This is a genomic window from Pseudoalteromonas sp. N1230-9 (assembly GCF_032716425.1).
Taxonomy (GTDB): Bacteria; Pseudomonadota; Gammaproteobacteria; order Enterobacterales; family Alteromonadaceae; genus Pseudoalteromonas.
In genome coordinates, this window is the sequence record NZ_CP090419.1 from 587,501 (window position 1) to 645,171 (window position 57,671).

The following is a 57,671-nucleotide window of genomic DNA, read 5'->3' on the forward strand; positions in this document are numbered from 1 at the left end:
ATAACGGTCCTAAGGTAGCGAAATTCCTTGTCGGGTAAGTTCCGACCTGCACGAATGGTGTAACCATGGCCACGCTGTCTCCACCCGAGACTCAGTGAAATTGAAATCGCAGTGAAGATGCTGTGTACCCGCGGCTAGACGGAAAGACCCCGTGAACCTTTACTACAGCTTGGCACTGAACATTGACCCTACATGTGTAGGATAGGTGGGAGGCTTTGAAGCAGAGACGCTAGTCTTTGTGGAGCCGTCCTTGAAATACCACCCTTGTAGTGTTGATGTTCTAACGTTGGTCCCTGATCGGGATTACGGACAGTGCCTGGTGGGTAGTTTGACTGGGGCGGTCTCCTCCCAAAGAGTAACGGAGGAGCACGAAGGTTGGCTAAGTACGGTCGGACATCGTACGGTTAGTGTAATGGTAGAAGCCAGCTTAACTGCGAGACAGACACGTCGAGCAGGTACGAAAGTAGGTCATAGTGATCCGGTGGTTCTGAATGGAAGGGCCATCGCTCAACGGATAAAAGGTACTCCGGGGATAACAGGCTGATACCGCCCAAGAGTTCATATCGACGGCGGTGTTTGGCACCTCGATGTCGGCTCATCACATCCTGGGGCTGAAGTCGGTCCCAAGGGTATGGCTGTTCGCCATTTAAAGTGGTACGCGAGCTGGGTTTAGAACGTCGTGAGACAGTTCGGTCCCTATCTGCCGTGGGCGTTTGAGAATTGAGAGGGGTTGCTCCTAGTACGAGAGGACCGGAGTGAACGAACCGCTGGTGTTCGGGTTGTCATGCCAATGGCACTGCCCGGTAGCTACGTTCGGAACTGATAAGCGCTGAAAGCATCTAAGCGCGAAGCAGGCCTCGAGATGAGTTCTCACTAGACTTTTAAAGTCTCTGAAGGGCCGTTGAAGACTACAACGTTGATAGGCAGGATGTGGAAGTGGTGTGAGCCATTAAGCTAACCTGTACTAATTACCCGTGAGGCTTAACCATACAACGCCAAACGCGTTTTGTGACAGCGTAACAGACAGAAGTTAAAAAACTAAAGTAGACATTTACTTAAAATCAGCATTCCGAATTTTAGTAGGGTGAACCGCAACGCTTAATGCGAAATCAGTTCACCTTGCGCAAAGGACTCGTAAGCGCTACGCGCTTTATCGAGAATCCTTTCCACGTATTTTGCTTGGTGACAATAGCGTTTTGGACCCACCTGACCCCATGCCGAACTCAGTAGTGAAACGAAACAGCGCCGATGATAGTGTGGCATTTGCCATGTGAAAGTAGGACATCGCCAGGCTCCTAATTAAAGAAACCCGTTGCAGCAATGCAACGGGTTTTTTGTGTTTGTCGTCGCGCTTTTATATCGCGCTCTATGAGCGAACAGACAACCCATAACGCGGGATAAACCCGCTGCTACGCGATAAGGTCACCCCAACACGTTTGTAGTCGCGATTTTACATCGTGGCTAACGTAGCAGTATTAAATTCGCTCACTACAGCAGGAGCAGGCCACTATTCACTTTGTTTCTGCTCTGCTTTGGCAAGCTGAATATATTTGGTTTCAACTAGTTGAGATAAGGGAACAAGTTGATAACCTTGTTTTTCTAGCTCAGGTAAGGCTTCTTGTAAGAAAGCAACGGTTTCTGGGTAAGGGTGGGCTATCGCTATCGCATAGTTAAAGTGTTCGGCTTTAACTTTTAGTTCTTCAAGCTGCTGTGTCAATTGCTGTGTAGTCACTACATTATCAAGAAATACATGCCTTGAGACATTCGCTACACCGTAAAAGTTAGCTGCATTTTGTGCTTCGCTTTGACTTGTTGTTCGGCTATCTAAAAAGTACAAACCACGTTTTTTTAAAACTTCCATGGTCCATTTCATGGGCTCTGTTAACTGTGTTAGCTCTGATCCCATGTGATTATTTACACCTTTCACCTGTGGAAGCGATGCAAGCGCGTGCCCAAGTGTGGCTTGTAATTCTGACTTGCTCATCGATTCTGTAAGAGCGCCTGGTCCAAGTGCTTTGCTGTTATCGAGAGCCTGCATAGGAATGTGTAGTAAAAGTTCTTTATTTATTTTACTGGCGCGTTCAGCAAACGTTTGAGCATAGGGGGTATGGGGCAAGATTGAGAAAGTGACCTGCCCCGGTAAGTTTAAAATATCAAGATCGCGTTGGTGGTAGCCTATATCATCAATGACGATAGCAATTTGTTTTGCTGAGCAAAACATTGGCAAACATACTGCGAGTAGTAACCCTTTTAATAACTTCACTTGTTGTAATTATTTTTTCCATGTAGGCACTCACTTACTGCACGATTAAGAGTTGCTGGGCAGTGAGTTGTTTTTTATCTTGTCTATCAAGTAGTGAGCTGAATAAAGCTAACTCTTGGATGTTTTTTATTATAGCGTCTTGGTTAATTTCTGAAAGTATTGTTTGATTTATACTCACATCAGGTGTGACTCCCTTTCCTTCTATTGATTGACCCGTCGGGGTGTAATAGCGAGCTGTCGTCAATTTTAGTGCTGTGTTGCCATTACCTAGAGGGATGAGTGATTGTACAGAGCCTTTACCGTAAGTTGTCTCGCCGATTAGTGTTGCTCGTTCATTATCTCTAAGGGCCGCTGCTAATATTTCCGCTGCAGAGGCTGAGTTTTCGTTTATCAATACCGCAATGGGGGCGCCATTTAGGATATCGCCATCATGAGCTTGATAATGTTGATTTGCTTCATTAAATCGACCTTTGGTTGAGACGATAACTCCGGTATCCAAGAATAGGTCGGATACTTCAATTGCACCTTGCAATGTGCCACCAGGATTATCACGCAAGTCGATAATTAGCCCTGATAGTGGAAATCCATTATTTATCTGCATTTTTGCTATTTCACGCGCAACATCGTGCAAGGTATGGTTGTTGAATGTATTGATACTTAACAGGGCTACACCTGTGTCTGCAAGGTAGCCATGCACGCTTTCTAAGTTGATTTGTTGGCGTTTGATAGAAAAATTGAGCGGGGTATCTTGTTCACGTAAAACTGAAACATCTACCGCTGATTGACCACTTTGTTGAATAAGCTTTGCTATTTCACTCATACTTTTATTAGCGATAGGCTGTTGATTTATAGCAATCACTTTATCGTTTTCTTTTAATCCTGCTAGTGCAGCGGGGGAGTTGCTAATAGTATTAACAACAACGACATGCCCTTGTTCTATTTTTACTTCTATGCCAATACCTGTGTAGCGGCCGCTCGTACTGCTGAAAATGGCGTCTAGTTCTGTTTCATCTAAGTATTTTGAGTAGGGGTCTAAGCGCTCAAATAAGGCTTCTATTTGTTGGTTATCGGGTTGAGTAATAAAGGTATTCTGTAACTTGAGGTCATCCACATAATAGGTATGTATATTAAATAGAATTTCATTTAACTGCTGTGTATGAAGCGCTTTAAGTGATGGTTTAGCATTGACCAAAGACGGTTGCAGTAATATATATACGAAGGCTATAAGCAATAGAAACGACAGCCAAGTGTATAGCTTGGCTGAAGGAGAGTATAATTTAAATGGGTAAGTAGTGTTTAGCATCAGCTGCTCCTCATAGGGTGCAGCTATTTAATCAATTAAATACGTCTGCACCATTTTACAGGATTTACTGCGCGTCCTTTATGGCGTATTTCAAAGTATAGACCAGGATCTGATTGTCCGCCGCTTTGGCCAACTAAGGCTATAATTTCGCCTTCTCTGACAAGATCGCCCACATCACGAAGTAAAGTTTGGGCGTGGCCGTATAAGCTCATAAAACCATCGCCATGATCAATAGCAATCACCCAGCCAAAGCCATTTAACCAGTCTGCATACACAACTTGACCATTTTGCACGCTTTTGACATCACTACCTTCTCTAGCGCCAATGAGAACGCCTTTCCAGTCAATATTACCGTGCTTACGCTGTCCAAAGCTGTAACGAATTTTTCCCTTTGTTGGCCAGTCAAGTTTACCTTTACTGCTTTGCAAGCCAAGTAGCTCAACCTTTTTTGAGCGTTCTCTTTCTAACTCTTCTATGGCGGTGATAAGCGTTTGTTCATTTTCTTTTAGGTAATCGATTGAGCTTTTTGTTTCTTTTAGGGCTGATTGTAATTTGTTGAGGTTGCTCTTACGGTCTTGTTGCGCGCTGACAAGTGCTTGTTGTCGCGCCTTTTGCTCGTTATGCAATTCAACAAGACGTAACTTGGTTTGCTCAAGTTCTGCTTGGTTATCCGCAATTTTGATTTGTAACGCCTTAAGCTCTTCAAGCTGCGCTATTCGTGCTTTATTTAAGTAGTTATAGTAACTGAGTGTGCGCTCAATTTTTGCGGTGTCTTGCTGGCTTAAGAGCATTTTTGAATAATCATGGCCACCAGACATATAAGCACTTTTTAGTTGGGCTGCTAGCACAGCTTGACGTTCAGCTTGCTCTTGCTTTAATTGTTTGGCTTTATCTTGAAGTTTAGCTTGTTGTTGCTCGTTCTCTTTAACTGACTGTGCAGCGAGATTCAGCGCTTTTGCATTTTTAGCTATTTCTAACTCGTGGCTACGAAGTGCACTACGCATGTCAGAAATAGACTTCCTTTGTCCTTTAAGGTCAGCTTGCGATTTTTGCAAAGCTGATTGAATTTCGGATAGGTCTTTTTTGGTTTGATCTTCATTAGCAGCAATTCCTGTTGCTGCTAACGAAGCCAGTATTAAACCAGTTTTTAGGAAGTGGTTAATACGCTTTTTCATTGTTTATTTCAGCGTCATAATTGGTTTGCCAGTCATTTCGCTTGGCTGCTCAAGACCCATTAAGTGAAGCATTGTTGGAGCAACGTCACTCAGTGTTTTACCATCGTGAGGTGTCGCGTCACGGCCTACGTAAATAAAGGGCACAGGTTCACTGGTATGGGCTGTATGTGCTTGACCCGTTGCAGGATTGGCCATTTGCTCAGCATTACCGTGGTCAGCTGTGATTAACGCTTCACCACCGTGCTCTTCAAGTGCAGAAATTACACGGCCTATACAGTGATCAACAGCTTCACATGCTTTGACAGCCGCTTCGAATACGCCTGAGTGTCCAACCATATCGCCGTTAGGGTAGTTGCAGATAATGGCATCGTATTTACCGCTGGCAATTGCTTCAACAAGTTTGTCGGTTAGCATTTCTGAGTTCATTTCAGGTTGCAGATCGTAAGTAGCCACTTGTGGTGATGGAATTAGTTCACGAGTCTCGCCAACAAATTCATCTTCACGGCCGCCACTAAAGAAAAAGGTGACGTGTGCATATTTTTCTGTTTCAGAGATGCGCAGTTGCGTTTTACCTTGTTTCTCGAACCATTCACCTAATACGTTTGTTAAAGGCTCAGGTGCAAATGCAACAGGGGCTTTAATATCGGCAGCGTACTCTGTCATCATTACAAAACCACTAAGAACAGGGGCTTTCTTTTTTTCAAAACCATTGAAGTCAGCGTCAACAAACGCGCGGGTCATTTCACGAGCGCGATCAGCTCTGAAGTTGGCAAAAATAATTGTGTCACCATCGTTAATTTCTACTGCTGATTGGCCTTCAGGCACAATCGTTGTAGCCGCGACAAATTCATCATTTTCATCACGCTCGTAGGCAGCTTCGAGTGCGCTAACACCGTCGCTAAAACTGTGACCAGCAATACCACTCACCATAACATCATAAGCTGCTTCGACACGATTCCAGCGGTTGTCTCTATCCATTGCATAGTAACGACCCACTAATGTTGCTAAGCGACCACAGTTAAGCTTTGCAAATAGTGCTTCAATTCGCTCAATAGAGGCTTTAGCACTGCGTGGTGGCGTATCACGACCATCCAGGAAAGCATGGAAGTATACTTCTTTGGCACCGCGCTCAGCTGCAAGCTCGATAGTAGCAACGATATGATCTTCATGGCTATGAACGCCACCTGGGCTTAAAAGTCCCATGATATGAACAGCTTTACCTGCATTGACTGCTTTATCGATGTTTTCAACAAGAGCAGGGTTGTGAGCGAACTCACCATCTTCAATCGCTTTAGTGATACGCGTAAAATCTTGGTAGACAATGCGGCCAGCACCCAAGTTAACATGACCTACTTCTGAGTTACCCATTTGCCCTTGTGGTAAACCAACATCAAGGCCAGACCCTGAAATGAGTGTATGAGGGCGCGTTGCCCAAAGTTCATCGAGTACAGGGGTATTAGCAGCAAGTATTGCATTACTTTCAGTGTCTTCACGGTATCCCCAACCGTCTAAGATCATTAATACCAATGGTTTTTTATGCTCTGTCATTATCGCTCCTGAAGATTGGCACTTATATACCATTAGCATACCGTGTTTTATGGTTTTGATCAGCTATCAATATGTCATATTAAAATATTTCACGCTCTAGTATTTTCGATTCAAGCACGTATACTTGCGTGGCATATTTTAATAACCCCATGGTAAGTCGCCGTGGTCGTAGATATCTTAGTGGAAAACGCATGGATCAATACATTGAATTTGTCGGTAATCATCCGATATTGAGCATTATCTGGCTTGCATTGGTGGCAATGCTTATCAGTAGCTGGTTTAAAAGTAAATTTTCAGCAATTCGTCAAATTAATCCACAACAAGTGACTTTGTTGATTAACCGTGAAGATGGCCAAGTTGTTGATATTAGAGCTCAAAAAGAATTTAACTCGGGTCATATCGCCGGTGCAACACACCTTAGCTCAGAAAAGGCAAAACAATCTGATTTTTCAAGCCTTGAAAAGTTCAAGAGTAAACCCATTATACTAGTATGTACCACGGGCATGACCGCCTCAGGTATCGCAACTGCAATGCATAAAGCAGGATTTGAACGTGTATATGTATTATCGGGTGGTATGGGTGCTTGGCAATCGGCCAGTTTACCAACGACAACCGGTCGCTAATAGCATCACGTAGCAGCCCAATAGAGGATTTATTATGAGTAATGTTGTTCTTTACACCAAGGCGTACTGCCCTTTTTGCCAACGCGCATTAGCTTTACTAGACAGTAAAGGTGTAAGTTATACGAACATTGATATTGGTGAGCATCCTGAACGTCGTGACGAAATGATCGACAAAGCCAATGGTGGCTATACAGTGCCGCAAATTTTTATTAATGATGAACATATTGGCGGTTGCGATGACATGATGGCGATAGAAGCACAAGGTCTATTAGACGCTAAGCTGAACGCTTAAAATTTATTATAAAAACGAATACAAGTTAGGAATTACAATGAACGAAGAAAACCAGAACGCAGCAGCAGAACAACAAGCAGGTGCTCAATTCACAATTCAACGTATCTATACAAAAGATGTTTCTTTTGAGACACCAAACTCACCAGCTATTTTTCAAAAAGAATGGACGCCTGAAGTTAAGTTAGATCTTGATACTCGTTCAAATAAGTTAGAAGAAGGTGTTTTTGAGGTTGTTCTTGCTCTGACTGTTACTGCATCAATCGGTGAAGAAACAGCTTTCTTATGTGAGATCCAACAAGCGGGTATTTTCACTATTGGTGAAGTTGAAGAAGTTCAATTAGCACATATGCTAGGCGCATTTTGCCCTAACGTATTGTTCCCGTATGCACGTGAAGCAGTTTCAAACTTAGTTAACCGTGGTACTTTCCCACAACTTAACTTAGCGCCTGTTAATTTTGATGCATTGTTTGCTCAGTACATGCAACAACGTGCAGCTCAAGAGCAACAGGCTCAAGCAGACGCATAAGCAATGACTACAGCACAATCAGCTGTTACAGTTTTAGGGGCGGGGTCGTATGGCACCGCCCTTGCTATTTGCTTTGCCAGAAATGGTCACCCAGTGACTTTGTGGGGGCGAAATAGCGATGACGTTGCCACGCTTGCAGCTGAGCGAAAGAATCAACGTTATCTTCCTGATGTGGATTTTCCACAAACCCTTTCACTTGAATCTGATCTCGAAACGGCGGTTAAGGCCAGCAAGATTATTCTTGTGGTTGTGCCAAGCCATGCGTTTGCTACAACACTACAGCAGATAAAGCCATGGTTGCAAGAAGGTGCCCAAGTAGCTTGGGCTACTAAAGGACTGGAGCCAAATACAGGACGCTTATTGCAAGAAGTTGCGATGCAGGAATTAGGCGATGATATGCCGCTTGCTGTGTTGTCTGGGCCTACTTTTGCTAAAGAGATGGCGATGGGGTTACCTACTGCAATTTCTGTGTCATCGACATCCAGTGACTTTGCAAAGCAACTTGCCGAATTATTGCATTGTGGGCGCTCTTTTAGGGTGTATAACAATGACGATTTTATTGGTATTCAGCTCGGTGGTGCGGTTAAAAATGTCATTGCGATTGGTGCCGGTATGTCGGATGGCTTTGGTTTTGGTGCCAATGCTAGAACAGCCCTGATCACTCGTGGCCTTGCGGAGTTATGTCGATTAGGCTGTGCTTTGGGGGCTCGCTCAGATACCTTTATGGGGATGGCAGGGCTAGGAGACTTAATTCTAACCTGTACAGATAATCAGTCGCGAAATCGACGCTTTGGCTTAGCACTTGGCAAAGGCGAAGGGGTAGAAGCTGCTATAGAATCAATTGGTCAAGTGGTTGAAGGTTATCGAAATACTAAAGAAGTGTATTTGTTAGCTGAGCGTACTGGTATTGAAATGCCAATCACTGAGCAAATTTACAAAGTGTTGTACGAAAACAAAAATGTAAAAGAAGCAGCAATGGCGCTACTTGGACGTGAACAAAAATCTGAGTAGACCATAAATAGCAACTATAGACATTAAAAAGCGCGATTTTATATCGCGCTTTTGTTTTTAAGTTAATTGCTTAGCCAATTTATTTTTGATGAACTCATTGACCTGCTCGACCTTGAGTGGCTTACTGTAGTAGTAACCTTGCTGACAGTGACACCCCATTATGTGCAGCATATACGCCTGCTCTTGTGTTTCAATTCCTTCTGCAACAACGTTAATGTTCAAATACTTTGCAAGGCGGACAATCGTCGCTGTGATATTTCTGTCTTGTTCATTATTAGCAATATCTCTGACAAATGACTTATCAATTTTCAACGTATCGATAGGAAAACGCTTTAAATAGCTTAACGATGAATGTCCCGTGCCAAAATCATCTAGCGCTATTTGTACACCCAGCGATTTAATACGCTTCATTTGCTGCTCTGCAAATTGTGGGTTTTCCATCATGGCACTTTCGGTTATTTCTAGCTCTAAGCATGATGCTGGTACATCAAACTTCGCTAAGTTATCAACTAATGTATCGATTAGATTACTTTGCTGAAAGTGTAAGGCAGAAATATTAATCGCGACCTTTCCAAAAGCAAGGTTTTGATGTCGCCAAGCTGCGAGTTGTTTTAGTAACTGCGCGAGTAGTAGTTGGGTAAGGGGGATAATCGCGCCATTTTGTTCCGCTAAAGGAATAAATTCATCAGGGTTAATTAAACTTCCATCTTCTTGGGGCCAACGAACTAAGGCTTCAAAACCATACAAACGGTTGTGATGAGCATCATACTTAGGCTGGAAATAAAGTTCGAACTCATTGTTAGTAATAGCCTTGAATAACGCACTTTCTTTTGTGAGCTCTGTTGGGTCGAGGGTATGGCGTTCTTTATCAAAAAACTGATATGTATTTCGGCCTATTTTTTTTGCATGATTTAAGGCGCTGTTAGCGCTGCGCATTAGGTTTTCGCAGTTATACGCATTCTCAGGGTAGATTGCGATTCCACAACAAGCGGAGAGAGATGTTTCGAAACCATCGAGCATAAAAGGTGTTTTAAATTGTCGAAGTACTAAATCAGCGGTTTTTTTGGCAAAGAAAATGGTTTTATCGGAGTATAGGTAGGGAGGGACTAAAATTGCAAACTCATCAGCGCCTAATCTAGCAATAGTAAAACCTGAGTTAAGTGTATTCGTTAGTCTACAAGCGACTTCTTTTAAAAGCATGTCACCTACTGTATGACCAAGAGAATCGTTAATTTTTTTAAAGTTGTCCAGATCTATAAATAAAATGAGGAGGCTTGGGTATTTGTCATTGCAGGCGTTGATTGCTTTATCTAACGATTCTATAAAAATAGTGCGGTTTGATAACCCTGTAACCGTGTCTTTTGTGGTAAGCCTAAGCATTGTTCGCTCATGGTTTTTACGTGCAGTAACATCTGAAAATAAACCTACATAGCGAACAAACTGCCTTGGAAATTTAGGTGTTGCTACTTTGGTAATACACAAATCAAGTGCATATGGTTGACCATCTTTGCGTAAGTTCCAAATTTCACCTGACCAATAACCATCCTGCACTAACTCTTGTTGGATCATTTGTTCGAGTTGCCGATCGCGGCCATCTTTAGTGAGGGCTTTAAACTCCTTGCCCATGACATCTTCTTTACGATAACCCGAAATTTCACAAAATGTATTATTGACCTCAATTATTTTGAAGTGCTCATCACTGACCCAAATCGCATCTTTCGACTGTGATAAAAGCGCATCAATTAACATCATTTTTTGACTTTTTTGATTATAAATAACGGCTATAAAAAGCCCAATGATGGCCAATAGGATAAGGAAGAGTAAAATGGGGATACTGTTAGGTACGTTTGATGCGATTGATGATGCAACGCTAACAGAATGTTGCATCATTAAAGTTATGCTGAATAAAACAGTAAAAAAGCGCATCTAGACTCGTCTTTAGGAACAGGCTTAACTTATTTAGATTAGTTCATAAAAAAGGGTCGTGCTAAAAAATTAATGAAATTTTATTAGATACGCTTTTCAATAACTTATTGACCATTCACAAACCCCAGCTGACGCCAAGACTCATAGACAAATACAGCCACAGAATTAGATAAATTCATGCTTCGACTGTCTTTTTGCATTGGAATACGTACTCGTTGTTCTTTAGGCAAAGATTGAATTAGTTCATCAGGTAAGCCCCGAGTTTCAGGACCGAATACTAAACAATCACCAGGTTGGTATTGAGCTTGGTGATGAAACTGACTGCCTTTTGTTGTGCAAGCATAAACTTTGTTAGGCTGGCACTTCTCAAGATAAGCTTCGAAAGAAGCATGACGTTGCACATGACTAAATTCATGATAATCAAGCCCTGCGCGTTTTACACGTTTATCATCCCATTCAAACCCAAGAGGTTCAATAAGGTGTAAAGCGTAGCCTGTATTTGCACATAAGCGAATGATATTACCTGTATTAGGTGGGATCTCAGGTTGGTACAACACAATATCAAGCATTTGAATCTCATTTTTAAACAATATGATCTGCAGCTGAGTATACACGAACTAGAATAAAAAGATGATATACTCAAGATTGATAATATCTAAAGGTAAGTTGTTGTGAAACATCGTAGTTATGAGTTTTGGGTAAGAACCGCCAGTCTTGTTACGATTATGATGGTGAGTTTGATGATTGCTGCAAAGAGCTGGGCGTGGCTAGCCTCTGGCTCTGCGTCTATGTTGGGCTCGTTAACCGATTCATTGATGGATATCACAGCATCCCTAATGAGCTTTTTGGTACTTGGTTATGCGCTGCGTCCTGCTGATGATGATCATCGTTTTGGTCATGGCAAGGCAGAGGCTCTTGCGGGGCTGGCACAAGCTGCTTTTATTGCCGGCTCAGGCTGCTTCTTAGCATTTCATGGTATAGAGAGGCTGATCAACCCTGTTACGCTAAAGCACTCAAGTTTAGGTATTTGGGTGAGCCTATTTGCGATAGTGTGTACCCTGATTGTGGTATTTGTGCAAACCAAGGTGATTAATCACACTGAGTCAATCGCTATTAAGGCAGATTCAATTCACTACAAGGGCGATTTAATTCTTAATCTCGCGGTATTAATCGCGATAGTGTTAGCTAAGTATGGCATGACCTATGCCGATCCCCTTTTTGCCATTGGTGTGGCTGTTTACTTACTTTATAACAGCTGGGATATTGCCCGTGACAGTGCCGACCACTTAATGGATAAAGAACTACCTGATGAAGAAAAAGCGGAAATTCTGAGTATTGTAAATAGCCATAAAGAGGTGTTTGGCGCGCATGATATTCGTACACGCCAAGGGGGGAAAATTAAATTTATTCAGATGCACTTAGAGCTTGAAGACAATTTACCCCTTATTCGCGCACACCAAGTCGCAGATGAAGTGGAGGCGATGATAAAGGCTTATTTCGACTGTGAAATGGACATATTAATGCACTTAGATCCGCTTTCTGTTGTTAAAAAGCCACCTTACAGTGAATCACAAAACTGATAAAAGTCAGTGAGCACAGCGTGTCTTATCTCATCTCGCTCGAATAACAACTCATGGCGTGCATGTGGGTAGCTTTTTAAGTGTGCTTTTTTTTGCCTATGTGTGAGCGCAAATTGTGCGGCGTTATCAACAACGGTATCTTGCTCTGCACTGGCAATGAAAAGAGGGATCGACACTTTTCTGTCTACTAATGTGGTAATGAAATCAAAAGAAGCGTTTAGCCAGCCATAGGTCACACCACCTAATTGTAAATCAGGCTCTGCTAAATAAAGCTCTCTGAACTGCTTATACCTCACTTCACTGCTTGTGAGCTCATTTACGGTAAAGTCGACGGGTAAATAATTGTTTTGTCCAAACGCATAACTGCGGCCAAGGCCAATTAAAGAGGCTATTTTCGCGGCAAGTTTAGCAAGAGGTTTTGGGGTGCCTTTGGTATAAATATCAAACATAGGCGCTGATAAAAATGCCCCTGAAAATGTATGTTGATAACGGGACAAAAAGTCATAAGCAATCGCACAGCCCATAGAATGGCCAAGTAAAACCTGTTTGCCTTGCCAGTGTGTTTGTACCACTTTGTCGTTAAATGTAGCAAAGTCGTCAGCGTAATCACTAAAACGGTTTACATAGCCTTTATGTGTGTTTTTTAAAAGGCGGTAAGAGCGTCCTTGGCCTTGATGGTCAACGATAAAGACGGCATAACCATTTTGGTATAACTCCCACAAAAGCTCTTTATATTTAAACAATGACTCGATACGACCACTGCTAATTATAATTGCTGTCGTTGCTTGCTGTGGAATTGCAAATCCATAGTATAAAGTACCATGACGGGTCGTTAAAAAGTCTTGTTGTAACTGCTCTGAAAAAAACGTGTTTATTTTGGTTGTGTTATTAGCAAGGTTGGCTTCATCACTATAAAACATACTTAGCTCTTTATTGGCAGGCGAATTTTAACGCAAAGCCCGCCTTGTTCTTGGTTTTCGAGTATTAGCGTACCATCATGGGCTGAAATTGCATTTTTGGCAATCGCAAGCCCTAAACCTGTACCTCCTGTATTTCTATCCCTAGCATGCTCTTGACGAAAAAAAGGTTCGCATAATCTTTCAAGGTTGGCTTCATCAACCCCTTTACCGTCGTCACAAATAGTAATGTAAATCGCATCAGATTCAGACAGTATTAGATGAATGTGTTGAGTGGCATATTTAATTGCATTACGGAGCACATTCTCAAGCGCACTGGCGATGAGTGTTTCATCACAAGGCACTTCTTTTTCAATTTTTCCCTCAACGCTGAGGTGCTTATTGCACTGGTTTGCCTCAAAGCGAACATCATTTAAAACATGATCAATAATAACCTGTATCGACTGTGTACTTAGCGATAAAGTCTGACTTTTTGCTTCAAGGCGAGATACCTGTAAAACATCTGCAATCATTTTATCAAGCTGATTCGCCTCTTTTTCAATACGCTCTAAATAGGCTTGTTGTGCATCTTCTGCTTGCATCTGTGCAAGGCCTGTTGCCATTTTAAGACGCGTTAGCGGAGAACGTAACTCATGAGAAATATCTGCAAGTAAACGTTTTTGCGCACTAATTAATTGCTCAAGCTGTGTTGCCATTGTATTAAAGTCGCGCCCTAATACGCCCAACTCATCTTGTCGTGAATTAGAGATATCAGCACGTGCCGTTAAGTCGCCATGCGCAAGCTTATTGGCAGTTTCTTTAAGGCTGTTGATAGGGGCTATCAGATTGCGGCTAAAGAAAAAACTCAACATAAGTGAGGCGATTACCGCAATAATAATTTTTAACCATGTTGGCATAAGCCAAAGACCAACAAAGAAGGGCTTTTTACGTTTTTCATCTATTTCATAAAGGAAAAATGTTCCCTCTGGCACATCGATTTTTACAGGCCCATAAGCTTGGTATTCATCGGTAAAGATAATTTGTGGTGACATACGCTTGGTAAAGTTTAATAAACTTAAGTCTATGTCCTTAGAAATAGGCTCACTGAGCATCTCTACACCATGCACTTCACCATTTAAATACAATAACTTGTGTTTCGATAGGCGGGGATGTGAAATGACATCTTGTGTTGATTTGCCATGTTTAGCCACAATACGCTCAATACTTTTTGCCGTATATTGCAAGTTTTTAAGCATGGGGCCGCGAAGCTCATCATTACCCACGTTGCTGGTTAATTTACTTAAAAATACCAAGGTGGTAATTGTGGCGATAACCGTTACCCAAAACCAAGCAAAAATCTTTAAAAATAAATAATGACGTGGTTTTTTAAACCAATCAGGTGTCTTCATATTACTCGCCTTGAATCAGCACATAGCCGCTACCACGCATTGTTTTAATACGCTCATTATTTACATGCTCAGCAATTTTTTTGCGAATATTGCTGACGTGCATGTCGATTGAGCGATCAAAGGGAGCAAGGCGTCTGCCGAGCACTTGTTCGCTTATTTGCTCTTTACTTATGACTTCTCCTGCATGCTGAACTAACATGGCCAAAATCTCGTACTCAGTGCCTGTCAGGCTCAATGTGTTTTCATTCACAGAGGCTTCGCGAGTCGCAAGGTTAATATGAATGCTATTTACACTCAGGGAGCTTGTTTGCTGCTGCGATAAGCTATTAATATGTTCAATACGACGAGTTATCGCTTTTACGCGAGCTAGTAATTCTCTGTGATTAAAGGGTTTAGGGATGTAGTCATCAGCACCTAGCTCTAAGCCAAAAATACGGTCGAAGTCTTCGCCTTTAGCGGTCAGCATTATAACAGGCGTGAGCTTTTTCTGACGAAGTTGTTTTAACACTTCAAAGCCGTCCATAGATGGGAGCATGACATCAAGTAAAATAAGTTCGTAATTGTGATTAAGAGCGTGCGCTAAGCCTTCAGCACCATCATGAAAACAATCTACTGCAAACCCTTGTGCGGTTAAGTACTCGCTGAGTAGTTCGCACAACCCTGTATCGTCGTCGATCATTAATAGTTTCATTCTGACACCTGTTTATTCGTTTCTATAAGGTTATTCTACTTAGTAAATTGTGTAAAAGTGAATCTTTACATAACCTTTACACTGGTTTGCGTTCCTTTGCATTGAACTTTGTATAGTTAACTCATCAGCTCAAAACAAGCATTGAGCACAACCCAACAAAAGGTAATGATTATGACTATTTCAAATAAGCTTTCTAAATTCGTATTTGTTTGTGGTTTAGCAGCAGCCAGTGTTGCTGCAACTCCTGTTATGGCAAAAGGGGATATGCATCGTGGCATGAACCCACACGCGCGTTTTTTATTATCTGAGCGTGGTATCGATAAATTACAACTGACTGAAGACCAGCAAACGCAGCTAAAAGCTATTTTTGCTGAGCAAAAAACGCAATTTAAAGCACTACATGGTGATAAAGAAACCATGAAAGCTAATCGTGCAGCTTACAAAGAAAAGATGGATGTGCTTCTTGCAACCCAAGCGTTTGATGAAAATGCAGCAATGGAATTGATTAAAGCGCGTGAAGAAAAAACACAACAAGCTGCTTTGATTAAACTAAAATCAGAGCATGCTATTTGGCAAGTTCTTAATGCTGAGCAGCGTGAAAGCTATAAAGAAATTAAAAAGCATATGCGTAAAAAAGGCTACAAGAAAGGTCAACATCGTCCACGTGGTGAGCGCAAAGATAAACGTTCAGACAGTAAATAATTAAAAAATGCGGCTTAAATGCCGCATTTTTTACATTTTGAGCTTAAAAACTCTATTCTTTAAAAAACGAGTCGTCATTTTTAGCAAGCATGGCTTCGATATCTTCAATCATATCTTGGTTTAGCTCGTTGGCATTGCTAATAGGGCTCGAGATTTTATTATTCTCAAACGACCATTCACCTAGGTCGATGAGCTGGCAGCGTTTTGAACAAAAAGGGCGGTGCGGACTTTGTTCTGACCATACGACTTTTGCTTTACATGTTGGGCAGTTTACAACTGTTGGCATGGTTTTCTTCTCAATTAAGCTTATGCATTTTAGGTGATCTTACTAAAGCTCAGCGTGAGAATCGAGTCACGAGTTAAAAACTCGTCACACGATTTACTTCAGCCAGTGAGGTAACACCATCTGCTGCTTTTTTTAATCCCGACAGTCTTAAGTTATTAAAGCCAGATTTAAGTGCCACCTCTGCAATTTCAAGCGAGTTGCCACCACGCATAATAATTTGTGCTATTTCAGGTGTGATCTGCATAACTTCATAGATACCAACACGGCCTTTATAGCCTTCGGTACAACTGTCGCACCCTTTAGGTGCAAATAATTGAATTTCACTTAATGTTTCTTTATCAAAGCCTTGGCGAATAAGCTCTTCATCGGGGAGCTTTTCTGGGGTTTTACATTTAGGGCATAAGCGACGCGCTAGACGCTGTGCAATGATAAGACTAATTGAGCTTGCTACGTTATACGCAGGTACACCCATATTTAATAAACGGGTTAAGGTTTCTGGTGCCGAGTTAGTATGCAGAGTAGATAAAACCAAGTGGCCTGTTTGCGCTGCTTTGATTGAGATTTCAGCAGTTTCAAGGTCACGGATCTCACCGACCATAACTACATCGGGATCTTGTCGTAAGAAGGCTTTCAAGGCATTGGCAAAGGTCATATCTGCTTTTGGATTGATTTGCACTTGGTTAATGCCTTCAAGATTGATCTCAACGGGATCTTCGGCGGTACTGATATTGCGCTCAGGCTGGTTCAGAATATTTAAACCAGTATAAAGCGATACGGTTTTACCAGACCCCGTTGGGCCGGTGACCAATATCATACCTTGAGGTTGCTCAAGGGCGTCCATGTAGAGTTTTTTCTGCTCTGGTTCATAACCGAGTACATCAATACCGAGCATGGCACTTGATGAGTCGAGAATACGCATAACGATTTTCTCGCCCCAAAGAGTTGGTAAGGTACTGACACGAAAATCAATACTCTTTCGCTCTGTTATTTTTAGTTTAATGCGACCATCTTGAGGTTTACGCTTTTCTGCAATATCTAAGCGAGACATTACTTTGATACGTGCTGATAAACGGCTCGCTAAGCTATTCGGCGGACTGGCCATTTCATGTAAGATGCCATCAATACGAAAGCGCACTCGATAGCGGTGTTCATAAGGTTCAAAGTGTAAATCGGATGCACCTTTCTTAATGGCATCCATCAATATTTTATTGATGTAGACGATGATAGGGGCATCGTCTTTGTCTTCATCACTGCCTGAAATATCTTTAGGCTTTTCAGTTTCAAGATCGCCCAGTTCTTTAAATTCGTCTTCGCTTAAGTGCAAACTACCCGTTGCATCCAGCAGTTGTTCTATTTTATTTTCTAACTGGTTGTAATCAACCACCACCACTTCACATGATAACCCTGTGCTAAATTCAAAGTTTTCAAATGCACCGTAGTCAGTAGGGTCAGAGGCTGCAATATAAAGTTTACGGCCCTTTTTAATGAGCGGTAGAATGTGATGCTCGCGAATTAGCTTTTCTTTTATCAGCTCTTCACTGATAAGCGAGACATCAAAGTCTTTAATATCGAAATAAGGAACACGAAAAAGATCGGTGCACTGCTCCGCAAGCTCATGGCCATCAATCTGGCAGCTTTTAGAAATAAGCTCAGCCGTAGAGTTATATTCACGCTGCTTGAGTTTTACTGTTTCTGCGTCAATACGGCCAAGAGTAATAAATTTTCTAAGTAACGGTGAGTTAATATTCATTGCGCACCTTGGTTGATCCTTTCTTTGTCACAATTTATCAGAAAAAAGAAGGGTGTAACATAAGTCTTGTCTATTTCGGCAAAATAGCCAAATAAATTCACTATAAAGTCAGTTGTTTATAAGTTGTGCTAGTTATTTATTCTTAACTTTGATTGAGGTTAAAACCACGCCATGTTAACTCATTGCACTTAACTGCAAATAGCCTTGGTGCAGTGCTTTAACATCATTGGCAACCTCGGTTAATGGGCGATTATTATCTAAAATGTCGTTTGCTTTTTGTTGCTTATTTTCGCGCGACATTTGCGATGCGATAATTTGCTTAGCTTGTTCGATTGATACTTTATCGCGGGCCGTTGTTCTGGCTATTTGCACATCAACTGGCACATCTATTAATAAAGTATGTGAGCAATACTGTTCAAGACCATTTTCAAATAACAAAGGAGCAACGAGTATCACATAATCGCTGGTGGCCTGCGCTAATTGCGTAAGCATCGACTCCCTTATTAGTGGGTGCATTAAAGCATTTAACCACTGTTTCTCGGCTTCATTTTCGAAAATAATCGCACGAAGTTTTGCTCTATCTAGTGTACCTTCTGAGGTTAAAATGTCTTCACTAAAATGGGCTGTTATCTGCTTTAACCCTTGTGAACCTGGTAGCACGACTTCTCTGGCAACAATATCTGCATCAACCACCGTGATTGATAGATCTTCGAACATCGCACTAATTGCACTTTTACCTGAGCCGATACCGCCAGTTAACCCTAATACCCAATTTGCCATAGTTAGTGACCCAAATAGCTAAAGTAGTAAGCTTGTATTTGTTCACCCCACAGTAAAGTAACCCAGCCAGCAATCGCAAGGTAAGGGCCAAATGGAATCGGGGTCGTTTTATCTTTACCTTGCAGAATAATTTGAGCAATACCAATGATTGCGCCCACCACACTTGAAAGCAGCACAATGGTTAAGATTGATTGCCAACCTAGTAAACCACCAAATACGGCTAAAAGCTTAAAGTCACCATATCCCATACCTTCTTTACCGGTTGCTAACTTAAATAACCAATAAACACTCCATAAACTTAAGTAACCAACGGCTGCGCCAATAATGGCGTCAGAAGGGGCAATAGTGATATCCATTACTGCTGCAATGAGAGTAAGCCATACCAGTGGAAGAGTGAGTTGGTCGGGTAGCAACATATGATCGATATCGATAAATGTTAAAGCAATAAGCACCCAAGTAATGAAAATATAAAGTAAGGCAAGTTCTGTTGCACCAAAGAGTGATGCCACCACCAGGCTTAACCCTGCAGTGAGCATTTCTATAATTGGGTAGCGAACAGAAATTGCTGTTTTACAACTGCCACAGCGACCTTTAAGTAACAACCAACTAATAACAGGAATATTTTGCCATACCTTAATAGGTGCTTTGCATTTTGGGCATGTCGAATTTGGTTTAATTAAATTAAACGGTGTCTGCTCTGTGGTATTTTGAGATGGTAATTCATCAGCTAATAAAACACGGCATTCCGATTGCCATTCTCGTTTCATCATTAGTGGCAACCTATAAATTACCACATTTAAAAAACTGCCAATACACAGGCTAACCAGCCCAACAGTTAAAAAATAAAACCACGGTTGGCTTTGCATTACAGTGGCAATATCAAGAAAGAAATTTTGCATTAAACTACCTAAAACTTTTTGTGCATCACAAGCGCAATAAATTGTCGCGGGGCAAACCCGCTGCCACAAGGGCGTAGTCGCGATTTTATATCGCGCTTATATTACCAGTACCAATGTGCTTTATAAATTGTCGCGGGATAAACCCGTTGCTACAAGGGCGTAGTCGCGATTTTATATCGCGTTTAAATTGCTGCGGCCAGTGTGCTTTATAAATTGTCGCGGGATAAACCCGCTGCTACATGGGCGTAGTCGCGATTTTATATCGCGTTTAATTAACCACACCCGAATTGTAACTAGATAACAGAACCTAATTGGAAAATTGGTAAATACATAGCCACAATTAAACCGCCAACAAGTACACCTAATACAGCCATTATTAAAGGCTCAAGTAAACTTGAAAGGCCATCGACCGCATCGTCAACTTCTTGCTCGTAAATAGTCGCGACTTTGGCAAGCATCCCATCTAATGAGCCTGACTCTTCGCCAATGGCGACCATTTGTACGACCATGTCAGGGAATATTTTAGAGTTACGCATGGCCCAGTTCATTTGATTACCTGAGCTCACCTCGGCTTTAATCTCTAAAATAGCGTAGCGATATACAGCATTGCCCGAGGCGCCTGCCGCTGAGTCTAAGGCATCAACCAATGGCACACCAGCTGCAAAGGTGGTTGAGAGTGTCCGTGCGTAGCGCGCAACCGCTGCCTTATTTAAAATCATACCAATAACAGGGAGCTTTAATACCGCTCTGTCGTTGGCGTCTCTTAGTTTTTTACTTTTTAAAAGTGCTTCTTTATAGGCATATCCAAAAGCAACTAGCGCAATAAGCATCATCCACCAATATTCTTGCATAAACTCTGAAATACCGATTACCATCAAGGTGAAAGCAGGAAGCTCTGCGCCAAAGCCGTTAAAAATGTCTTGGAATTGCGGCACTACAAAAATAAGTAAAATAGAGGTCACAATTAAAGCCACCACCAACACCGCAATAGGGTAAAACATGGCTTTTTTAATTTTTGATTTTAGCGCTTCCGCTTTTTCTTTATAAAGCGCAACACGGTCAAATATTTTATCAAGGGCACCGGATTGCTCACCCGATGCAACTAAATCGCAATATAAATCATCAAAATAGCGGGGGTGTTTGCGAAGGGCTTTAGACAGGGGGATGCCGGCTTTAACTTCGTCACCTATACCTTCCATAAGCTTGGCAACACTTTTGTTTTTAGCACCAGAACCAATCATTTCGATAGATTGTATTAAGGGGACGCCAGCCATTAACATGGTGGCTATTTGTCTGGTAATAAGAGCAATGTCTTTGGCGGTAATTTTTTGGACACGAGAGCTGAATAAAGATTTTTGTTTACGTTTTACTTTAGAGGGGGTTATGCCTTGCTTTCTAAGTTGTGCTTTGACTAAAGCAACACTTTGTCCCGATAATTCTCCTTGTAATTTTTTACCTCTTGAATTTACTCCTTCCCATTCAAATGTGTCTAGGTTTTTATCTTCAGTTTTTCTTTTCATGATTCACTTTAATTAGGGAGGAGTAATAGGCTGATTTAACAGCCTATTACTATCAAGAAAATTAACAGTATAAACCGTTAGCACAAGTCTCTGTCCAACTAGTGATTTGATCACCAGCATTTGTAGCACCAACAGGTGTTAGAGTGTAAGTATCAGTAGCAAGGATACCATTAGTCGCATTAGGCGTTACTAAGATAACTCCATCAGTTACCGATACTGAAGCTACAACGTTAGTAGATGTAGTGGCAGGAATACCATTAACACCTGTATCACAATCCGCTATTGGGTTTGTTAGGATGCAAGTTTGTACCCCTGCTTTGTAAGGGGCTGTTGCGAGAATAACTTCAGAGAAGTAAGCCTTCTTTGTATAATTTTGATAAGCAGGCAGTGCTACTGCAGCCAAAATACCGATGATTGCTACTACAATCATTAATTCAATTAGGGTGAAACCCTGTTGCTTTTGTTGTGTCATTTGTTCCTCTCCTAAAGGATATGATGTGTTGTAAGTTTAGCTGTTGGTTCAGCATTGTAAAATTAATGCTTAATCTACAGAATAAATCTTACAGTTTTACTTAAAATTTCAATCAAACAGTCTGTTTGTAAACAAACTATCCTAAATTTTTGCTTATTCAGCGTATGTAAATTTACTTTAGCATTTATAAATGTTTTTGGAAGCTGTTTTCCCGCTAGCTAGCTGGTTTTTCAGAACTTTCCTACTTTAGTTTGAGACGGATCACGTTTTAAGCGAATCCCTGTAATAACGTGTAAATAAAATTGTTTCGATATAACTTGTTGAGTTAATTGCAATCTTTACTTTAGTACAGAGTGAGTTGGCTTATACAGTCTCAAAGTTCTAATTAAATATATATTTTTTGTTACCAGCTCAGGCTTTTTGCGTATTTAATGCTTTTTTTATTACCGTGTCAACGAATTAGGTAAAGATTAAATACGCAAATAAAGAAGAATTAGGCGTTAAAACGCATTGATAAGTCGATTGATTGTAAATTTTTTGTAAGTGCGCCGCTTGATATAAAATCAACCCCTGCTTGTGAGTAGGTTTTCAGTGTTTCAAGGGTCATATTGCCAGACACTTCTAACTTGGCACGCTTGTCAGTTATTACCACTGCTTGTTGAATTTGCTCAACGCTAAAGTTATCAAGCATAATGATATCAGCGCCAGCATCAATGGCTTGCTCAAGCTCATTTAAAGATTCAACTTCAACCTCAACAGGTTTGCTTGGGTGATTCAATTTAGCTTGAGCAACCGCTTTATCAATGCCGCCGCAAGCCGCAATATGGTTTTCTTTAATAAGGAATGCGTCGAACAATCCAATTCGATGATTGGCGCCGCCACCGCATTTTACTGCATATTTTTGTAGTGCGCGTAAGCTTGGAATGGTTTTGCGGGTATCCAATAGTTGAGTTGTGGTGCCTGCAAGTTCTTTTACATAATGTGCTGTGGTTGTGGCTGTGCCTGAGAGTGTTTGCACAAAATTAAGTGCTGTGCGCTCAGCTGTTAAAATCGCACGGGCAGAACCACTGGCTGTAAATAAGGTGCTGTTGGCTGCAACGGTGTCGCCATCGTTGACTAACACATCCACCTTTACAGATTCATCGACCTGTTTAAACACTTCTAAAATGATGTCTTTACCACAAAACACGCAGTCTTCGCGAGTAATCACTTTGGCATTGGCTTGTTCATTTTCTGGAATAAGCTGTGCGGTGATATCACCGTCATTTGCTGATTGGTAATTAAGGTCTTCATCTAGCGCAAGTTTAACTAACTGGCTAATTAAAGAGTGGGGAACAGACATGTCAAAGCTCATTGTGTAGTAAGAAGTTAGCAAAATTTTACTATGTTTAACTCTTGATTAGAAGATATAGGCTCGCTTGTTTTTGGCAACTAGACCCAAGGTTGTTAAGCCATTACACTGTTTAACTTTCTTGTCATGGTTAGTTTTTAATATGTATATAGATGACCTAGGTCGATTAAACACGGTATTACAGCGCCCATCTAGTCATTGTGATGAACGCCCACACGGTGAAGTCTCGTTGCTTGTTATACATAATATTTCATTGCCAGCAGGGCAGTTTTTAACCCCTTATGTTGACGATTTATTTATGGGCTGTATTGATTGCAATGCCCATGAAACGTTTAGTGATTTACAGGGGCTTAGGGTCTCGGCCCATTGTTTTATTCGTCGTACAGGTGAGGTTATTCAATATGTGCCTTTTGAAAAGCGAGCTTGGCATGCAGGTCTTTCAATGTTTGAAGGACGAGAGCAGTGTAACGATTTTAGCGTGGGGATTGAGCTTGAAGGAACAGATAAAACCCCCTATACCCAAGCACAATATAATGCATTACAATCACTAACAAAGGCGTTAATTTATAAGTATCCAGTTATTACACGCTCACGCATTGTTGGGCATTGCGATATTGCTCCTGGTCGCAAGACGGATCCTGGCGAGAGCTTCGATTGGCAATATTATTTTGATTTAGTGTTTTAAAGGAAATAGGTAACAAGATGATCTTAATTTCAATCATTATTGCGCTAGTCATAGAGCGTTTGGGCGCGCGTGCTGATTATTGGCAAATTAGTCATTATGCAAATAGTTACCTAACGCTTTCAAATAAGCAGCTGTCGAAGAAGGGGTTATTTTACTCTCCAATTGGCTTTTTAATTTGGCTGATGTTACCAGTACTTGCAATTGCCATTGTTTTTCAGTTATCTGATTCAATTATTTGGCAATTAGCGATTAATGTTGTGGTGTTGTTGGTGTGTTTTGGCTGTGCTAAACAGCGGGCACTTTATAAGTCGTACTTAAATGCATTAACACGCAATGACCTTGAAGCGGCAAGTTTATATGCACTACAAATCGGGCAAAAGAAGCTTGAAGATGAGCCGCAAGGCGAAACCTTCGGCCAAACATTAGCATGGCTTAACTTTCGGTTTTATTGCGCAGTGATATTTTGGTTTGTCATTTTAGGTGTGCCTGGTGCTGTGTTGTACGCATTAGTGCGTACTTATGCTGATAAAGTGCGGGATGACCATCGTGTAATTTATGCAAAGCGTTTCAAACTTATTCACACATTACTATTTTGGCTTGATTGGTTACCTGCACGTGTTGCGAGCTTTGGTTACTTAGTAATTGGTAACTTTAATAAAGGAACCAGTTGTTGGCTTAAGTATGTTTTAGATTTTTCAGTAAGCAACCGCAAAGTAGTGACGCAAACAGCCCTTGCAGCCGAACAAATTGAGCAACAACATTTTGGTTGTACTTACGAAGCAACTTGTATGATGAAATTAGTAAAACGAAACGTCTTGTTCTTTTTAGTGATCATCGCCGCATTGACCTTGTTTGGTGGCTTAGCGTAGTCGCGATTTTATATCGCGTATGATTTTATAATTTGTTTCGAGGTGTCGCGGGGTAAACTCGCTGCTACAAGCTGGTTTATTTCGTATTTTTGCAATTCACCATCTGGTCTGACCATTTCTTTTTTATTTATTTTTCCTTCCGAAATAGTCACTTTATTCCATACTGTTTAATCTTTAGGCTAATTAAGTTAGGGTGTAACTAGTCGCTAAGGGTGTGAAATTGACAGAAATACGGCTTTTTGATACCGTATGCACCAAATTTGGTATGACCAATTTACCTTTTGGTCAAGGCGCAAGGCTAAACACCCTGTATTTAGTGGGCTTAGCATTAAACAATGCGGACGTTGATAAATGTCTTTAAAAATTAAAGCTGCAAAATTATCTGATGTAATTTTACAACAACTTGAGAATATGATTCTTGAGGGGTCGTTAGCACCAGGCGAAAAGTTGCCTCCTGAGCGTGAGTTAGCGAAACAGTTTGAAGTGTCGCGTCCCTCTTTGCGTGAAGCGATTCAAAAGCTAGAAGCGAAAGGTTTGGTAACGCGCCGTCAGGGTGGCGGGACATTTGTAAAAAATCAGCTTGAAGAAGGGCTTACTGATCCACTCTTTGATTTGATTAGTAAACATCCCGAGTCACAATTTGATTTACTTGAATTTCGTCATGCACTAGAGGGGATTGCTGCTTATTATGCTGCGATGCGCGGCACGACGAATGATTTCAAAAAAGTAAAACAGAGTTTTGACAATATTGCGCTTGTGAATGATGACATTGTACAAAAAGCGAAAGCAATTAATGCTTTTCATTTTAGTGTCGCTGAAGCATCACACAATGTTGTATTACTGCATTTAGTACGTGGTATGCAGGCATTGCTTGAACAAAATGTATTACAGAATTTAACTGTATTGTTAAAAAAACCACATATTAGTCAAAAGCTTGCTGAGCACAGACAGTTTTTGATGGATGCGGTTATAGAAGGAAACCCAGAGCAAGCACGTCTTGCTAGTAATGCTCACTTAGCCTTTATCGAAGAAGCCTTACTTGAGGCTGGCAAAGAGCATTCGCGGATTGAACGTAGTTTAAGACGCACCAAACAACATTAAGCAAGTGATTAGCTAAGTTTAGTTAACTACTTAATTTAAGATTTATTAAAATAATTAGTATTTTAAACATAAGGAAACCTCCATATGTCTGAAGTCAATAAAATTGACGTAGACGCGCTAGAAACACAAGAGTGGTTACAAGCCCTTGAATCTGTTGTGCGTGAAGAAGGTGTAGAACGTGCTCAATTTTTACTTGAGCAAGTGTTAGAGCAAGCCCGTTTAGACGGTGTTGATATGCCTACTGGCACAACTACTAACTACGTTAATACCATTCCAGTAGATCAAGAACCGGCGTATCCGGGCGATGTAAATGTTGAACGCCGTATTCGTTCAATCATCCGTTGGAATGCGATCATGATCGTATTACGTGCGTCGAAAAAAGATCTAGACTTAGGCGGCCATATGGCTTCTTACCAGTCTTCTGCTGCATTCTATGAAGTATGTTTTAACCACTTCTTCAAAGCACCAAACGATGTAGATGGCGGTGACTTAGTTTATTATCAAGGTCACATTTCTCCTGGTATTTATGCCCGTGCATTTGTTGAAGGTCGTTTAACGGCTGAGCAGCTTGATAACTTCCGTCAAGAAGTTGATGGTAAAGGTCTTCCTTCATACCCACACCCTAAATTAATGCCTGAATTCTGGCAGTTCCCTACGGTATCAATGGGTCTTGGTCCAATTGCATCTATCTACCAAGCGCGTTTCTTAAAATACCTCGATGGTCGTGGCTTAAAAGACACTAAAAACCAACGTGTGTACGCTTTCTTAGGCGACGGTGAGATGGATGAGCCAGAATCACGTGGTGCAATCTCATTCGCTGCGCGTGAGAAGCTAGATAACCTATGTTACCTAATCAACTGTAACTTACAGCGTTTAGATGGCCCAGTAATGGGTAATGGTAAGATCATTCAAGAGCTTGAAGGCCTATTCAAAGGTGCAGGCTGGAATGTAATTAAAGTTGTATGGGGTAGTGGTTGGGATATCCTACTTGCTAAAGATACAACAGGTAAATTACTACAGTTAATGAACGAAACCATTGACGGTGATTACCAAACATATAAAGCGAAAGACGGTGCATACGTTCGTGAACACTTCTTTGGTCGTTACCCAGAAACAGCAGCACTTGTTGCAGATATGACTGATGAAGAAATCTTCGCACTTAAGCGTGGTGGTCATGAGCCATCAAAACTTTACGCTGCATTCAAAAAAGCGGAAGAAACCAAAGACCGTCCAACGGTTATCCTTGCTAAAACTGTAAAAGGTTACGGCATGGGTGAAGCGGCTGAAGGTAAAAACATCGCGCACCAAGTTAAGAAAATGGATATGACCCATGTTGAGCACCTACGTTCACGTTTAGGTCTACAAGACTTAGTTTCTGATGAAGAAATTAAAGACTTACCATATCTAACACTTGAAGAAGGCTCTGAAGAGTACAAGTATCTTCACGCTCGTCGTGATGCGCTACAAGGTTACACACCTAAGCGTATTCCTAAGTTTTCTGAAAGCTTAACATTGCCAGAAGTTGATGCGTTCAAGCCACTACTTGAAGAGCAAAAACGTGACATCTCTACAACAATGGGCTTTGTACGTGCACTTAACGTGTTACTAAAAGACAAAGGCATTGGTAAAAACATCGTGCCTATCATTGCTGATGAAGCGCGTACATTTGGTATGGAAGGTTTATTCCGTCAAATCGGTATTTATAACCCGCATGGCCAAAACTATACGCCGCAAGACCGTGACATCGTTTCTTACTACAAAGAAGCAACATCAGGTCAGGTACTACAAGAAGGTATCAACGAATTAGGTGCAATGTCATCATGGGTTGCTGCTGCAACATCATACAGCACTAACGATTTACCAATGATCCCATTCTACATCTACTACTCAATGTTTGGCTTCCAACGTGTAGGTGATATGGCGTGGATGGCTGGTGACCAACAGGCACGTGGTTTCTTACTCGGTGCTACGGCAGGTCGTACTACATTAAACGGTGAAGGTTTACAGCATGAAGATGGTCACAGCCACATTCTTGCTAACACAGTCCCTAACTGTATTTCTTATGACCCAACGTTCGCATACGAAGTAGCGGTCATCATGCAAGACGGTATCCGTCGCATGTACGGTGAAGATCAAGAAAATGTGTTCTACTACCTAACGCTGATGAACGAAAACTACCATCAACCAGCAATGCCAGAAGGCGCAGAAGAAGGTATTCGTAAAGGTATTTACAAACTTGAAACTGTCGCTGGCGATAAAGCAAAAGTGCAGTTACTAGGTTCAGGTACTATCATGATTGAAGTACGTAAAGCAGCACAGATCCTGAGCGAAGAGTATGGCATTGGTTCAGATGTATTCTCTGTAACCTCATTCAATGAGTTAACACGTGATGGTCAAGACGCTGAGCGTTTCAACATGCTTAACCCAGAAGCAGAGCAAAAAACTGCTTACATCACCAATGTATTAGGTGACTCTGTGACTGTTGCAGCAACAGACTACATGAAGAACTATGCTGAGCAAGTTCGTTCATTTGTACCAAGCAGCAACTATAAAGTATTGGGTACAGATGGCTACGGTCGTTCGGATAGCCGTGAAAACCTACGTCGTCACTTTGAAGTTAATGCGGGCTATGTTGTGGTTGCAACATTATCTGAGCTTGCTAAACGTGGTGAAGTTGAAAAGTCTGTGGTTGTTGAAGCAATCAAGAAATTCGACATCGACACAAACAAAGTAAACCCGCTATACGCATAAGAGGTTCCAATGAGTATTGAAATTAATGTACCAGATATCGGTGGCGATGAAGTTGAAGTAACCGAAATCCTTGTTAGCGTTGGCGATAAGGTTGAGGTTGACCAATCATTATTAACGGTTGAAGGTGATAAAGCATCAATGGAAGTACCTGCTGCACAAGCAGGTACGGTTAAAGAGATTAAAGTTGCTGAAGGTGACACGGTGACAACCGGTTCACTTATTATGATCTTCGAAGGTGAAGAACAAGCTTCTGCATCTTCTGAAACAAAAGAAGAAGCTAAAGCCGAGCCTGCTAAGCAATCTTCAGGTTCAGCGTCACAAGAAGTAACTGTACCAGATATCGGCGATGATGAAGTTGAAGTAACGGAAATCATGGTTGCGGTAGGTGACACAGTTGAAGAAGAGCAATCTTTACTAAGCGTTGAAGGCGATAAAGCATCAATGGAAGTACCAGCACCATTTGCAGGTACTGTTAAAGAGATCAAAATCGCGACAGGCGATAAAGTGCAAACTGGCTCTTTAATCTTCGTTTTTGAAACTGCATCAAGTGGCTCTGAGGCGCCTGCTGCTGAGTCTGCACCAGCAGAAGAAGCGCCAGCTGAAACGGCATCAAGCACTAAAGAAGTAAACGTGCCTGATATCGGCGGTGATGAAGTTGAAGTTACCGAAGTGATGGTATCTGTAGGCGATAAGGTTGAAGAAGATCAATCAATCTTAAACGTTGAAGGCGATAAAGCATCAATGGAAGTACCTGCGCCATTTGCTGGTACGGTTAAAGAAATTAAAGTAGCAGCGGGCGATAAAGTATCAACTGGCTCACTTATCTTTGTATTTGAAGTTGCTGGTATTGCTAAAGCAGCGCCAGAAGCTAAAAAAGAGTCAGCACCTGCACCAAAGGCTGAATCTGCACCTGCAGCAAAACCAGCTGCAGCTAAAGCAAGCAAAGAAGAGTTTGCTGATAACAAAGCGTATGCTCATGCATCGCCTGTTGTACGTCGTTTAGCGCGTGAATTTGGTATTAACCTAGCAAACGTAAAAGGCACAGGTCGTAAAAATCGTGTTGTCAAAGAAGACGTGCAAAACTATGTTAAAGAGCTAGTTAAGCAAGTTGAATCAGGTAATGCTGGCAAAGGCAATGCTGGTGGCGGTGAGTTAGGTCTTATCCCGTGGCCGAAAGTTGATTTTGCTAAATTTGGTGAAATCGAAGAGAAGAAACTTTCTCGTATTCAAAAACTTTCAGGTGCTAACTTACATCGTAACTGGGTGCAAATCCCGCACGTTACACAGTTTGATGAAGCGGATATCACAAGCTTAGAAGCATTCCGTAAAGAGCAAAACGCCCTTGCTGAGAAGAAAAAGCTCGGTGTTAAAATCACGCCACTGGTATTTGTGATGAAAGCGGCGGCTAAAGCCCTTGCTGAATTCCCAACGTTTAACTCTTCACTGTCTGAAGATGGTGAAAGCTTAATCTTGAAAAAGTACATCAATATCGGTGTTGCCGTTGATACGCCAAACGGTTTAGTTGTTCCGGTATTCAAAGATGTTGATAAGAAAGGCATCATTGAACTTTCTCGTGAGTTAATGGAAGTGTCGGCTAAAGCACGTGATGGCAAGCTAACGTCATCTGATATGCAAGGCGGTTGTTTCACAATTTCAAGCCTTGGTGGTATCGGTGGTACAGCATTTACACCTATCGTGAATGCACCTGAAGTCGCAATTTTAGGTGTCTCTAAATCAGAGATGAAGCCTAAGTGGAATGGCAAAGAATTTGAGCCTAAGTTAATGGTTCCATTATCAATGTCATACGACCATAGGGTAATTGACGGTGCCTTAGCAGCACGCTTTACTGTGACGCTAGCAAGCTACATGAGCGATATTCGCCAGCTTGTGATGTAATCGCTTCATAATTTATAAGAATCAAATCCCAGCAAGTTGTTTTTTGCTGGGATTTTTACCATTGGCAATGATACAATCTTTGCTATAGAACAATCTTGGTATAGATATCTGCTCTCCCTTTCTGCCTTGCAGAAACATGGCAGTTAAACTTAGGGCAGTGTCCCGTTCAAACATTTAAGGTAATAGCATGAGCAACGAATTAAAAACTCAAGTTGTTGTACTAGGCGGTGGTCCTGGTGGTTATTCTGCGGCTTTCCGCGCTGCTGACTTGGGCTTAGAAGTTACATTGGTAGAATCTCGCAACACATTAGGTGGTGTTTGTCTTAATGTGGGTTGTATTCCTTCAAAAGCACTTTTACACGTAGCTAAAGTGATTGATGACGCGGCAGAAATGTCATCTCACGGCGTTACTTTTGGTAAGCCTGAAATCGACCTAGATAAAATCCGTGATTGGAAAGAGTCTGTAATTGGTCAGTTAACTGGCGGCCTAGACGGCATGGCTAAAATGCGTAAAGTGAAAGTAGTAAGTGGCTACGGTAAGTTCACTGGTAGCAACACACTTGCTGTTGAAGGTGAAGACGGTACAACAACTATCACATTCGATAATGCTATTATTGCAGCGGGTTCTCAGCCTGTTAACTTACCTTTCATCCCTGAAGATGACCGTGTAATCGATTCAACTGGCGCGCTTGAGCTTAAAGACGTACCTGAGAAACTACTTGTTTTAGGTGGTGGCATCATTGGTCTTGAAATGGGTACTGTATACCGTGCACTAGGTTCTGAAATCGACGTAGTTGAGTTTGCTGATCAATTAGTTCCAGCAGCTGATAAAGACGTTATCAAGATTTACCAAAAATACGTTAAGAACAAGTTTAACGTAATGCTATCTACTAAAGTAACTGGCGTTGAAGCAAAAGACGACGGTTTATATGTAACATTTGAAGGTAAAAATGCTCCGGCTGAACCTGTTCGTTACGACAAAGTACTTGTTGCTGTTGGCCGTACACCAAACGGTAAACTACTTGATGCTGACAAAGCAGGTGTTAATGTTGATGAGCGTGGCTTCATCAATGTTGATAAGCAGCTTAAAACAAACGTTGATCACATCTTCGCTATCGGTGACATCGTTGGTCAACCTATGCTTGCGCACAAAGCGGTTCACGAAGCTCACGTTGCTGCAGAAGTTATTTCTGGTCAGAAACATTTCTTCGATCCTAAGTGCATTCCTTCAATCGCATACACAGATCCAGAAATCGCATGGGTTGGTGTAACTGAGAAAGAAGCGAAAGAGCAGGGCTTAAGCATCGAAACTGCTGTATTCCCTTGGGCTGCTTCTGGTCGTGCAATCGCTTCAGCACGTACCGAAGGTCAAACTAAGCTAATCTTCGATAAAGACTCAGGTCGTGTTATCGGTGGTGCTATGGTTGGTATCAACGCAGGTGAAATGCTAGGTGAAATCGGCTTAGCAGTTGAAATGGGCGCAGACGGTGAAGACCTAGCGTTAACTATTCACGCTCACCCAACGTTAAACGAATCAATCGGTCTAGCTGCTGAAATCTTCGAAGGTTCAATCACTGACCTTCCAAACAAAAAAGCAGTTAAAAAGAAGTAAATTCTTTTGACTAATCGTTTTAAAAACCCAGCTTTGGCTGGGTTTTTGTTTTTTAATCACAGATTTCTATTCCCCATATTTTTAGCTACAATACGCGCCGTTCAACTTTCTGGTAAATGCAGTGGCTACAATCTCAAATAACTCCGTTTTAGAACTTCGCGCAAAACAAATGGCTGAGTCGCGTCGTGAATTTAAAGCTCGTGGCGCAAAGCTAACACGGTGTGAGCGCTGTCTGCTTGCTGAGCATTATTGTATTTGTGAAGGTGTTGAACAGGCCGAGTGTAATGCGGCAGTCTGCTTACTTATGTACCACAATGAGAGTTTTAAACCGTCAAATACTGGCCGTTTAATTGCTGAAATCGTGCCAGATAATCATGCCTTTAAATGGGATAGAACAAACCCAGATGAAGCCTTACTGAGCTTGTTGGCAGACTCACAATATCAGCCTATGGTTATTTTTCCTGCCAGTGATGTAGATGATGAAGAGCGCGTGATCACCGAAGTAACCCCTGTGGATGGCAAGCGCCCATTGTTTATCTTCTTAGATGGTACTTGGCGCGAAGCGAAGAAGATGATCCGTAAAAGTCCTTATTTAGATAATTTGCCTGTTCTTTCAATTACGCCTGAAAAGCTCTCGGATTACCGATTGCGTGTTGCCCCACATGAACATCAGCTTGGTACCGCAGAGGTTGCTATTATGGTGCTTGCGCTTGCAGGTGAAGTGGCTGCTACGCAAAAGCTAGAAGAACATTTTATTAAGTTCAGAGATGCTTATTTACTTGGTAAGCGAAATAAAGGGCGACCGGAATAATGACTCTTTACTAAATTTTAGGCAAAAGAAAAGCGCGTACTATCGCTAGTCGCGCTTGCGGAATCTTCTTAATTTTTGCATCCTGCAATTGAACCTAATCAACTCCATAAACTTTGCCAATCCATGCTATTGCACTTTACTTATTGGTTCTGTGCAATTTAAGGCGATCCAGCCTTACTTCCTTTTTAGTCCTTTACATCCTTGCTGGTAAATTCTTTACCTGTCCTTTACGCGTCATCCTAACGCTATCCTTTTATTAGCAACTCCGTTGCGATGCCCTTACAGCCTGTCCCTTGTTCCACTTTTTAACGTCCTGTATAACAACATCCTGTTGTTATGCCTTTCCACATCATCCTGATGCTGTCCGTAGGTTGTCATTCCATTGCGTTACTCTTCCTGAGCCTGTCCTTGTTTCCTTTATTTCCTTATGAACCTAAATCCTCGGTTTTATGAGTAATGTATCTTTTTCTGTTTACTCATTAAGCGTCTTGCTTAGTCGATGTAAGTAATTATAGAGAGTTAGCCAAGCCTTGGTAGGTTAAAATCATGCATAAATAGAGCGTTATTTTATTGTAATAAATATAAATTCCTTTATTTTCAATTGTTTGTTTTTTTATTTGCAGTGTTAACCTGCGCTTTTTACTCAATAACTGTCATGCAGGTGAGATATGTCTTACAGGTAAATTCCTAAATAGCGATAGGCATAACTTGATTGTGAGTAAAACAGGTGTAATTTCGCTTCAGTCTAGGTAAAATACTTGAGAATCGTTATTATTTAGGTGCTATAAAATGAGAAAGAAAGCCTTAGTATTATTAACAGCTTTGATAAGCACACCTGTGTTTGCAGCTGATGTTGTAAATATATATTCGTTTCGTCAGCCTTTTTTGATTAAACCTATTTTAGATGATTTTACCAAGCAAACAGGTATCAAAACGAATGTCGTGTTTGCGAAAAAAGGACTCATCGAGCGTGTGAAGCGCGAGGGCAAGCATAGTAAGGCTGATCTTGTGCTCACTTCAAATTTTAGTGCGCTTATTCAGTTAGAAGATCTTAACTTAACCCAAAAGATTCAAAGCGATGTTGTCAGTGCTAATGTGCCAAGTACATTTCGCGATAGTGATGGACAATGGGTTGCGCTTACAAAGCGTGTTCGTAATGTTTATTCATCTAAAGAACGTGTTGGGGCATTACCTGAGCTAACTTATGAAGACCTTGCTGATCCTAAATACAAAGGTAAGCTATGCACACGTTCGGGTAAACATCCCTATAATTTAGGCTTAGTAGCTTCTATGATTGCTCATCATGGAGAGGCAGAAGCAAAGCAGTGGCTGGAAGGTGTAAAGGCGAATCTTGCTCGTAAGCCTCAGGGTAATGACCGTGCTCAAGTAAAAGCTGTAAAAGAAGGTTTGTGTGACATCGCTTTAGGTAACAGTTACTACTTTGGCAAAATGATGCAAGATGAACAGCAAAAATCATGGGCAGAAGCCGTTCATATTAACTTTCCTAACCAAACTAATCGTGGCTCACATATTAATGTCTCGGGTGTGGTAATGACGAAATACGCCAAAAACCCTGAAAATGCCTTGAAACTGATTGAGTATATGACCGACAATAAGGCACAAAATATGTATGCCTCAGTCAATATGGAATACCCAGTAAAAAATGGGGTTGAATTATCTGAGATGGTTGCATCATGGGGTGAGTTTAAAGAAGATAGTCTTTCACTCGATGAAATTAGTAAATATCGTCCAGCGGCACTGAAGCTGATTGATGAAGTGAAGTTTGATTTATAACGAGAACACACCTCGTTTTATAAAAGCTGTTTTTTAACAGCTTTTATTTTATCTGGTATTAATCCACTTATGCATGTGAAGTTTTCGCTGTCGCGTTGGCAGCTTTTAGCTTGGCTAATTGGCCTGCTGCTTGTTACACCTTTAGGTTTTTTGTTATTTGAATCTCTCCAGGGGGATTCGGATGTATTTCAGCATCTTTTCGATACGGTGCTGTGGGATTATACCCGTAATACGTTATTGCTCATCCTAGGAGTGGGGCTTTTAAGTTGTGTTATTGCGTTGCCGCTAGCGTGGTTAACGGCTTATTGTGACTTTCCTGGGCGGAAACAGTTTGAGTGGGCGTTAATGCTGCCCTTAGCAATGCCCACCTATTTAATTGCTTATGTTTACACTGACCTACTTGATTACGCAGGGCCTGTGCAAATAGCCTTAAGAGAGTGGTTTGGTTGGCAATCACCGGGTGATTACTGGTTTTTTGATATTCGCACTTTAACTGGGGCGATCGTGATGATTGCGTTGGTGCTTTATCCTTATTTATTTCTGATTTTCAAAACGGCACTTAGAGAACAGTCATTTAAATTAGTACAAGCAAGTCAGCTTATGGGGCTTTCGCCAATACAAAGCTTTTTAAGAGTGAGCTTACCGCTTGGACGCGGTGCGATTGTCGCGGGTATTACCTTGATCAGTATGGAAGCAATGGCCGACTTTGCTACAGTTAACTACTTTGCCGTGAGCACACTCACGACTGCTGTTTACGATACGTGGCTTGGTTATTACTCGTTAACCGCTGCAGCAAAAATCTCGGGTATTATGCTGCTCATTTTATTTTTAACTATCATGGTTGAGCGCTTTAGCCGTCGTAATCAAGCCGTGTATGAGCGTCAATCTAGCGTTAATAGCGCAACACTTTATCGCTTAAAAGGCGGTGCTGCATGGGCTGCAAGCTTAGCTTGCTCAGTCGTACTGGTACTGGCTTTTATCTTGCCGGTTGGGGTGTTAGTTAAATACGCCATTGTGTATGCGGATGAAGCATGGAATGGGGCATTTTTTAATTACGCTTGGCAAAGTTTTAAAGTAGCGATTGTGGTGAGCCTTGTAACCATTTTACTGAGCTTACTGGTCTTGTTTTATCAGCGGATTGCTAAACACGCTTACCCTTTGATCCCAGGGCGTTTAGCAAGTACTGGCTATGCTCTGCCAGGAACCGTGCTCGCCATCGCGGTATTGTTGCCTCTAACTCAATTAGATGATGCATTAAATAACTGGCTTGAGCCTTTTGGCTTATCGCCTGGGTTACTTTTGAGTGGCACTTTATTTGCGATGATATTTGCTTATGTTGTGCGGTTTTATGCGATTGCGCATGGGGCACTTGAAAGCAGCTTCTTACGTATCAGCCCGTCGTTAGATATGGCAAGCCAATCAATGGGGAAGGGGCCATTGCAAACTTTGCGTAAAGTTCATTTACCCTTGTTAAAACGCGGCATTCTTACCGCTGGCTTGTTAGTCTTTATTGAATGCATGAAAGAGCTGCCCGCCGCATTATTATTAAGGCCATTTAACTTTGAAACACTGGCAACCCATGTCTTTCAGTATGTTAGTGATGAGCAGTTGGAGCTTGCCTCAATTTCAGCGTTATTGATTGTTTTAGTGGGGCTTATTCCTTTGTATTTCGTTAATCGTTCGATGGAGCAAAATCACTCATGAGCCATTTAGTAATTAAAGACTTAGCTTATCAGTATAATGGCACTAAAGTCTTGAGTGGGTTAAACCTCAATGTAAAGCAAGACGAAATAGTGTGTTTATTAGGGGCCAGTGGCTGTGGCAAAACCACAACCCTAAAAGCAATCGCGGGAATTTTGCAGCCTGAGCAAGGTTACATGAGTATCGATTCTAATGTTGTGAACGATAATGGTTTTTTTGTTGCACCCCAAAAGCGCAATATCGGCATGATGTTTCAAGATTATGCGCTATTTCCTCATCTTACAGTGAGTGACAATATTGCGTTTGGTCTTAACAATATGAGTAAAGAGCAAAAACGTGAGCGAGTGAACGAGATGCTCACTTTAGTTAAGCTCGATGGTTGTGCCAAGCGATATCCTCACCAGCTCTCAGGTGGTCAACAGCAACGTGTCGCGATTGCCCGTGCACTTGCCTATAAACCAAGCTTGTTACTTCTTGATGAGCCATTTTCAAATATTGATACCCAAGTAAGGTTTGAGCTGATTGCCGACATACGTCGAATTATCAAAGCGCAAAAAGTTTCTGCGGTATTTGTTACCCATTCAAAAGAAGAGGCGTTTGCCTTTGCTGACACACTTGCTGTTATGCATGGTGGAAAAATAGCCCAACAAGGCTCTGCTGAGCAGTTATTTAGCCAACCTAACTCAAAGGTGGTTGCAGAGTTTCTTGGTACGGGCATATACTTAACGGCAAAAGCATTAACCGCAACTGAATATGAGACGGTGTTCGGGGTTGTATCGTCAATCAATGCAGGTAACCATGATTGCGTACAAGGTCAAATTTATGTGCGCCCTCATCATATTCAATTGTGTAAAGCAGAAAATGGCGATGCTCAAGGCTTAACTATTTTGCAAAGACGTTTTATCGGCACGCGTTATGTGTACCGTATTAATATTGCAGGGCAGGAGCTCGAAGTGGCCGCAGAGCAAGACCACGTTTTCTCGGTCGAACAGCCAGTAAAAATAAAAATAATGCCGCACACGGTCAATTTTTTTCGAGATTAAACATGATGTGAAATCCTAAATTGTTGATTGTGTGCCTGATAATGAATAGCTAAGGATTCACTATGGCGCAAGCGCAATCTGGGATTTGTGCTGAAGCAAACTTACATGGTTTGCACCTGTTTTTTAACGTCTATGATGGCCACGATGAGTCATTACGAAAAAAACTAAAGCGTGTAAATGTAATACAAGACGAGTTTTCTGATCAGTTTTCTGAGGCTATGCTGTCTTGTGTTGTTGCTGTTGGGGCGCAATATTGGCCGCATATATTGCCTGAGTTTATTCCAAGTCAATTACAGAGCTTTCCTAATGTCACACACAGTGAACATGTTGTAAGCGCACAACCGTTCGATTTATTTGTGCAAATCCGCTCTGACCGTGAAGACGTCAATCATTTATTTGCTCTGCAAATTTTAAAATTGTTTACACCGGATGTTGAACTGGTGGAGCAAGTTCGTAATTTTCGTTTTTTAGATGGGCGAGATTTTAATGGTTTTATCTACGCCGGCGACACGCCCCACGGAAGACAAAAACGCAGTACGGCACTAGTCAATAAACCAGGGCATTTTGAAGATCAAGGTAGTTATATTCATGTGCAGCGGTTTGTCCACGACCTAACGGTGTGGCAGTACTTGTCTCTATCAGAACAAGAGCAAATAATGGGGCGTACTCGCCTTGATAATACCTTGGTTGTGCCGGCAATTGAGACGAGCCATGCAGTGAGATCAGAGCTTAAAGACGAGCATGGTCAGCCGCTATTACTCAATCAGAGTATGCCATTTGGCGACGTTCACAAACAGGGCATACTTATGGTGTCGTGTGCCGCGCAAGGTGACTCGTTTGAACATGTACTGAAAAGTCGTTTAGGGCAGGGCGAGCATTATGATCATTGGCTTGATTTCACACAAGCTGATATGGGATCGGCATTTTTCGCCCCGTCAGTGAATTTTCTAAAGCAACTTTAAACTGTATCGAATAAGGTGCGAACACGCTCAAGCGTAACGTCAATTTCAGAGACCTTTGCAGGGGCAATAAAAATAGTATCATCACCTGCAATGGTTCCCAGCACACCGTCTGCTTTACCTAATGAATCAAGTAAACGTGCAATAAGCTGTGCAGCACCTGGACTGGTGCGAATGATGATCATCATTTCGTTATGCATAATGTCAATAACAAGCTGACGTAGTGGGCTTTTCGCTGTTGGTACGCCCATTTCAGCCGGTAAGCAATACACCATTTCTTGTTTCGCGTTACGAGTACGTACCGCACCAAATTTACTCAACATGCGCGAGACTTTACTCTGGCTGATATTATCGAAGCCTTGCTCTTTTAATGCATCTACAATTTCGCCTTGCGAGCCGAAGTTTTCTTCTTTTAATAACGATTTAAACGCTTTGATTAGTGCTTCTTGTTTATCTTGAGGTTGCATGCTGTCGTATCTTTATTCATAAAATGTGAGGTAATTCTACACAATTATGCATACTTATGCAGTATTTGTTTGAATTTGTCGGCCAAATGAAGGCACTTTACAGCATAGTTTACAACTATGGTCGAAATTATATGCGAAATAAGCAGGATAAATTTGTTTTTAGTCGCTAATTTCATTATCTTTAGGGCCACAAGTATTTCCTACCTCAAATTACGGAGAATTCCAATGAAAGTTGCTGTTTTAGGCGCAGCTGGCGGTATCGGCCAAGCATTGTCTTTATTATTAAAAACAAGTTTACCTGCAGGTTCTGAATTATCGTTATACGATGTTGCCCCTGTTGTTCCTGGTGTAGCGGTTGATCTTTCTCACATCCCAACAGACGTTAAAGTTGAAGGCTTTGGTGCTGACAACCTAGACGATGCTTTAGTTGGTTGTGATATCGTTCTTATCCCAGCGGGTATGCCGCGTAAGCCGGGTATGGACCGTGCGGACCTTTTCAACGTAAACGCAGGTATCATCAAAACATTAGCTGAAGGCATCGTTAAAAACTGCCCTAAAGCGTTAGTAGGTATCATCACTAACCCAGTTAACGGTACTGTGCCAATCGTTGCTGAAGTATTCAAAAAAGCGGGTACTTACGATGCGAATCGTGTATTCGGTATCACAACACTTGACGTGATCCGTTCAGAAGCATTTGTTGCTGAGCTTAAAGGTTTAAGCGCTACAGACGTTAAAGTTCCAGTGATCGGTGGTCACTCAGGTACGACTATTCTTCCTCTTCTTTCTCAAGTGGAAGGTGTTACTTTCACTGACGAAGAAGTTGCAGCATTAACACCACGTATCCAAAATGCAGGTACTGAAGTTGTTAACGCTAAAGCGGGTGGCGGTTCAGCGACGCTTTCAATGGGTGCAGCTGCAGCTCGTTTTTGTATGTCTTTAGTTAAAGGCTTACAAGGTGAAGAAGTTGTTGATTACGCATACGTTGCAGTTGAGAACGGTGACGCAGCATACTTCGCACACCCAGTACGTTTAGGTAAAAACGGTGTTGAAGAAATCCTTTCTTACGGTGAGTTAAGTGCTTTTGAAGAGCAAGCTAAGAACGATATGTTAGCGACACTTAACAAAGACATCCAAGAAGGTGTTGATTTCATCAACGGCTAATACCCAGATGAAAATGGGGATATTCTCTAGTCGATGTCCTCAATAATAAAAAAGCCTGCAATTGCAGGCTTTTTTATGGCTCGAATAAATTGAGTTTAATGATCCCGTGCAACGGCGATACGAGCTAAACTCTCAAGTGCTTGCTTGTACGGTGTATCTGGTAAAAAGGCAATACAAGCAATCGCTTTGTCGGCTTCTTGTTCTGCTTTTTGCATCGCAAACTCAAGGGCTTTAGTATCAGCTAATGCCGTTAGAATGCTTTCTAAGTGGTCCATACCATTACCAAGTTCAATGGCTTCGCGTACTAGCTTAACTTGCTCTGGTGTGCCTTTTTGCATTGCGTAGATTAGCGGTAGGGTAGGTTTACCTTCAGCTAAATCATCACCAATATTCTTACCAAGTTGCGTGGCATCTGCATTGTAATCAAGCACATCATCAACAAGCTGGAAGGCGGTGCCTAAATGCATGCCGTATAAGTTTAAGGCATCAAGGGTGTGTTGATCTTGCTCAGTGATAATGGCGGCTAAACCGGTAGCAGCCTCAAATAATTTGGCGGTTTTGCTGTAAATAACCTGCATATAGCTTTGTTCTGTGGTGTCAGGGTCATTACAGTTCATTAATTGTAGTACTTCGCCTTCTGCGATGACATTCGTTGCATCTGCAAGTGTTTGCATAATAGGCATTTTACCCAGCCCAACCATTAACTGGAATGAACGAGTATAGATAAAATCACCTACTAATACGCTGGCTGCATTACCAAACTCTGCATTAGCAGTGGGTGTTCCTCTGCGCAGGTTAGATTCATCTACAACATCATCATGTAGTAAGGTTGCGGTATGAATAAACTCTATGATGGTGGCAAGCGTAATGTGGTCTTTACCCTCATAACCAAGTGCTTTTGCCGCTAAAATAGCTAACATAGGGCGTACACGTTTGCCGCCGCTGTTTACTATATATAAGCCAAGCTGGTTTACCAATGCGACATCTGAGCGCATTTGGGCGTGTATTAGTTGATTGACGTCATTCATTTCACTTTCAATTAACGTCTGGATAGCTTTTATATCCATTGATCTCCGAGCCGATTTTTATGGGTATACGGGGCTGATTGTACATCAAAAATTGCGCTTGCTCGATATTTTGTGACGATTCACCAAAAAAACACCTTAAAGTTTTTTATTTAGGGCAAAATTTGTGGAGTTAAGTTTATCACCTTGTTTAATAAGTAATCGGTATTACTACCTCGGTGACTCGGTTTTGTGACTGAAATTTAATTGTCACAAGATCGTAAAAAGCGCTTGGCAAGAGGCGTTTTTAGGATAAAATAAGGGAAAATATTGAATTGCTCTCAATGCAGCTATTTTTTATTCATTTTATCGAAAAAGAGGCTTGCTAGTTTTTGCGCATTAGCGTAAACTTCGCGCCCTATTGAAGAATATTTTAGTTGCGTCGATTTGAGGGCGCACAGACGGAGTTAATTATGTACGCGGTTTTCCAAAGTGGTGGTAAACAGCACCGTGTGACTGAAGGTCAAACAATTCGTCTTGAGAAATTAGACGTTGAAACTGGTGCAGCAGTTGAATTTGATTCAGTACTTTTAGTTGCTGATGGTGAGAAAATCGAGATCGGTGTACCGTTCGTAAACGGTGGTAAAGTGACAGCTGAGGTTGTTTCACACGGTCGCGGTGAGAAAGTGAAGATTGTTAAATTTAGACGTCGTAAGCATTCTCGTAAGCAAATGGGCCATCGTCAATGGTTCACTGAAGTTAAAATCACTGGCATTAGCGCTTAATTTAGAGGTACTGAAAAATGGCACATAAAAAAGCAGCTGGTAGTACTCGTAACGGTCGCGATTCAGAAAGCAAACGCCTAGGTGTTAAGCGTTTTGGTGGCGAATCAGTTCTAGCGGGCAGCATCATTGTTCGTCAACGTGGTACTCGTTTCCACGCTGGCGCTAACGTAGGTATCGGTAAAGACCACACTATCTTCGCAAAAGCAGATGGTAAAGTTCAATTCGAACAGAAAGGTCCTTTAAACCGTAAATACGTAAATATCGTAGCTGAGTAATCATCTCGATATTTGAAAAACCCCGCCTTTGCGGGGTTTTTTGTTTTAAGGTACTCGATTATATAGCTAAGCATCTTCGGCACTGTACGAAGATGCTTAGCTATATAATTAGGTGTATAATAGAGTTATTAATAAGCCAATCTTAAAGTGAGTAATCATGAAGTTTGTAGATGAAGTAGAAATTCGTTGTGACGCGGGTGATGGCGGCAGCGGTGTCGTATCTTTCCGACGTGAAAAATATGTGCCGGATGGCGGTCCTGACGGCGGTGATGGCGGCGATGGTGGCAGTGTCTATCTACAAGCTGATGAAAACTTAAACACACTTATTGACTATCAATTTGAGCGTTTTCATAAAGCAGAGCGTGGCACAAATGGTCAAAGCCGTAATATGACGGGTAAGAAAGGTGCAGACCTTGTGTTAAAGGTACCTGTTGGCACTCGTATTACGGATGTTGATACTGAAGAGTCATTAGGTGATCTTACTCAACACGGTCAAAAAACGGTTGTTGCTAAAGGTGGTTTCCATGGCTTAGGGAATGCACGCTTTAAATCGAGCACAAACCGTGCTCCTCGTCAAAAAACACTGGGGACACCAGGTGAGGTTCGTAGTTTACGTTTAGAGCTAATGCTACTTGCAGATGTTGGTTTACTGGGTTTGCCAAATGCAGGCAAGTCAACGTTCATTCGCAGCGTATCAGCAGCCAAACCGAAAGTGGCAGATTATCCGTTTACTACATTGGTACCAAACCTAGGTGTGGTTCGTCCTGAAGCTAATAAGTCATTCGTTATTGCTGATATCCCAGGCTTAATTGAAGGCGCATCAGACGGTGCAGGTTTAGGTATTCGTTTCTTAAAGCATCTAGAGCGTTGTCGCGTACTTTTACATATTATTGATGTGATGCCTATTGATGGTTCGAACCCTGTCGATAATGCCTTTGCTATCATTAATGAGCTACACCAATACAGCCCTAAGCTTGCTGAGAAACCTCGCTGGTTAGTATTTAATAAGATTGATCTACTACCAGAAGATGAAGCTGAGGCTTTATGTAAGCAAATTGCTGAGGAGATAGGCGAAGAGACAAACGTGTATCAAATTTCAGCAGCAAATAAGCAAAATACGCAAGCCTTGTGTCATGACATTATGGCGCTATTGGATAGCATGCCAAAAGAAAAGTTTGCTGAAGAAGAAAAAGAAGAAGTTGAATTTAAGTGGGATACTTATCATCAAAAAGCAACATCGAAAGATGATGACGATTGGGATGATTGGGACGAAGATGACTACGACGTTGAAGTCATTTACGAACGTTAAAATTTTAAATAAAAAAGGAGCTTTTGCTCCTTTTTTATTATTAGGAAAAAAGTATTAGGATTTGATGTGAAAATTTCAATGATTGCTGCAATGGCAAATAACCGTATTATTGGCCAAGATAATCAAATGCCATGGCATTTACCTGCTGACTTACAACACTTTAAGCAAGTAACAATGGCTAAACCTGTCATTATGGGCCGTAAAACATTTGAATCTATTGGCCGACCTTTACCTGGGCGTCAAAATATTATTATTAGCCGTAATGCAGAATATAAAGCTGAAGGCATTGAGGTTGTGACTTCGCCTGAAGCGGCGTTAGCCCTTGTAAAAGAAGAAGATGAAGTGATGATCATCGGTGGTGGAAACATCTATCAGCAATTTCTTGCTCAAGCTGAATGTCTATATTTAACTTTTATCGATTTGGATGTAGAAGGGGATACTCAGTTCCCAGATTACGAAAATGTTGCTGATTGGACAATTGTAGAGCAAGAGCAGAAGCAACCAGATAACAAAAACCCTTACTCATATACCTTTGTTACTTTGTATAAAAATTCGTAACATTATTGCGATGAATCAGATTGATTGGTACAATAATAGTCAATCTTGGTAAGTAAAAAGTATTACATAAGGGCAAAATATGATAAAGCTACCAAATATGTTACTAGCTGCGGCAGTTGTTTCGGCTTCAGTTGCGTACACCGCACCCGTTAAAGCTAATGATCAACTAGCTATTTCTATTTGTGAGTATATTGCTGCGGACGACAAAAGCCGTTTACGTGGTAAATTAAAAAGTTCACGTATTAAAATTCGTAACATCATTGATTCTGTAAAGTGTAATGGTAACAATATGCTTCGCCACGCGATTGAAAGCGGTGCAAATGATACCGGCGAATACATTGTTAAAAACCTTTCTAAAAGCTCTTTAGAAGACGGTGCAGACCTTGCTTGGGCTGAATCTAATCATAGTGGCTCGCCTCTTATCGCAGTTATTAAAGAGCGCGCAGGACTTTAATTCCAAAAGTCATAAAAGCGTTTGAAAAGCCGCACATGTTGCGGTTTTTTTGTGCCTGAGTGATACCAATCCACAATACTACTTAATCATTTTGAGGGATTAAACCTGTTGCTATCTGTGTTAAAAATTTCTGATTTACGACTGTATGGATGCAGGAGGTAGAGCAATGCAGGAGCAATTGCCGAGAACAACGAAATTCTTACCTTGTTATCAATGAGGTTTTATTGCCTCAAAATAGGCCTGCTAATTAAGCGAATTGGTATAGTTGCTGTTCGCGAGACATTTATCAAATACCCCTGATTTTATTTATAAAAAAACCGTGTTTGCTATGGCAAACACGGTTTTTAGTAGTCTAAATTGTCAGTAGCCGTCTACACTTTAAACGCATCAACTGATAAGCGAAGCTCCTCAGCAAGCTTAGCGACTTCAGAGCTTGAGATGTTGGTCTGGTTAGCCCCTTCTGCCGTTTGCTCTGCGATTGCAACGATTGACTCCAATCGTTCGCTAATTTCTTGTGATACTTGCTGTTGCTCGTGTGCCGCTGTCGATATTTCCTCACTAACATTATGTGCTTGTGCAACGGCAGCAGTGATTGAATCAAGAGCTGTATTGGCCTGATCTGATTGCTCAACACATGATTCAGCTTGTTGCTTACCTTTCGACATAGCTGATACAGCAGCTTCAGCACCAACCTGAAGCGATTCAATCATAGCTTGAATCTCTTGCGTAGACTCTTGTGTTTTACTTGCTAGAGAGCGTACTTCGTCTGCCACAACCGCAAAACCTCGGCCTTGCTCACCAGCACGTGCTGCTTCAATAGCGGCATTCAGTGCAAGCAGGTTAGTTTGTTCTGCAATACCACGAATTACATCTAAGATACCGCCAATCGACGCGCTGTCTTTATGAAGCTTATTGATAACTTGCGATGCATCATCCACTTCACGAGCAAGCTGTTCAATTGTTGCTTTGTTTTGCGATGAGATACCTTTAACACGATCCGCTTCTTTATCTGCGTTTTTAATTTCACTCAATGCCTGCTGTGCACTGCTGCTTACAGCTTGTGAGGTACTGCTCATTTCAGTGGTTGCGGTGGCTGCTTGTTCAACCTGAGCTTGTTGGTTACGGATAGCTTGGCTAGATTCTTCAGTGATGGCTGAAGTCTCTTCAGATGCCGCAGCAAGCTGAGTTGAACGAGAGATTATGCCTTGAATAAGTGTACGCAAGCTTTCGATTAGTGTATTACAGCTTCGCGATAACTCACCAAACTCATCTTTGGCAGTATCATCTAAACGTTGTGTCATATCGCCACTTGCAACAATATCGAGTACTCGGTTTACTTCAGCAAGTGGTTTAGTGATACGACTAACGGTAATCGCTGCAACAGCAATGGCAAGTAGAGTTGCGATAACCATGGCAATCCAAGTCCAAATAGTTGCTGTAGATACATTGCCACTTACATCTTGTTGTAAGTCGAAAGCAAGCACGGTCGATTGATCTACGAGTTCTTTAAGTTGCTTTAGAGCTTCTGCCGTCGACTTTTCTGCATTTGCCAGCTCAGCCTGAGTTTGTGCAATAGCATCAATCAAACGCTTTTTATTTGCAGATAAACTGTTATTTCCTTTTACATTTTTAGCCAGTGCTTCGTAGTAGCCGTTCAGATCATTAAATAAACCCGCATTGCTATCAATAATAGCAGGGCGGATTAAACCTAAACTACGCTCAACTTCTTCAAGGTAGTATGTTTGCTCATTTTTTATGATATCGAGGGTGTTGTGGGTTTTAACCGTTAGCATATCGGTACTATTTGTTACCACAGACTGAAAATTATTCTCCATGCTATTGGCTGCTTGATAAGCGCGTGAGTTATTTTCTTCAAGTCCATCGATGTCAATAATATCAAGCACGACTGAGTTGGCGTCTTCAGCACTGAGCTCAATCTCTTCTAATTGAGTGCGAAGTGTCTTATTAAGTTCTAATTGGGTTTTCTTATCGGCAAATAAGTTATCTACAGATTTAACAAAGCGTTTGTAGGTTTGCTCAACTTGCTGACTGCTTTGCTTAAGTTCAGGATCGTTGCTAACAACATCTTGTAGGTCTTGGTATGAGCTATCGTAGCGTTTTTTCTGCTCATTAAAGCTTTTTCGTAAGCCTGCAAGCTCATCTTGAGAGGTTGAATAAAAGCTCGCTTGAGCTGATTTACTCATTAAAATGAACTCGACCTGTAATTCATAACTTTTGTCTAGAGCAGGCAACGATAGCTGGTTCACTCGCTGTGTTGATTGATCAATACTGGTAATTCTGATCAATGAGTTACCACCAATAAATAGCAGGAGTAACGTAATGACAATGAAGCCACCCCAAATACGCTGTCTAACGGTCAAGTTCATAAATAATTCCACAAAAGAGTACTAATCCAAACTTATCGGCAGGGTTGCCAATAAGTTAAGTATTTAAATTTAATTAGCTTTAATTTAAATTTACTTTAATTGTTATAAATCTAACAGATGTTCAGCTAATTTTCAGTTTATTTTAGATGAAAGAGTGGGAACTTTCGATAAAATGCTTCTTTTGTGCGAGTTCCATAAGTGTCATGCTCCCACCCCAAACACAACCTGTGTCAAGTCCATGCACATTTTCTTTATTGGTTTTCCCTTCAAGGGCAGCCCAGTGACCAAAAACAAGGTGTTGTTTTAATTGTGAAATATTAGGGTGTTCAAACCAAGGTATTATTGAGCTATTGTCACTAACACTGGTTTTGTTATGTAACTCAAGCTTGCCATCACTGTAGACAAAGCGCATACGTGTAAAGTAGTTAACAATATAGCGAAACTTGGCTTCTTTACTCAAAGTCGATTGCCACTCAGTGGGGTGTGGTTCGTACATGTGAGTGAAGTAATGGATAGCATCAGGTCCTTGATAGCAAGTCTGTGCAAATTGTGCCCGCTTTAGCGCTTTTTTAATGGACCAGTTTGGATTTAAGCCAGCATGGCTGATAAAGGTGTCGTGATGTGCAAGCCAAATTGCAAGAGGTTGATGCTGAAGAAACTTGATATAGTCAGCACGTTTAGGGCTATCAAAAACAGGGCCGAGTTTATCTTTTGGGTTTGCCGGCTTGTTTAAATAATGGCAGGCAATAAGATGTAGGTCATGATTACCTAAACTAATACTGACACTGCCTTGCATATTGTAAAGCCGTTCAAGGCAAGCAAGAGAGTCAGGGCCTCTGGCGACAATATCACCGACTAAGTAAAGGTGATCTTGACTTGGATTAAAGTTAACACGCTCGAGAAGCCTGTTAAATTCAAAATAGCAGCCTTGTAGATCACCAATTGCGTAGTCGGCCATTGTTACTTAATGCAGAATATTAGGGCGAGCTAGACGAAATACGTCAATGGGGGCTTCAAATTCAGTGCCGAATTCATTGCGCATTGTATAATAACCTTGCATCGTGCCAACAGGTGTATCGAGCACAGCGCCACTGGTGTATTTGTAACTTTCGCCAGGGGCAATGGTTGGAGTTTCACCAACAACACCTTCGCCCTGTACTTCAACTTCTTTGCCATTAGCATCCGTTATTAACCAATAACGACTCAATAGCTTAGCACTGCACAAACTGTGGTTTTTAATAGTGATAGAGTAGGCAAAAACGTATTTATCCTGTTCAGGTTCTGATTGCCCTTCAACATAAAAGGTCTCCACAGAAACTTTTATAGGTGAACCCAGATTACTGCTTGTTGTCATAAATCCAATTAGCTATATCAATAAATTGTTGTAAAGACAGGCTTTCTGCACGAAGCGTGATATCAATGCCAATACTTGTGAGCTCTTCAGCTGTAAGTAGGTTTGATAAACTGTTACGTAATGTTTTACGGCGTTGATTAAATGCTTCTAAACAGACTGTGTTTAATAGTTTGGTACTTTTTGCACTACGTTGCTCAGGCTTTTTAGGGATTAAACGGATGACCGCTGAGTCAACTTTAGGTGCAGGCTTAAAGCACTCTGGTGGAACATCAATCACTGGCATTGCGTGGCAATAGTACTGCGTCATCACACTTAAACGACCAAATGCTTTGCTACCAGGGCCTGCTACCATACGCTTCACCACTTCTTTTTGTAGCATGAAGTGCATATGTTCAACATTGTCTGCAAATTCAAATAGATGAAAGAGTAGCGGCGTTGAGACGTTATAAGGTAAGTTACCAAAAATTTTCAGCTTTTCATCTGCTTTTATCAAAGAACTAAAGTCGAACTTCATGGCATCACCTTGATGCACAGTTAACTTAGGTCCTAAAAAAGGGTGACTGGTTAAACGCTCGGCTAGATCTTTATCTAGTTCAACAACAGTTAAATGGCCGCTTAGCTCAGCCACAGGCTCAGTAATAGCCCCAAGGCCTGGGCCGATTTCTACTAAATTGTCTTCAGGTTTAGGATCAATAGCCGTGACTATTTTGTCGATGATCATGTCATCATTTAAAAAGTTTTGACCAAAACGCTTACGGGCGCGATGTCCTAAATGTACTTTATCTGTCATTGATTTTGTGCTTTTTCATGGGCGAGCTTAATCGCTTCGCGGATTGCTAATTCAAAACTACCCACATCAGCTGTACCAGTTCCAGCGAGATCGAGAGCTGTACCATGATCGACTGATGTGCGAATAAATGGCAATCCAAGGGTGATGTTAACTGAATTGCCGAAACCTTTGTATTTTAGCACAGGTAATCCCTGATCGTGATACATTGCGAGTACCGCGTCTGCCTGAGATAAATATTTATCTTGGAAAAGGGTATCGGCGGGTAATGGCCCTATTAAGTTCATACCTTGATTATTTAAAAGCTCAAGTGTTGGTGTTATCGTTTCGATTTCTTCACGGCCTAGGTGGCCATCTTCACCTGCATGCGGGTTTAAACCGCACACTAAGATACGTGGCTTTTCGATTCCAAATTTGGTTTGTAAATCATGGTTTAAAATTGTGGCAACCTTGCTCAGACGTTCAACTGTAATTGCTCGCGATACATAAGCCAGTGGTATATGCGTGGTAACAAGCGCAACACGTAAGCCCTCAGTGGCTAATAGCATAACAACATCAGCGGTATTTGATTGCTGAGCAAAGTACTCAGTGTGACCACTAAATGAGATACCCGCTTTATTGATAATACCTTTATGCACGGGGCCAGTGACTACAGCAGCAAAGGTGCCATCCATGTTTTTTTCGCTGGCTATACGTAACGTGTCTAAGACATACTGTCCGTTGGCATCATTTAACACGCCAACTTCAACCTCTGCACCAAGATCAACTTGATGTAAATAAACACTCCCTGCAGGAGCCGTTGTTGGCGCTTGATTTTCATCAAACTTAATTAGGTCGATTGATAATCCTAGTTGCTTAGCGCGCTCTTTTAAAAGCGCGCCGTCAGCGATCACAACCAGTTGAGCATCCCATTGATGTTGAGCTAGTTTTATAAGTAAATCTGGGCCTATGCCAGCAGGCTCACCAGGGGTTATTGCTACTCTAATTGTCATGACGTTTATTCTGCCGGAAAGATATCAACATGGGCTTGTTCACGCATTTCTTGCTGCCAGTTGAAGCTTTCTTCTTTAAATTTACGGTTAAACAGTAATTGGTGAGCACGGTTACGTTTTGCCAGCTCTGTTTTGTCTGCTACGCGTTTGCCCAAAAGTTGTACAATGTGCCAACCGAACTGTGTTCTAAATGGTTCACTGATTTCATCTTTTTCTAATGAAAGAAGTGTATTTTTAAACTCAGGTACATAGGTACTTGGATCAGTCCAGTCGTACTCGCCACCTTTTAATGCTGAACCAGGGTCTTCAGAGTATTCTTTTGCTAGCTCTGCAAAGTCAGCTTTGCCTTCACGTAGCTCTTTTGCAAAGCCTTTTAGCATATCACGGGCTTTCTCTTCACTTAAGATGATTGAGGGCTTGATAAGAATATGGCGAGAGCGTACTTCTGTTGTTTCAACAACTTGGCGTCCACGTACGTCTTGAACTTTAATAATATGAAAGCCTGCGCCTGAGCGAAGTGGGCCAACAATATCGTCTTTTTTATGGCCTTTTACTGCCTCAGCAAAAAGAGAGGGCATTTCATTGATGCTCATCCAGCCTAGTTGACCACCTTCAAGTGCTTTTGAGCCACTTGATGATGAAATTGCAATACGTTTGAACTCTTTACCATCTTCTAAGAACTCGATGACTTTATCAGCGCGAGTTTTTGCGCTCGCAATTTCATCAGGTGTTGCATCACTTGGGATATCAATCAAGATATGACCGATGTCATACTCTTCGGCATTTTTACCCTGAGTTTCCATGATTTTTAAAAGGTTATCGATTTCTTGTGGGCTAATATAAATTCGGCGATCTACATTGGCACGCATCACTTGCTGGGTTGTTATTTCTTTACGGATTTCTTCGCGATAAGCAGGGAAACTTTCACCTGACGCTTCTATCGTGCGACGTAAATCAGCGATGCTGCCGCCTTGCTCACGCGCCATGTTTTCGAGGGTTTGATCAAGTTGTGAATCAGAAATCTCAAGACCCATACGCTCGGCAAGTTGCATCATAAGCGCTTGGTTTACTAAACGTTCAATTGCTTGAATACGCAGGGTGTCATCAGAAGGAAGCTCTTGGCCTTGTTCTGCTGCTTGCGCTTTAACACGGTTAATAATCGTGTCGACTTCACTTTGTAAAATTACGCCTTGGTTAACCACGCCAACTACTTTGTCAATTTCGACAGGCTTGGCGAAGACACTTTGGCATAGGCCAACTGTTAATAATGCAGATGCAAATAATTTTTTAAAATTCATATTTTTTCTAATACTCTTGCTAATAGTACTGCGGTACTAGTTATTAAGAAAATACGGTCTACGATAGCCAAAAATACCTTGTTGTAATAATTTTTGCGCATCATAACGGCTTTTACTTCCAAGCCCTTTTAATACAATATTAAAACCAATACTGGTATCAAAAGTAGCTTGTTCTTGGCCTATCGCTTGATTCAAATCAGTTTCGATTTGGCGACGGCCTGTAATTTGAAACGCCCAACAGCACGATTCATACTGAAGACCGGTGAAAACTTCAATACTACGACCACTTTCTAAATCGCGGTGGTAGCTACCAACAAATTGCCAATCTCTTGTTAGTGGAATACTCGTAAATAAACCAACTTGTTCGATTGTATTGCCTGAGACATCATTTGCATAGCGATGGTTCAATTGTACAAGCTGTTTATCATCACCTTTATAATCTAATGTGACATTAGATTGGATGATTTCTTTACCGTCGGTGTCATATTGAATACCACCAGACAAATACCAGCGACGGTGCCAATGTAACATGGTTTGCGCTGCAAACAAGGCATTGTAATTGGTATCTGTGCCTAATCCTTGAGATGTTGGTTTTGCTTCGTCGCTTAAATAGAATATTTGACCCGCACTAAAATTAAAGACTTCTTCATTATCGCTACTAAATAAACGCGTTGTTGCACCGAGTGTAAATTGGTTCGCTGTTGCAATGCGATCGATACCTGAAAAGCGGCGATCTCGAAACAAACCAAAAAAGTCATCTTGTAATTTAGTGGTATCGTACAGGCCAATATTTGATTGGTCTTTATTTGGTGTATACAAATATTGAATCTGTGGCTCTAAAGTTTGTATACCGTCTTTAAAGAAAAAAGCGGTTTCACGTTCAAAGTTTAGTTGGCTGTATAAGCGGACTTTTGGCAGGGTACGCGTGACTTTTTCATCAAAATTAGTACCGCTCAAATCACCATGCTGATTATATTCTGTATGCAGTAAACTGACCTCAGATAAAAACGACCATGCATATTCTTGATAACCTAAGCTTGCTTTGGGCTCAATGTGAAGACGGCTTGCTTCATCAATCACAGCATTATCATTGGTGAAATAGCTTAATTCGCCATCAAGGGTCAAATCGACACCATAAAAATCGTAGGCATCAGTTTGCGAGAAACTGATTTGTGGCAAGGCGGCGTATGAATCTTTATGATCTCCCAATACCTCAAAGCTTTGTAATTTGATATTGGTGCGCCATGTTTCTCCTAAATGCGTCAAAGAACCTGTGCGGTAAAGCTGAGTATCTGTGCGCGTTGCATAGCTTGAATTTAAATCTGTTAGGTAATTATCATCACTGACGTTAGTTACATCGATTGCACCACGCCAATTTTCGCCAAAGTAGCTTTGTTGTTGCCAGTGGAATAAATAACGTGAGTCAACATTCGGCTCTTCGTCATCTTTATCTAAGTATTCGACGGCAACTAAGCCATTGTTATGTTCAGTCAGATAGCGGAACTCACCAATCATCTGTAAACCACGTTTAGACATATAACGTGGGGTAATAGTCGCATCGTAATTTGGCGCTATATTCCAGTAATAAGGGGTGATGGTTTCAATACCGTAACGGCCTGAGCTTGAGAAGTTTGGTGTGAGTAAACCTGACTTACGGCGATCATCTAACGGGAACGTAAAATACGGTAAGTATAAAACGGGCGTATCAAACACACGCAGAACTGTATTATGGGTTTCGCCCCAGCCATCATCACTTGATAGATCAATTTTATCAGCTTCGATTGTCCACACGGGTGTTTCACCAGGGCAGGTAGTAAAGCTTGCGTTCATCAGGTTTAGGCCAGACTGGTTAACCGTTAGTTTTTCTGCACCACCATGACCAAGTTGGTCGGTGAGCTTATAGTCTGCACCCAGTAAGCTTAACTCTGAATAATTTAAATCAGCATTGAGCCCCGAGCTGTTAATTTGGCTTACCTTATCGCGATAGACGATAGGCCCAGTTGCATTAAGTAGACCACGTTGTTTGTCAATCAGTGCACTTTGTGCGGACAAATTCATCGTTAGGGTGTTAATATCTACGTTGCCGGTAAATTCTGCGCTTTGGGTGCCCAATAGTTCAATATCATCAGATTTGATATCGATCATATTAAGTTCAAGGCCTGGGAGCGGTTGCCAAGCTCTGGTTTGCATTGAAGTGCCACAAAAATTGTGTGTCAGTTCAGTTTCGGCGAACGATGGTGCGCTAAGTACGCTTAGCATCATTATGCCCCAGGTTTTGCTCATTTAATGACCTTAATGCTCTTTGGTTGGATATAAGCTAGACATAATAAAGGAAAATAATGGCAAATACAGTAATTGACTTAGTGAAAAATAGATATCTTACTAAATGAATCGTTATAAAAGTTTACAGCAGTTTTTAAATCCTCACTTTAAAGAGGATGAATATCAGTTAGCCGCCATTACTGGTGATGCAAGTTTTCGCCGCTATTTTCGTGTAAATACGGGCGATCATAGCTATATCGTCATGGATTCAGACCCAAATAAATTAGATAACACACCTTATATTGAACTTAATAAAGTGTTTTCTAAGCATGGCTTTAAATTACCAAAAATTCTTCAAGCAGACGAGAAGCAAGGGTTTTTCTTATTAAGTGACTTAGGTAATACACACTTAGCTGATTTACTGGGCGATAATGATCGCACCTCACACTATAAACACTTAATAAAATTAAGTGCGCAATGGGCTCAAATCCCGCCAGCCCAGCATATGAAAGTATTTGATAGTGAATTTTTACAGTTTGAACTAAGCATATTTAAAGAATGGTTAGTCGATGCATTTATTGGTTACACGATGCTGGATGAGCAGCAAAGCATGTGGCAGCGAGTATGTGAGTTACTAATAAATAATGCCCTTGAACAACCTAAAGTAACAGTGCACCGTGACTTTCACAGCCGTAATATTATGCGTACCGGCCAGCAGTGGGCGATTATTGATTATCAAGACGCAGTGCAAGGACCTGTTTGCTACGATCTCGTATCTTTATTAAGAGATTGCTATTTTCAATTACCAGAAAAAGAACTCGACTATTTATTACACTATGCTTATGACGAGTTTATCGCGCAGCAACTTATCAATGACGTACCATTTTCAGCGTTTAAACGCTGGTTTGATTTAACCGGTGTGCAACGTCACTTAAAAGCCGCAGGTATATTTTGCCGCTTAAAATTACGCGATGCTAAGTCAGGTTATTTGAATAATGTACTGCCCACCCTTAAATACATTAGCAGCGTAAGTAAAGAATACCCTGAGCTTGAAACATTAAGTGAATGGATGGAAACAATCATTATTCCTTTAACTGAAAAGCGGTTAGCGGTAGAGATAAAATGAAAGCGATGATTTTAGCTGCAGGGCGTGGCAAGCGGATGATGCCACTGACCGAGCACCTACCAAAGCCAATGCTCAAGGTTGCTAATAAGCCACTGCTTGAGCACCATATTAATAATTTACGCCAAGCAGGTATTGTCGATATTGTCATTAATCTTGCGTGGCAAGGCGATAAAATAAAAAGTCACTTTGGTGATGGAGCTGCTTTTGGTGTGAATATTCAATACAGCCAAGAACCCGAAGGCGGGCTTGAAACCGCTGGGGGAATTATCCACGCGCTTCCTTTGCTTGGGGAGCAGTTTGTGGTGATAAATGGTGATGTATTTTCTGATTATGATGTTAGCTCATTAACTCAGCTACATTTGCATTCTGGTGAGGCGCATATCGTACTGGTTGAAAACCCAAGCCATAACCCTGCAGGAGACTTTGCGTTGAGCCACATGAGCCCTGAGAGTCAGAAGTATACATTTTCTGGAATTAGCCGATATCATAGTGACTTTTTTAAAGACCTTGCTGCTGGGGTGCTTGCGTTAGGTCCTATTTTACGTGAAAGATTAGCTGAACATCGCGTGTCAACTGAGCTGTATATTGGTCAATGGAATGATATTGGCACGCCAGCTAGGCTCGATGAGTTAAATCAGCGCTTAGCTGTTCAAGATTTTTAAAGAGGATGCATTGACGATGTGGGGAAAAGTACTGGGTTTTTGTTTTGGCTTTATGTTTGGAAAATTCATAGGTGCTTTACTCGGTTTATACCTTGGTCATATGTTTGATCGCAGCTTAAAACAAGACTTTGATAAAGCGGGGGGCTTTTCAGGTTTGTTTAAAGGCGATGATATTAACGAACGCCAAGCATTGTTCTTCTCGAGTTGTTTTGCTGTGATGGGGCACATTGCTAAATCAAACGGTCGAGTAAGTGAAACTCACATTCGTGCCGCTAGTTTGTTTATGGATGAGATGAACTTGTCAGGTGATGAGCGTCGCGAAGCACAAGATGCGTTTCGAAGTGGTAAAGAAAGTGACTTTTCACTAAAAGAAACGGTTCATGATTTTAAAGAGCGTTTCGCCCGCCGCCATGACTTATTACAACTATTTTTAGAAATACAAATTCAAATGGCGTTTTCCGATGGTCACCTTGCAGAGCAAGAAAAGCAATTATTGCAAGAAGTGAGCAAACAATTAGGAATATCTCGTACTCAGTTTTCATTTTTACTTAAACGTTATCAAGCCGAGTTTGCATTTCGTCAGCAACAACAACGCTTTTATGAGCAGCAAAATCAACAACGCAGCACGCACAATGAGCAACAAGGCCATCGAGTACCACCGAATAATGGCATGAACCGTGCCCAAGCCTTAGCATTGCTTGGATTAAGCAATGATGCAACTTCGCGTGATATCAAAGTTGCGTATCGAAAGCTCATGGCGCAGCATCACCCAGATAAGCTTGTGTCACAGGGTCTACCAAAACATATGATGGAAGTCGCAGTAAAGAAAAGTCAGGATATTCAAGCTGCGTACGAATATTTAAAAAAGGCGGCGTAGAAAGCCGTCTACTTCTTTGAGCAGCCGCTCGTGTTGCTCAGGCTCAGTGGGTAAGCCAAACAATTCTCTTTGACGATAATCGTACTTTGCATGGCGTTTTACCCAGCGCTTTCGCTCATGAGCACTGTGTATTATGTCTTGATTCCCTTCACTGTAAAATATATCCAGTAGCGGTGGACTGATTGTCGATAGTGTTGCGTTAAGGTGTTGATTGCGCTCACTATTAGGTAAATAACCACTTAGGCTGATGAATGCGTTCACACTGGTATTTGGAAAGCTAGCGTAATGTTCAATTAATAGCCCCGCGCTGGCACCCTGTGCAAGGACGATAATAGCCCCTTGTTCATCTAAGGCATTATTATAGAGCGCATTAAAGCGAGTAATTAGTTTGAGCTTATAGTCATTGAGTACAGCATCACTAATTGTCGGAGTTGCAGAGACAAAGTGAGGGGGTTGCTCTTTTGGCTCTGTTGATTCTGTAGTAGTGTCACTTTGCGTATCGCTTGATTGTGTATCAGTGTCAGCAGGATGCCAATCTATATCAGGCATCGTCATGGCAAGAGTTGCATAACCTAAGTCATTAAGCTGTTTACGTAGAAAGTTTAGGCCTGTATTACTGGTAGGCGGATGCTGCCAATCTGGAATAATTAAAACCACACCTCGTTGAGTAGCAGTCATCGATTGACGATAAAGACTGATAAACTCATCATCACCAGCAAGCAAGGTACGTACCTCACCATCAGGAATAAAGCGTTGAATATCGTTACTAACGATACTTGACCAAGGTGTTGGTTGAATGAAGTCGAGTGCACTTACATTGCTTATAAACGCAAAACTAGTGGCGTAAAGTAATGTATTTAATACTCTTAAAGTCATGCCGATACCCTAACTGAAGTCTAATTAGACTATCGGCACCTCATGCTAAATATTTAGCAATATTATTGTTAAAACTCAGGCGTGGCTTCAAAAACCATTTCTTTACCACTGACAGGGTGAGCCAAGCTGAGCATTTCTGCATGCAGTTGCAGCCTTGGCGCCATCGCTAATGCTGCTGGGTGGGCGTACAGTCTATCCCCTAAAATAGGATGACCTAAAGACAGCATGTGAACACGTAATTGATGTGAGCGACCAGTAATAGGGGTGAGCTCTACGCGAGTTGCATTGTCTTCATGCTCAAGCACTTTAAAGTGGGTTAGTGAAGGTTTGCCATTGTCATGGTCAACCATTTGCTTTGGACGGTTAGGCCAGTCACAAATAAGTGGTAAATCCACTGAGCCAGTTTGTTGTTCGAGTTTACCAAACACGCGTGCAATATAGCGTTTAGCGGTTTTTCTATCTTGAAATTGCATGCTTAAGTTACGATGCGCTTCTTTGTGCATTGCTAAGCAAATAATTCCCGAGGTTGCCATATCTAAGCGGTGTACAATTTTTGCTGTTGGAAATACGCGATTAACCCGTGCAATTAGGCAGTCGGCGTGTTTTGGATCTTTCCCTGGTACAGTGAGTAAGCCGCTTGGTTTATTCACAATAAGCAAGTCATCGTCTTGATAAACAATACTTAAATAAGGTGTCATTGGGGGATTATAATTGAGTAACACAGCCAGCCTCGATGATTTTCTAGAGCGCTATTTTAAAGGAGCTGAGAGAGTTACACAAATGTTGATGGCAGTGCTTCGGAAGGTAACTCC

Annotated in this window: 53 protein-coding genes and 2 rRNA genes (1 of these 55 cut by a window edge); 28 read left to right on the forward strand and 27 right to left on the reverse strand. The window is 41.5% G+C overall.

Annotation, left to right across the window (positions count from 1 at the left end):
* Together LY624_RS02815 and rrf are read left to right on the forward strand one after the other, a co-directional pair.
* Nucleotides 1-989 (forward strand): 23S ribosomal RNA (locus LY624_RS02815); it begins 1,894 nt to the left of the window's first position.
* Nucleotides 990-1,178: 189 nt separating this feature from the next.
* Nucleotides 1,179-1,293: ribosomal RNA gene (rrf, locus tag LY624_RS02820) — 5S ribosomal RNA — on the forward strand.
* A gap of 214 nt (nt 1,294-1,507) precedes the next feature.
* Here rrf and LY624_RS02825 read toward each other — a convergent pair.
* From LY624_RS02825 to gpmM, 4 genes are all read right to left on the reverse strand, one after another.
* Nucleotides 1,508-2,221, reverse strand: coding sequence for a divergent polysaccharide deacetylase family protein (locus tag LY624_RS02825; protein ID WP_341804378.1), 714 nt, complete (start codon nt 2,219-2,221; stop codon nt 1,508-1,510).
* Nucleotides 2,222-2,297: 76 nt separating this feature from the next.
* Nucleotides 2,298-3,566 carry a S41 family peptidase gene (locus tag LY624_RS02830; RefSeq protein ID WP_341803838.1) on the reverse strand — a complete coding sequence of 423 codons (1,269 nt, stop codon included), beginning with the start codon at nt 3,564-3,566 and terminating at the stop codon, nt 2,298-2,300.
* A 35-nt stretch (nt 3,567-3,601) separates the two neighbouring features.
* Entirely contained in the window at nt 3,602-4,741 is a 1,140-nt protein-coding gene (locus tag LY624_RS02835) for a murein hydrolase activator EnvC family protein (protein ID WP_341803839.1), read from the reverse strand.
* 3 nt (nt 4,742-4,744) lie between these two features.
* On the reverse strand, nt 4,745-6,289 hold the full coding sequence (gene gpmM / locus LY624_RS02840; protein WP_341803840.1) for a 2,3-bisphosphoglycerate-independent phosphoglycerate mutase: 1,545 nt from the start codon (nt 6,287-6,289) through the stop codon (nt 4,745-4,747).
* A 191-nt stretch (nt 6,290-6,480) separates the two neighbouring features.
* On the opposite strand from gpmM, the gene LY624_RS02845 reads away from it, so the two are divergent.
* Genes LY624_RS02845 through gpsA form a run of 4 tightly spaced genes read left to right on the forward strand, consistent with a single transcriptional unit; the run spans nt 6,481 to nt 8,741 of the window.
* Nucleotides 6,481-6,912 (forward strand): rhodanese-like domain-containing protein, encoded by a 432-nt coding sequence (locus LY624_RS02845; RefSeq protein WP_062570054.1) that lies wholly within the window; start codon nt 6,481-6,483, stop codon nt 6,910-6,912.
* A gap of 34 nt (nt 6,913-6,946) precedes the next feature.
* A complete protein-coding gene (grxC, locus tag LY624_RS02850; RefSeq protein WP_062570055.1) occupies nt 6,947-7,204 on the forward strand; it encodes a glutaredoxin 3 in 258 nt (85 codons plus the stop codon).
* Between the two features lie 37 nt (nt 7,205-7,241).
* Nucleotides 7,242-7,730, forward strand: coding sequence for a protein-export chaperone SecB (secB, locus tag LY624_RS02855; RefSeq protein WP_062570056.1), 489 nt, complete (start codon nt 7,242-7,244; stop codon nt 7,728-7,730).
* A 3-nt stretch (nt 7,731-7,733) separates the two neighbouring features.
* The gene (gpsA, locus tag LY624_RS02860) at nt 7,734-8,741 is read left to right on the forward strand and encodes an NAD(P)H-dependent glycerol-3-phosphate dehydrogenase (RefSeq protein ID WP_062570057.1); all 1,008 of its coding nucleotides are present in this window, start codon (nt 7,734-7,736) and stop codon (nt 8,739-8,741) included.
* A 57-nt stretch (nt 8,742-8,798) separates the two neighbouring features.
* Here gpsA and LY624_RS02865 read toward each other — a convergent pair whose 3' ends face one another.
* Nucleotides 8,799-10,493 (reverse strand): putative bifunctional diguanylate cyclase/phosphodiesterase, encoded by a 1,695-nt coding sequence (locus LY624_RS02865; protein WP_341803841.1) that lies wholly within the window; start codon nt 10,491-10,493, stop codon nt 8,799-8,801.
* A 278-nt stretch (nt 10,494-10,771) separates the two neighbouring features.
* Nucleotides 10,772-11,236, reverse strand: coding sequence for a tRNA (uridine(34)/cytosine(34)/5-carboxymethylaminomethyluridine(34)-2'-O)-methyltransferase TrmL (gene trmL, locus LY624_RS02870; RefSeq protein ID WP_130150706.1), 465 nt, complete (start codon nt 11,234-11,236; stop codon nt 10,772-10,774).
* 102 nt (nt 11,237-11,338) lie between these two features.
* Here trmL and LY624_RS02875 point away from each other — a divergent pair, with 102 nt between their 5' ends.
* Nucleotides 11,339-12,247, forward strand: a complete 909-nt coding sequence (locus tag LY624_RS02875; protein ID WP_341803842.1) for a cation diffusion facilitator family transporter — start codon at nt 11,339-11,341, stop codon at nt 12,245-12,247.
* Here LY624_RS02875 and LY624_RS02880 read toward each other — a convergent pair.
* The 3 genes from LY624_RS02880 to LY624_RS02890 are packed head-to-tail and all read right to left on the reverse strand — an operon-like array spanning nt 12,226 to nt 15,243.
* Nucleotides 12,226-13,167, reverse strand: a complete 942-nt coding sequence (locus LY624_RS02880; RefSeq protein ID WP_341803843.1) for an alpha/beta fold hydrolase — start codon at nt 13,165-13,167, stop codon at nt 12,226-12,228. The two genes, LY624_RS02875 and LY624_RS02880, sit on opposite strands and share 22 nt — an antisense overlap.
* A 2-nt stretch (nt 13,168-13,169) precedes the next feature.
* A complete protein-coding gene (locus LY624_RS02885; RefSeq protein ID WP_130150709.1) occupies nt 13,170-14,552 on the reverse strand; it encodes an ATP-binding protein in 1,383 nt (460 codons plus the stop codon).
* A 1-nt stretch (nt 14,553) separates the two neighbouring features.
* Nucleotides 14,554-15,243: a response regulator transcription factor gene (locus LY624_RS02890; RefSeq protein WP_062570060.1), complete on the reverse strand. Its 690-nt coding sequence runs from the start codon at nt 15,241-15,243 to the stop codon at nt 14,554-14,556.
* 171 nt (nt 15,244-15,414) lie between these two features.
* On the opposite strand from LY624_RS02890, the gene LY624_RS02895 reads away from it, so the two are divergent.
* Entirely contained in the window at nt 15,415-15,945 is a 531-nt protein-coding gene (locus LY624_RS02895; protein ID WP_341803844.1) for a Spy/CpxP family protein refolding chaperone, read from the forward strand.
* A 52-nt stretch (nt 15,946-15,997) separates the two neighbouring features.
* On the opposite strand, the gene yacG is transcribed toward LY624_RS02895, so the two are convergent.
* The 7 genes from yacG to nadC form a co-directional block, all read right to left on the reverse strand.
* Nucleotides 15,998-16,231, reverse strand: coding sequence for a DNA gyrase inhibitor YacG (gene yacG, locus LY624_RS02900; protein WP_341803845.1), 234 nt, complete (start codon nt 16,229-16,231; stop codon nt 15,998-16,000).
* Between the two features lie 73 nt (nt 16,232-16,304).
* Nucleotides 16,305-17,981 carry a type IV-A pilus assembly ATPase PilB gene (pilB, locus tag LY624_RS02905; protein ID WP_341803846.1) on the reverse strand — a complete coding sequence of 559 codons (1,677 nt, stop codon included), beginning with the start codon at nt 17,979-17,981 and terminating at the stop codon, nt 16,305-16,307.
* Nucleotides 17,982-18,155: 174 nt separating this feature from the next.
* Complete coding sequence (gene coaE, locus LY624_RS02910) at nt 18,156-18,761, reverse strand: dephospho-CoA kinase (protein WP_341803847.1); 606 nt, start codon at nt 18,759-18,761, stop codon at nt 18,156-18,158.
* 2 nt (nt 18,762-18,763) lie between these two features.
* Entirely contained in the window at nt 18,764-19,660 is an 897-nt protein-coding gene (locus LY624_RS02915; protein WP_341803848.1) for a prepilin peptidase, read from the reverse strand.
* A 293-nt stretch (nt 19,661-19,953) separates the two neighbouring features.
* Nucleotides 19,954-21,180 carry a type II secretion system F family protein gene (locus LY624_RS02920; protein WP_130150715.1) on the reverse strand — a complete coding sequence of 409 codons (1,227 nt, stop codon included), beginning with the start codon at nt 21,178-21,180 and terminating at the stop codon, nt 19,954-19,956.
* 61 nt (nt 21,181-21,241) lie between these two features.
* Nucleotides 21,242-21,652 carry a pilin gene (locus LY624_RS02925; RefSeq protein WP_130150716.1) on the reverse strand — a complete coding sequence of 137 codons (411 nt, stop codon included), beginning with the start codon at nt 21,650-21,652 and terminating at the stop codon, nt 21,242-21,244.
* A gap of 493 nt (nt 21,653-22,145) precedes the next feature.
* The gene (gene nadC / locus LY624_RS02930) at nt 22,146-22,994 is read right to left on the reverse strand and encodes a carboxylating nicotinate-nucleotide diphosphorylase (protein WP_341803849.1); all 849 of its coding nucleotides are present in this window, start codon (nt 22,992-22,994) and stop codon (nt 22,146-22,148) included.
* A gap of 151 nt (nt 22,995-23,145) precedes the next feature.
* On the opposite strand from nadC, the gene ampD reads away from it, so the two are divergent.
* From ampD to LY624_RS02985, 11 genes are all read left to right on the forward strand, one after another.
* Nucleotides 23,146-23,688, forward strand: coding sequence for a 1,6-anhydro-N-acetylmuramyl-L-alanine amidase AmpD (ampD, locus tag LY624_RS02935; protein ID WP_130150718.1), 543 nt, complete (start codon nt 23,146-23,148; stop codon nt 23,686-23,688).
* Between the two features lie 17 nt (nt 23,689-23,705).
* Entirely contained in the window at nt 23,706-24,557 is an 852-nt protein-coding gene (gene ampE / locus LY624_RS02940; protein ID WP_130150719.1) for a beta-lactamase regulator AmpE, read from the forward strand.
* Between the two features lie 351 nt (nt 24,558-24,908).
* Nucleotides 24,909-25,658 carry a pyruvate dehydrogenase complex transcriptional repressor PdhR gene (pdhR, locus tag LY624_RS02945; protein WP_062570071.1) on the forward strand — a complete coding sequence of 250 codons (750 nt, stop codon included), beginning with the start codon at nt 24,909-24,911 and terminating at the stop codon, nt 25,656-25,658.
* 84 nt (nt 25,659-25,742) lie between these two features.
* The gene (gene aceE / locus LY624_RS02950; RefSeq protein WP_130150720.1) at nt 25,743-28,409 is read left to right on the forward strand and encodes a pyruvate dehydrogenase (acetyl-transferring), homodimeric type; all 2,667 of its coding nucleotides are present in this window, start codon (nt 25,743-25,745) and stop codon (nt 28,407-28,409) included.
* A gap of 9 nt (nt 28,410-28,418) precedes the next feature.
* Nucleotides 28,419-30,305, forward strand: a complete 1,887-nt coding sequence (aceF, locus tag LY624_RS02955; protein ID WP_341803850.1) for a pyruvate dehydrogenase complex dihydrolipoyllysine-residue acetyltransferase — start codon at nt 28,419-28,421, stop codon at nt 30,303-30,305.
* Between the two features lie 187 nt (nt 30,306-30,492).
* Nucleotides 30,493-31,917 carry a dihydrolipoyl dehydrogenase gene (gene lpdA / locus LY624_RS02960; protein ID WP_062570074.1) on the forward strand — a complete coding sequence of 475 codons (1,425 nt, stop codon included), beginning with the start codon at nt 30,493-30,495 and terminating at the stop codon, nt 31,915-31,917.
* A gap of 169 nt (nt 31,918-32,086) precedes the next feature.
* Nucleotides 32,087-32,728: a tRNA-uridine aminocarboxypropyltransferase gene (locus tag LY624_RS02965; protein ID WP_130150842.1), complete on the forward strand. Its 642-nt coding sequence runs from the start codon at nt 32,087-32,089 to the stop codon at nt 32,726-32,728.
* A 789-nt stretch (nt 32,729-33,517) separates the two neighbouring features.
* On the forward strand, nt 33,518-34,522 hold the full coding sequence (locus tag LY624_RS02970) for a Fe(3+) ABC transporter substrate-binding protein (protein WP_341803851.1): 1,005 nt from the start codon (nt 33,518-33,520) through the stop codon (nt 34,520-34,522).
* A gap of 69 nt (nt 34,523-34,591) precedes the next feature.
* Nucleotides 34,592-36,226: an ABC transporter permease gene (locus LY624_RS02975; protein ID WP_341803852.1), complete on the forward strand. Its 1,635-nt coding sequence runs from the start codon at nt 34,592-34,594 to the stop codon at nt 36,224-36,226.
* Nucleotides 36,223-37,266, forward strand: coding sequence for an ABC transporter ATP-binding protein (locus LY624_RS02980; RefSeq protein WP_130150724.1), 1,044 nt, complete (start codon nt 36,223-36,225; stop codon nt 37,264-37,266). The genes LY624_RS02975 and LY624_RS02980 overlap by 4 nt, the downstream gene beginning before the upstream one ends.
* A 62-nt stretch (nt 37,267-37,328) precedes the next feature.
* Nucleotides 37,329-38,228: a Dyp-type peroxidase gene (locus LY624_RS02985; protein ID WP_130150725.1), complete on the forward strand. Its 900-nt coding sequence runs from the start codon at nt 37,329-37,331 to the stop codon at nt 38,226-38,228.
* Here LY624_RS02985 and argR read toward each other — a convergent pair.
* On the reverse strand, nt 38,225-38,692 hold the full coding sequence (argR, locus tag LY624_RS02990; protein WP_062570079.1) for a transcriptional regulator ArgR: 468 nt from the start codon (nt 38,690-38,692) through the stop codon (nt 38,225-38,227). The genes LY624_RS02985 and argR overlap by 4 nt on opposite strands.
* Before the next feature lie 225 nt (nt 38,693-38,917).
* Between argR and mdh the strand changes: the two genes are divergently transcribed.
* Nucleotides 38,918-39,853 (forward strand): malate dehydrogenase, encoded by a 936-nt coding sequence (gene mdh / locus LY624_RS02995; RefSeq protein ID WP_130150726.1) that lies wholly within the window; start codon nt 38,918-38,920, stop codon nt 39,851-39,853.
* 95 nt (nt 39,854-39,948) lie between these two features.
* Here mdh and ispB read toward each other — a convergent pair whose 3' ends face one another.
* A complete protein-coding gene (gene ispB / locus LY624_RS03000; protein ID WP_237120162.1) occupies nt 39,949-40,920 on the reverse strand; it encodes an octaprenyl diphosphate synthase in 972 nt (323 codons plus the stop codon).
* Between the two features lie 410 nt (nt 40,921-41,330).
* On the opposite strand from ispB, the gene rplU reads away from it, so the two are divergent.
* The 5 genes from rplU to LY624_RS03025 all read left to right on the forward strand — a co-directional run bounded on the left by rplU (nt 41,331) and on the right by LY624_RS03025 (nt 44,238).
* On the forward strand, nt 41,331-41,642 hold the full coding sequence (gene rplU, locus LY624_RS03005; protein ID WP_036965957.1) for a 50S ribosomal protein L21: 312 nt from the start codon (nt 41,331-41,333) through the stop codon (nt 41,640-41,642).
* 17 nt (nt 41,643-41,659) lie between these two features.
* Nucleotides 41,660-41,917, forward strand: coding sequence for a 50S ribosomal protein L27 (rpmA, locus tag LY624_RS03010; protein ID WP_054551015.1), 258 nt, complete (start codon nt 41,660-41,662; stop codon nt 41,915-41,917).
* 157 nt (nt 41,918-42,074) lie between these two features.
* Nucleotides 42,075-43,226 (forward strand): Obg family GTPase CgtA, encoded by a 1,152-nt coding sequence (gene cgtA, locus LY624_RS03015; RefSeq protein ID WP_341803853.1) that lies wholly within the window; start codon nt 42,075-42,077, stop codon nt 43,224-43,226.
* 78 nt (nt 43,227-43,304) lie between these two features.
* On the forward strand, nt 43,305-43,784 hold the full coding sequence (gene folA, locus LY624_RS03020) for a type 3 dihydrofolate reductase (RefSeq protein WP_445936732.1): 480 nt from the start codon (nt 43,305-43,307) through the stop codon (nt 43,782-43,784).
* Nucleotides 43,785-43,863: 79 nt separating this feature from the next.
* Entirely contained in the window at nt 43,864-44,238 is a 375-nt protein-coding gene (locus LY624_RS03025) for a DUF3718 domain-containing protein (protein WP_341803855.1), read from the forward strand.
* A 371-nt stretch (nt 44,239-44,609) separates the two neighbouring features.
* On the opposite strand, the gene LY624_RS03030 is transcribed toward LY624_RS03025, so the two are convergent.
* The 7 genes from LY624_RS03030 to lptD form a co-directional block, all read right to left on the reverse strand.
* Nucleotides 44,610-46,625, reverse strand: coding sequence for a methyl-accepting chemotaxis protein (locus tag LY624_RS03030; RefSeq protein WP_341803856.1), 2,016 nt, complete (start codon nt 46,623-46,625; stop codon nt 44,610-44,612).
* A 142-nt stretch (nt 46,626-46,767) separates the two neighbouring features.
* Nucleotides 46,768-47,583, reverse strand: a complete 816-nt coding sequence (locus LY624_RS03035) for a symmetrical bis(5'-nucleosyl)-tetraphosphatase (RefSeq protein ID WP_341803857.1) — start codon at nt 47,581-47,583, stop codon at nt 46,768-46,770.
* Nucleotides 47,584-47,589: 6 nt separating this feature from the next.
* Complete coding sequence (apaG, locus tag LY624_RS03040) at nt 47,590-47,979, reverse strand: Co2+/Mg2+ efflux protein ApaG (protein WP_036965974.1); 390 nt, start codon at nt 47,977-47,979, stop codon at nt 47,590-47,592.
* Nucleotides 47,963-48,769: a 16S rRNA (adenine(1518)-N(6)/adenine(1519)-N(6))-dimethyltransferase RsmA gene (gene rsmA, locus LY624_RS03045; protein WP_130150731.1), complete on the reverse strand. Its 807-nt coding sequence runs from the start codon at nt 48,767-48,769 to the stop codon at nt 47,963-47,965. The genes apaG and rsmA overlap by 17 nt, the downstream gene beginning before the upstream one ends.
* A complete protein-coding gene (gene pdxA / locus LY624_RS03050) occupies nt 48,766-49,758 on the reverse strand; it encodes a 4-hydroxythreonine-4-phosphate dehydrogenase PdxA (protein ID WP_130150732.1) in 993 nt (330 codons plus the stop codon). Before pdxA ends, rsmA begins: the two co-directional genes overlap by 4 nt.
* Nucleotides 49,759-49,763: 5 nt before the next feature.
* Nucleotides 49,764-51,056 (reverse strand): peptidylprolyl isomerase SurA, encoded by a 1,293-nt coding sequence (gene surA / locus LY624_RS03055; protein WP_062570089.1) that lies wholly within the window; start codon nt 51,054-51,056, stop codon nt 49,764-49,766.
* Between the two features lie 36 nt (nt 51,057-51,092).
* Nucleotides 51,093-53,339 (reverse strand): LPS assembly protein LptD, encoded by a 2,247-nt coding sequence (lptD, locus tag LY624_RS03060; RefSeq protein WP_341803858.1) that lies wholly within the window; start codon nt 53,337-53,339, stop codon nt 51,093-51,095.
* A gap of 103 nt (nt 53,340-53,442) precedes the next feature.
* Here lptD and LY624_RS03065 point away from each other — a divergent pair, with 103 nt between their 5' ends.
* From LY624_RS03065 to djlA, 3 genes are read left to right on the forward strand one after another with little or no spacing between them, the layout of a single operon-like run.
* Nucleotides 53,443-54,444 carry an aminoglycoside phosphotransferase family protein gene (locus LY624_RS03065; protein ID WP_341803859.1) on the forward strand — a complete coding sequence of 334 codons (1,002 nt, stop codon included), beginning with the start codon at nt 53,443-53,445 and terminating at the stop codon, nt 54,442-54,444.
* The gene (gene murU / locus LY624_RS03070) at nt 54,441-55,106 is read left to right on the forward strand and encodes an N-acetylmuramate alpha-1-phosphate uridylyltransferase MurU (RefSeq protein WP_341803860.1); all 666 of its coding nucleotides are present in this window, start codon (nt 54,441-54,443) and stop codon (nt 55,104-55,106) included. The genes LY624_RS03065 and murU overlap by 4 nt, the downstream gene beginning before the upstream one ends.
* A 16-nt stretch (nt 55,107-55,122) precedes the next feature.
* The gene (gene djlA / locus LY624_RS03075; protein ID WP_341804379.1) at nt 55,123-55,983 is read left to right on the forward strand and encodes a co-chaperone DjlA; all 861 of its coding nucleotides are present in this window, start codon (nt 55,123-55,125) and stop codon (nt 55,981-55,983) included.
* Here djlA and LY624_RS03080 read toward each other — a convergent pair.
* Nucleotides 55,966-56,859 (reverse strand): DUF3530 family protein, encoded by an 894-nt coding sequence (locus tag LY624_RS03080; protein WP_341803861.1) that lies wholly within the window; start codon nt 56,857-56,859, stop codon nt 55,966-55,968. The two genes, djlA and LY624_RS03080, sit on opposite strands and share 18 nt — an antisense overlap.
* A 68-nt stretch (nt 56,860-56,927) precedes the next feature.
* The gene (gene rluA, locus LY624_RS03085) at nt 56,928-57,581 is read right to left on the reverse strand and encodes a bifunctional tRNA pseudouridine(32) synthase/23S rRNA pseudouridine(746) synthase RluA (RefSeq protein WP_130150737.1); all 654 of its coding nucleotides are present in this window, start codon (nt 57,579-57,581) and stop codon (nt 56,928-56,930) included.
* Nucleotides 57,582-57,671 lie beyond the last annotated feature (90 nt).

What these genes read in the sequence shown, in the direction of transcription:
- ispB (WP_237120162.1), bottom strand. Translation starts at nt 40,920, where the DNA reads ATGGATATAAAAGCTATCCAGACGTTAATTGAAAGTGAAATGAATGAC.
- rpmA (WP_054551015.1), top strand. Translation starts at nt 41,660, where the DNA reads ATGGCACATAAAAAAGCAGCTGGTAGTACTCGTAACGGTCGCGATTCA.
- aceF (WP_341803850.1), top strand. Translation starts at nt 28,419, where the DNA reads ATGAGTATTGAAATTAATGTACCAGATATCGGTGGCGATGAAGTTGAA.
- pilB (WP_341803846.1), bottom strand. Translation starts at nt 17,981, where the DNA reads ATGAATATTAACTCACCGTTACTTAGAAAATTTATTACTCTTGGCCGT.
- LY624_RS02975 (WP_341803852.1), top strand. Translation starts at nt 34,592, where the DNA reads ATGCATGTGAAGTTTTCGCTGTCGCGTTGGCAGCTTTTAGCTTGGCTA.
- secB (WP_062570056.1), top strand. Translation starts at nt 7,242, where the DNA reads ATGAACGAAGAAAACCAGAACGCAGCAGCAGAACAACAAGCAGGTGCT.
- LY624_RS02890 (WP_062570060.1), bottom strand. Translation starts at nt 15,243, where the DNA reads ATGAAACTATTAATGATCGACGACGATACAGGGTTGTGCGAACTACTC.
- LY624_RS02895 (WP_341803844.1), top strand. Translation starts at nt 15,415, where the DNA reads ATGACTATTTCAAATAAGCTTTCTAAATTCGTATTTGTTTGTGGTTTA.
- rplU (WP_036965957.1), top strand. Translation starts at nt 41,331, where the DNA reads ATGTACGCGGTTTTCCAAAGTGGTGGTAAACAGCACCGTGTGACTGAA.
- LY624_RS02830 (WP_341803838.1), bottom strand. Translation starts at nt 3,566, where the DNA reads ATGCTAAACACTACTTACCCATTTAAATTATACTCTCCTTCAGCCAAG.
- pdhR (WP_062570071.1), top strand. Translation starts at nt 24,909, where the DNA reads ATGTCTTTAAAAATTAAAGCTGCAAAATTATCTGATGTAATTTTACAA.
- LY624_RS02965 (WP_130150842.1), top strand. Translation starts at nt 32,087, where the DNA reads ATGGCTGAGTCGCGTCGTGAATTTAAAGCTCGTGGCGCAAAGCTAACA.
- LY624_RS02915 (WP_341803848.1), bottom strand. Translation starts at nt 19,660, where the DNA reads ATGCAAAATTTCTTTCTTGATATTGCCACTGTAATGCAAAGCCAACCG.
- grxC (WP_062570055.1), top strand. Translation starts at nt 6,947, where the DNA reads ATGAGTAATGTTGTTCTTTACACCAAGGCGTACTGCCCTTTTTGCCAA.
- LY624_RS03065 (WP_341803859.1), top strand. Translation starts at nt 53,443, where the DNA reads ATGAATCGTTATAAAAGTTTACAGCAGTTTTTAAATCCTCACTTTAAA.
- LY624_RS02845 (WP_062570054.1), top strand. Translation starts at nt 6,481, where the DNA reads ATGGATCAATACATTGAATTTGTCGGTAATCATCCGATATTGAGCATT.
- gpmM (WP_341803840.1), bottom strand. Translation starts at nt 6,289, where the DNA reads ATGACAGAGCATAAAAAACCATTGGTATTAATGATCTTAGACGGTTGG.
- LY624_RS02825 (WP_341804378.1), bottom strand. Translation starts at nt 2,221, where the DNA reads ATGTTTTGCTCAGCAAAACAAATTGCTATCGTCATTGATGATATAGGC.
- murU (WP_341803860.1), top strand. Translation starts at nt 54,441, where the DNA reads ATGAAAGCGATGATTTTAGCTGCAGGGCGTGGCAAGCGGATGATGCCA.
- LY624_RS02885 (WP_130150709.1), bottom strand. Translation starts at nt 14,552, where the DNA reads ATGAAGACACCTGATTGGTTTAAAAAACCACGTCATTATTTATTTTTA.
- LY624_RS02835 (WP_341803839.1), bottom strand. Translation starts at nt 4,741, where the DNA reads ATGAAAAAGCGTATTAACCACTTCCTAAAAACTGGTTTAATACTGGCT.
- LY624_RS02980 (WP_130150724.1), top strand. Translation starts at nt 36,223, where the DNA reads ATGAGCCATTTAGTAATTAAAGACTTAGCTTATCAGTATAATGGCACT.
- pdxA (WP_130150732.1), bottom strand. Translation starts at nt 49,758, where the DNA reads ATGACAATTAGAGTAGCAATAACCCCTGGTGAGCCTGCTGGCATAGGC.
- LY624_RS02880 (WP_341803843.1), bottom strand. Translation starts at nt 13,167, where the DNA reads ATGTTTTATAGTGATGAAGCCAACCTTGCTAATAACACAACCAAAATA.
- lptD (WP_341803858.1), bottom strand. Translation starts at nt 53,339, where the DNA reads ATGAGCAAAACCTGGGGCATAATGATGCTAAGCGTACTTAGCGCACCA.
- folA (WP_445936732.1), top strand. Translation starts at nt 43,305, where the DNA reads ATGATTGCTGCAATGGCAAATAACCGTATTATTGGCCAAGATAATCAA.
- LY624_RS02970 (WP_341803851.1), top strand. Translation starts at nt 33,518, where the DNA reads ATGAGAAAGAAAGCCTTAGTATTATTAACAGCTTTGATAAGCACACCT.
- LY624_RS03030 (WP_341803856.1), bottom strand. Translation starts at nt 46,625, where the DNA reads ATGAACTTGACCGTTAGACAGCGTATTTGGGGTGGCTTCATTGTCATT.
- yacG (WP_341803845.1), bottom strand. Translation starts at nt 16,231, where the DNA reads ATGCCAACAGTTGTAAACTGCCCAACATGTAAAGCAAAAGTCGTATGG.
- coaE (WP_341803847.1), bottom strand. Translation starts at nt 18,761, where the DNA reads ATGGCAAATTGGGTATTAGGGTTAACTGGCGGTATCGGCTCAGGTAAA.
- LY624_RS02865 (WP_341803841.1), bottom strand. Translation starts at nt 10,493, where the DNA reads ATGATGTTAATTGATGCGCTTTTATCACAGTCGAAAGATGCGATTTGG.
- lpdA (WP_062570074.1), top strand. Translation starts at nt 30,493, where the DNA reads ATGAGCAACGAATTAAAAACTCAAGTTGTTGTACTAGGCGGTGGTCCT.
- nadC (WP_341803849.1), bottom strand. Translation starts at nt 22,994, where the DNA reads ATGTCTGTTCCCCACTCTTTAATTAGCCAGTTAGTTAAACTTGCGCTA.
- cgtA (WP_341803853.1), top strand. Translation starts at nt 42,075, where the DNA reads ATGAAGTTTGTAGATGAAGTAGAAATTCGTTGTGACGCGGGTGATGGC.
- LY624_RS03025 (WP_341803855.1), top strand. Translation starts at nt 43,864, where the DNA reads ATGATAAAGCTACCAAATATGTTACTAGCTGCGGCAGTTGTTTCGGCT.
- mdh (WP_130150726.1), top strand. Translation starts at nt 38,918, where the DNA reads ATGAAAGTTGCTGTTTTAGGCGCAGCTGGCGGTATCGGCCAAGCATTG.
- LY624_RS02925 (WP_130150716.1), bottom strand. Translation starts at nt 21,652, where the DNA reads ATGACACAACAAAAGCAACAGGGTTTCACCCTAATTGAATTAATGATT.
- LY624_RS02920 (WP_130150715.1), bottom strand. Translation starts at nt 21,180, where the DNA reads ATGAAAAGAAAAACTGAAGATAAAAACCTAGACACATTTGAATGGGAA.
- LY624_RS02985 (WP_130150725.1), top strand. Translation starts at nt 37,329, where the DNA reads ATGGCGCAAGCGCAATCTGGGATTTGTGCTGAAGCAAACTTACATGGT.
- LY624_RS03080 (WP_341803861.1), bottom strand. Translation starts at nt 56,859, where the DNA reads ATGACTTTAAGAGTATTAAATACATTACTTTACGCCACTAGTTTTGCG.
- aceE (WP_130150720.1), top strand. Translation starts at nt 25,743, where the DNA reads ATGTCTGAAGTCAATAAAATTGACGTAGACGCGCTAGAAACACAAGAG.
- ampD (WP_130150718.1), top strand. Translation starts at nt 23,146, where the DNA reads ATGTATATAGATGACCTAGGTCGATTAAACACGGTATTACAGCGCCCA.
- argR (WP_062570079.1), bottom strand. Translation starts at nt 38,692, where the DNA reads ATGCAACCTCAAGATAAACAAGAAGCACTAATCAAAGCGTTTAAATCG.
- rsmA (WP_130150731.1), bottom strand. Translation starts at nt 48,769, where the DNA reads ATGACAGATAAAGTACATTTAGGACATCGCGCCCGTAAGCGTTTTGGT.
- trmL (WP_130150706.1), bottom strand. Translation starts at nt 11,236, where the DNA reads ATGCTTGATATTGTGTTGTACCAACCTGAGATCCCACCTAATACAGGT.
- djlA (WP_341804379.1), top strand. Translation starts at nt 55,123, where the DNA reads ATGTGGGGAAAAGTACTGGGTTTTTGTTTTGGCTTTATGTTTGGAAAA.
- LY624_RS03035 (WP_341803857.1), bottom strand. Translation starts at nt 47,583, where the DNA reads ATGGCCGACTACGCAATTGGTGATCTACAAGGCTGCTATTTTGAATTT.
- gpsA (WP_062570057.1), top strand. Translation starts at nt 7,734, where the DNA reads ATGACTACAGCACAATCAGCTGTTACAGTTTTAGGGGCGGGGTCGTAT.
- apaG (WP_036965974.1), bottom strand. Translation starts at nt 47,979, where the DNA reads ATGACAACAAGCAGTAATCTGGGTTCACCTATAAAAGTTTCTGTGGAG.
- ampE (WP_130150719.1), top strand. Translation starts at nt 23,706, where the DNA reads ATGATCTTAATTTCAATCATTATTGCGCTAGTCATAGAGCGTTTGGGC.
- surA (WP_062570089.1), bottom strand. Translation starts at nt 51,056, where the DNA reads ATGAATTTTAAAAAATTATTTGCATCTGCATTATTAACAGTTGGCCTA.